Raw genomic sequence first — 57,671 nt, 5'->3', positions numbered from 1 at the left:
CCAGCCGTACCGACTGGAACGAGCTGATGATGGCGGCCTGGCCTGTCGGCATTCCCCAGCGATTGCCCATCGACGCCCTGTACTACCTTGGCGACAGCACTGGCTTACCCCAGGCACAGTTCATCCAGCGAGACTTCTACAACCAGACCCAAAGGTTCCTGCCCGTGGTGCGCATGGCCCTTGGGGCCGGCGACACCTTCTCCTACCGCCCCGCCGACCAGCTCGCAGCGGGCGCTCCCGCTACCACGACGCACTGCTCGCCGCCTCGCGCGAGCGTGCCTACTTCCAGCCACGAGGAGCCTTGCCCATGAGCCAACCTCCCCTGAGCCACTTACCGCCACAGGGCTCCGACAACCTGCCCCTGGCGCTTCGCCCGTTGTTGATCGTCGGCATGCCATCCCCTGTGCACGACGCCGATGGCGGGATCAATCTGCAGATGGCCACGCAGTTCCTCCAAGGGCTGCTGGTGTTCATCGACCCTTACCTGCGCATGCAGGCTGGCGACAGGCTGGAGGTCGTATGGGATGGGCAGGTGCTGGCCAGCCACACGGTGGCGGCGGGCGAGGAAAACACGCGAATCATGCTGTACCTGCCACTGCCCGATGCCTGGACGGCCCAGATGCTGCGCAGGCTGGTCCGCGCTCGGGCAAGCCATCTCGGGCAACTGCTGCGGCTTGTTTGTCGCCTCCTCGACGGACAAACCGATCGGGTCGGGCAAGTACTCGAACAACTGACTACAGGCGAACAACCGCAGGACAGCTGGGCCGAGCAGGTGCTGTACCGCCTCACCCGCAACGGCACCGCCACGCCCGAGGACTCGATCGCCCTGCGCCTGCGCATCAAGCTGGACCTGCCGGGCGACTATGACCGTGACCCGCATCTGCCAGGGCACTCGCAATTGCCCGCGCCCAAGTTGCCGCAGGACGTGGTCGACAATGGCGTGGATGCCGCCTGGGCGGCGCGCGGGGTGCCCGTGGAGGTGGGCTGGTACGACAACCGCGCGGCGTGGGATGTGATCGAGTTGCACTGGGGCAATGTGCCGTTGCTGCATACGGTAAGCGAAGCAGAAGCTGGCGGACGTGACCCGGTCACGTTGAACGTCGACCAGGCGACGATCCTGGCCGCAGGCGACAGCCCCAGCCTGCGGGTGCACTACCAGGTGCACGACGAGGTGCGCAATTTCTCCGAAGACTGGTCGCTGCGCACGGTGATCGGCGTGGAAGCCGGCGCCTGGAAACTCGATGCGCCCTTCGTCAAAGAGGCCCCCAACGATATCCTCGACCTGAGCGTGCTGGGCGATGCCGACGCCACGGTGCAATTGGTGGCCCGCGCACCTACCTTCGCCTACGGCGATACAGTGACGGTGACCTGGGTAACCCTGCACAACGACCAGGAAATCGCCAAGGATACCGTTGCGCAAACAGTCGTGAAATTGCCGGACGTGGTCGAGGTGCCAATCCCCAATCAGGTGGTCCGCCAGGGCGCCAAAGGGCGTATCGTCGCCTCCTATGTGCTCACACCGGTCAATGGCGACCCGCAGCTGTCCTCCAAGCGTGCCAACATCAGCATCGTCGGTGATGCGCCACTGCCCGCGCCGTCGATCTTCGAACTGATCGGCGACCGTCTGGATGCCACACTCGAGCGTGCCCACGCGGTGATCCCGGCCTACGAGGGCATGGAAGTCGGTGACGCGATCAACATCATCTGGCTCGGCTCCCGCGCCGACGGCACCCCGCACCTGCACGAAGTCGTCCACATCGTGTCGAACAACGAAAAGGGCAAACCGATCTACCAGGGTGTGACCGCCGAGCACATCGGCCTGCTGGCCGGTGGCAGTCTGGACCTGAGCTACCAGGTGATGAACGATGCGACGGCCCTGCAGGCGATCCGCCAGTCCTCGCACCTGAAGGTGGTGATCGCGCCGTTGCCCGCCCAACTGCCGGCGCCTACGCTGGATGAAGCCGCTGACGGTGTGCTCGACCCCGAACTGCACCCCGGCGACGTGACCTTGCGCGTCAGCTACTCCGGCACGCTCAAGGGCGACATCCTCACCTGGTACTGGCTGGGCGACGATGCCGACGAGGGTAGCGCCAACGACTGGATCCCCATCACCACCTCGAACGCGGGCAAGCCGGTCATCTTCCCCATCGTCCGTCAATTGATCGAGGCCAACCTCAACAGCACCGTGCGGGTGCTGTACACCCTCAAACGGGCCAGCACCGGGCAGTTCGAGTATTCAGCCGTGCTGAACCTGGTGATTGGTCGACTGATCGGCGACCTGCCCCCCCCAGTGGTGGATGAGGCGAGCAACAACCAGCTCGACCCCATGCAGGCCAGCACGGGCGTGACGGTCACCGTCAGGTATCCGAGCATGGAGCTCGGCGATCTGATCACCCTGAGATGGCTGGGCACGCCGGGAAGCGGCACGCCGCCGGAGCAGCAACAGCCCGCCAGCGCCTCGGGCCAGGTGCAGTTCAAGGTACCGGCCAGGGTGATCGGCGCCAATATCGGCCAGCAGGTGACGGTGGCGTATGTCGTCAAGCGCTACAGCCGCGAGAAGCTGTCGGCCCCAACCCTGCTGACCATCATCCCCATCGCCGATCAGCACCTGCCCACCCCGGCAATCCCCCAGGCCCAGGCGAACGTGCTCAACCTGGCCACCTTTGCCGGGGATGCGCGCTGCACGGTCGCACCTCCCTGGCCCTTCATCATCGAGGGGCAGCGGGTTTGGCTGTTCCTGGAGGGCGCGAACGCAAACGGCGGCCCACAGCGCATCGACCTGCTCGATGGGGCGCCATTGAGCGCCACGCAAGTGCGTGACGGCCTTGACCAGCCGGTGCCGCGCGCCAGCCTCGCCCTGCTCGGCCAGGACACGCCCCTCGTCGCACGCTGCAAGGTAGGCTTCGCCGACAATGCCGTCGAAACGAGCGCGCTGCCCTTGCCGCCACGGCCCTATACCTTCAAGGCCCACCATGACTGGGTGATACCGGTGATTACCCAGGTGGAGGATGCCGACGGTGCAATCGTCGATGGCGGCAGTACCTTCCAGAGCCGGGTCACCCTCACCGGCACCGCGACCCTGGAATCGCAGGTCGAGCTGTTCGACGGCAATCAGTCCAAGGGGCCCGCCCAGGCCGCTGCCGACGGCCGCTGGAGCCTGGTGCTTTCAGGCCTGGCGCCCAAGGCCTACGTGCTGACCGCCCATGCCCTGGACGGCAGCGGGCACATCTCGCAACCGCGGCGCTTCGAGGTACTGGAGAACCTGACCCCGAGCATCATTGCCGTGCGCGACAGCAGGGGCAACGTGGCCAACGGCGGCACTACCATCGACACCGCCCTCACCCTCGACGGGCTTGCCAGCCCCGGGCGCCAGGTCGAAGTGTTCGATGGCACGGTGTCCAAAGGGCGGGCCAGTACCGACCCCATTGGGGCCTGGACGCTGACGGTGTCTGGCCTTGCGGTGGCTACGCATGCCTTCAAGGCCAAGGCATTGTATGGCACGGGCAACGAGTCCAGCCTTTGGCAGGTCATCGTCGCGGCCACCGTCACCCCGACCATTGCCAGTGTGCGCGACTCGCGTCGCGAGGTACCGGCCAATGGCTATACCGTCGAGCAGAGCGTTAGCGTGACGGGCACGGGAACCGCCAATCTCGAGGTCGAACTGTTCGATAACAACCAGTCCCGAGGCACGCTGACGGTGGGTAGCAACGGGCAATGGAGCACTGCCCTGCAGAACCTGGCCCAGGGAGCCCACCCACTCAAGGTACGGGCCCGTTATGGCAGTCAGCCCGAGTCCGGCTTGCGGCAATTCAACGTCACGGCCGACGTGGCGCCGAACATCACACGTGTGGTCGACCCTCAAGGCGCCAGCGTGGGCAACCTGGGCAGCACCTATGCCACCACGGTGACGGCGTCGGGCACCGCAGCCCCCGGGCAGGAAATCACCCTGTTCGACGGTGCGGCCAGCAAGGGCAGCGCCGCTGTCGATGGCAACGGTATCTGGAGCCGACAGGTGACTGGGCTCTCTATTGGCAGCCACGCGCTCAAGGCACAGGCTTTGTATGGCAACGGCAAAGAGTCCGGGCTGTGGTCGTTTACCGTGAAGGCGGCAGTGACGCCGACCCTGACCAGCGTGCGCGACTCGCGAGGGGAAGTGACCAACGGCGGCTCGACCACCGATACCAGTGTGACGGCCTCCGGCAGCGCGGCAGCCAATGAACAGGTGGAAGTGTTCGATGGCAATACCAGCAAGGGGGTGGCGGCGGTGAACGGCGCCGGCAACTGGAGCCGGGCCGTGACCGGCCTGGCACTGGGGGGGCATTCCCTCAAGGCTATGGCGATGTATGCAGGCAAGCCGACTTCGAATACTCGCAGTTTCACCGTGCTGTCTCCGATCCCGGACTTCGTGCTGAACTCGTCCCAAGTGACATTGAGCGGCAAGCTATACGTGCCCAGTGGCGCCCCGCAGACCGATCCAATTGCCTGGCCCAGCGGAACCACCGCCACCAGGACCCCCTCCAGCGGAGTACCGCCTTATACGTACAGCTCCAGCAATGCCAACATAGCCCAGGTCAACAGCAATGGTGTTGTCTACGCCCGTACTAATGGTGCAGCCACTATCACCGTGCGGGATAGTGCGGGCCGCTCCGGTAGCTACCCGGTAACCGTGAGCGGGATCCGGCTGGTCCGCCATTTCGGCAACGCAATCTACCGCAACGCCCAATCCGCCGTTGCCGCGGCGGGCATGAGACTTCCCTCCCAAGCCGAAATCTACGAGATTCACGAGCAGTACAAGAGCAACTGGCCTTGGGGGCACCATAACTGGACGACCACATCGTCGGGGTTCAACAGAAACTGGTGCATCATCGTCTGGAACCTGGGCGGATACGGGCTTTCCATAAAAGGCGACTATTCGAACGTGATGGGGCTTTAGTGCAGAGCAGCGCCTGATATCCGTGCTGGGCGAGGCCGCACTCTCTACCAGCTATACCGCAGCCCCACATTCACCCCATACGGCTGCTCGATATGTTCACCCTTGGCGTAGTCCAGGTCGGCGTGCACCGAGAACCGCTCGGTGAACGCCACCGCCACGCCGGCGCCGAGCTCGGCACGCGAGCCGGACAGGTCGTTGTTGAACGGGTTGTCGTTGACTTCTACCCGATTGGCCTTGGCGAACTCATGGGCCAGCGCCGCCTTCACGTAGGGCTGAACCACCGCGCCGCCTTCCAGGCGCAGGTTGCGCCCGACCACGCTACCGACCTTGCCCAGTACCGAGCGGGTCTGTTCGCCTTCGGCCTGCATGCCGTTGTCCAGCCCATAGTCCTTGCCCTGGATCACCACCGTCGACAACTGACCGAATGGCTCGACGAACCAGCCATCGGCCAGGACGATGTGCCGGCCGAACTCCACCGAACCACCCAGGCCGACGTTGTCGTAATCACCCTTGGCGCGGGTATCGTCGCTCATGCTGACCTTGGCCTTGTTGTGGAAGCGGTTGGCCTTGAGCACGGCGTCGAAGTAGTAGCCACTGGCCGAGTCGAGCCAGGTGGTGTAGAGGCCTGCGTAGTAGCTGTCGACGCTGCCCGAAGTGCCGCGCGACACATCCAGGTCGGAGCGGCTGTGGCCGGCCAGCACGCCCACCAGCCATTGGCCGTCGCCCCAGGGCAGCGGCGCGTCGGCGCCCAGGGAGAAGCCACTCTGCACCTGGTTGTAACCCACGCCCGACAGGGGCGAGACGTCGTACTTGTTGCTGTACGAACGAGCCCAAGCGCCAGCCTTGCCACCGTTGAAGCGCAACTCGCCCATGCGGCTGCGCAGCGAGGTCAGCTCGCCGTACCAGACGGTGGGCGCGGTGTTGAACAGGGCCAGTACCGAGCGGGTACTGGGGCTGAGGCTTTTGGTGTTCGGATCGAGGAACCAGTCGCTGCCGCCAGCGCCATTGGCCTGGGATTGCAGCTGATAGGAATAGGTGCCCACGTCCACGGGCCGGTTGCCGCTCAAGGCGAAGGTGGCATCGCCGGCAGCGGTGCGCACCAGGGTCAGGGCCTGGGGGTTGGCAGGGTCGACGCCGGAGCCGGCCACCTGCAGGGTGTGGCTGCCGGTGGCGGTACCGGTGACATTGAGCACATCGTGCTGGTTGCTGGCCCAGTCCACGTCCATCACGAAGGTGCCGTTGCCCGACAGATTGGCCACATCGAGCTGGTAGAACTGGCTGGCCGAACCAAACTTCACGATGCCGCCATCGAGCGCCAGGTCTTCCACCTGCTGGCTGTCTATCAACGTCCAGTTGGCGCCACTGGCGATGGCGACCTTGTTTACATTCTGCAGGCGGCCGGTCAGGACCGCGCCGCTGCTCAACGCCACAGTGGCAGTGCTGCCCTGCTCGACCAGTACGTCGCCTGTCAGGCTGCCGCCGGAAAACGCCAGGGTGGCGTCGCTGCCCTCACGGACCTGGAAATCGCCAGTGAGATCGCTGTCGCGCACCGACATGTCCACTCCCGAGGCCTGCGAGACATCCAGCAGCAGGTCGTTGGCGCCCGACAGCGAGCTACCATTGGCCAGCGTGACCTTGGCCTGGACACCGCCCACCACGGCGATTGCCGCACCGTTCTGCCCCACCACCGAGGCGCCGTCGAGCGCCAGGCTGAAATCACCGACGTTGTTGCTGTCGCGCGAGATGCTGACCCCGTTCTTGCCGCCGGTAATCACCGTTCCGGCCATGGCCATGACGCTACCGCCGCGCAGGTCGATACCGTTGGCCGTGGTATCGCTGCCGGTCACCTGCGTGTTGGCGAGGATCAGGGTGCTCAGGCCCGTCACCTCGGCGCCCCCCTCGGCCCCGATGATCGTGCTGTTGCTTACCGACACCTGCGAGCCGGTCGTGCCCGCGGGCGTGCGGCTGGCATTCAGGCCGATGAAGTCGCTGGAAATGCTGCTTGCGTCGATGGTCGCGGAGCTTTCGCTGACCATCACGCCATAGTCCGTGCCACCGTTCACGGTACTACCGCGCATGTCGAGCGAGGAACCTTCGGTGATGGCGATCGACTCGGTCACCGCGCCCGGCTGGCTGTTGAGGGTCGACTGCCCGCGGACCAGATAGAACGTCGGTGCGGTGGTCGAATCGATGGTCAAGGTGTCGCCATTCTCCACGATGGCGGCGATGGCAGTGGTGGGTAGCAGCAACCAACAGGCCGTGATACCTGCCTTGACCCGCTTCGCGTACCGTTCATTGCTCATCTTGCCCTCCTCAGGATGTGTACTCATGGCAGGTGGTTGCCTAGTAAGGAAAAGCGCTGAACTCTACGCAGAAGCGAGTTGGCACAATGTAGGAATTCCCCCTTCTTGCAGTAGGAATTTTCACCGGTCTCGTGAGCACTCCATTCATCATCCCCCTTGCTGTGCATGACCGAGGCAAGCGCTTGCCGGCCTCGGTCATCCGCTTCCTGCGGGCTGCCTATCTACCTTTGGCAGCCAATCTACGTTTAGCCGCCACGCCGAAACTCAAAGGGCAAGTTCCTCCACCGGGCACCGCCATGTATACCCGCAGCAAATCACGGGTCGCAGTGATGGGGAATCCGTCGATCACCGCCTCGTAGGTCACACTGCCCCAACGATCGAGCGTTTTCAGCACGGCCGGGGTGTAAGGCACCAGCACGGTGAATCCGTTGGCCGCCTCATCGGCAGTGGGAATCTTGGTGACGGTCTTGTCTTCGGTATCAGGTTTGAGTATGGAACCCGCGTCATCCTCCCAACCCTGATAGGTGAAGGCCAACGTCTGGCCTTCCAGCTTCGGCTCCCCGCCCTGCACACGCACCTCCAGCCCCCAGACGCCTCCGACCTGGCGCAGAGAACTGCAGTTGAGCACTTTGGGCTCCAAGGGATCTGAAGGGTCCTCGGAGTACCAGTGAAGGAAGCTCACTGCCGGCAAGGTGGCAGTGAGCACATTGACCGAAACCTCCGTGATCGGTGAGCGGTTGCGGTTGCCGTTGCCGGAGTTGCTGATTTCATAGCGCACCGGCAAGGCTGCGCTGTTGCCCTCGGCTTCGATGTCGGCCCAGGAGATGGTGAAGGTAACGTCATCGCCTGGAGTTTCGTTGCCAGTGACCTCATACGTGGCGACTTCCACGCCAGCCCACAGCAGGTGCATGATCTCGCCCGCTGCCGCGCCAACGTAGAGTGGCACCGTGGCCGTCGCATCCTCACCGTTGTCGCCGGGCTCGAGCTTGTTCGGGTCGGCGGTATTTTTAGCTTGCACAGTCACCAGATCCAGATCCGGGTTACCCAGCCCTGGATCCGGGTCTGTACCTGGGTCAGGGGGCCCTGCCACGGTCAGGTCGACGTCCACGTCCAGGCCGACAGCCTCCGGAAACACCCTTTCATCCCGAATCACCTCATACGTCACTTTTGACGTCTTCGGCCCTGGGTTGGGAGGCGTGTCGCGCACCATGCTGTATGGCACGGTGGCGAACAAGGGGAAACTCCCTGGGATAACGGGTAGCCGTCCAGAAACCGCCTTGCCATCCCAATAGACCTGGATCAAGTCCTTGCTCAAGGCATTGTCATAGGCCTCGATCTCTACCCCGACGCCCGCGATGGCATCGTCCAGATCGATGCCTTCGGCATCATCCGCTTGCGGGACCAACGGCGGTTGCAAGTTGTCGGGCGACAACGTCAGAAACACATTGACGACCTTGAAATGTGAGTCCGGACCGGTGTTACCCGTGCGATCGCTCAGGTTGTAATAAATCAGGTACTGGCCCTCCTCCCCGTTGAAATTCGCCTCGGGGAGAGTTGCCACGATCGGGTCGGTAACGTCACTGATTGTCAGCGTGTCGATGAGCGCACCCGGAAATTTCCTGCCAACGAAGACTTCGACCTTGTCCTCGAGCTTGATTTCCTGGTAGGTGGGAATGGTGATCTCCACTTCATTGCTGTTGGCGTCCAGATACTCTCGGGTAATGCCGTCCGCCACCTCGGGCGGCAAGGTAGCTTCCGCCCCTTTGACGCCCAGGTTCGGCGCCTGGTTGTCGACGAAAACGGACAAAGGATCCGAGTTGTTGCCATTGCCGAAGATTGTCGCGCGGTAGCCCAGCTCATGCCTGCCATGGCTGGTGGTACTGGTCGCCGCTAGCGTCAAGGTGAGGGGAAAATCAGCCGCATTTAGCGGAAAGGTGCGGCTCACGGCGGTCCCCACGTTCTGTCCATTCCAGCGCAATCGGATACTCACGATGTCGCCCGGAGTGCCCGTGATGTCGAAGAGCGGGACCTGCACATCGAGCGGCACACCATGCGGGCGCGGCAGCATGTTGGGTTCATCGCCAGGGATGTCCGGCAGCAGGGGGGTACTGAACGAAGGGACCGGCATTGCCCGCGTTACGCGCATGTAGCGCTTGTTCTCGTACGCCGTCCTGGCTTGCGCTGGGGTCGGGGAAGCAGGGGGTGGAATTTTGGTCATGGTTGTCTCCTGTCAAGGACGATGACCCTGACTGGCACTTGGAAAAAGTGCCGACCACACAGGTGATTGCTATCGATGGTTGCTATCGCGTATGGGCTGGTTTGCGTTTTGCTACCCTCCTTCTCCCTGTGTCTGGGTACCCGCCTCCAGGCAAAGGTCCAGGTCGGGCGAGCAGACCTCTCCGCTGGGCATCTTGCGCATGATCTTGACGACGTCGATGTCAGAGACGCCGACACTGCCGTCGGTTTTCAACAAGCGGTACTGGGCGGTGGCAGACGCGTTATCGATCATCGGCGCGATCAAGTTGTCATAGGGCTGGATGAGAAAATCGACGGCCCCCCCGGCAGTGCCAACGGGCTCGCTGAACGTGGCCGTGACGCCAGGGATGGGCGATGAGCCGTTCAGGTTGTCATGGCCCTGCCACACCAGTTCGATGGTATCGCCGACACTGAAGCGCGGATCGCCCTTCACCCGCACGTTCACGCCCTCCCACAACCGCGGCCTGCTGCAGCAGTTGAGGTAGCCGTAAAGCGTCGCATCGGGAAACACCGGCGCCTGGAGCCCCTGGATCACCTCGACCGCCACATCCACCAGGGTGGCCCGCGACAGTTGCTGGTTGACGCCATTGTCGGTCTCGTACCAGACCGGCAGGGCGCGGTCGTTGGGCTGTTGCTCAATCACTGCCCACGGGACCTTCAGGGCCACGGGCTGGCCGGCCACATCGCCTGGCTGAACACTGTAGCGGTCGACCGGCGCAAGCTGTTGGCCCCAGTACAGGCTCAGCGAATCACCGGGCTGCGGATCGTTGAACAGCGCCAGCTTGACGATGGCGTCGTATCCATGGTCGACCGGCTTGAGCACGTTGGGTTGATCGGAGACCGCGCCACGGATCTCCACCTTGTCGAGCAGGGTATTGAGCAACGCCGGTGCATTGGGGTGGTCCTGCCCCGCCACGGTCAGGTCGAAGGGCACGGAAATCGACGGTGACGGCAACAGACGGGTGCCATGACGTACCTGATAACTGACCACGGCATCGCCAGGGCCCAGGCCAACGGCGGTCAGCGCCGGCCACGGCACGAACGCACGCAATGGAAAGGCAGCCGGATCGACCGCCAGCGCCTGCAAGGGCGTACCGTGCCAGTCGATGATCACCCACTGCTGGGCATCGGCATTGTCATAGGCGTCGACCTCGACGGTCACCCCGCCCTCGCCCGAGGCGCCTTCGCGGGCATGTTCACGGTCGATCAGGCCCCGGGCGCTGAGCGGTACCCGAGGTGGCTCGAGGTTCGCCGGAGGGGGGCGCAGGTTCACCTCCAGCGCTGTCACGAGGGACGCATCGCCCTCGTTGCCCACCAGGTCGCGCAGGCGATACCAGAGGAAGCGCTGCCCGCTGCCGGACGCTCGGATGGCCGCTGCGTCGTAGTCCACGAACAGCTCGCCGCGGTCGATGTCCTCTTGGCTGAACTCGCGCTCGTCGATGGCCGGCTCGTTGCCTGGCGGTGGGTTCACGGCGGACCAGAAGAAGACCGCTCGGTCGCGAGCTTTCAGGCCCACGTACGTGGGTACCTCGCAACGCAGCCGGCCATTGCGCGCCAGGTAGTCCTCGGTCAGTTCGCCCACCAGGTCGGCAGGCAGTACCAGGGGATCGGGCGACTGACCGTCGTTGGGTGGCACCCTGTCCACCGTGATGGTGCGCTTGAGTGATTCGGTGCGATTGCCCAGGCGGCTGACGGTGTAGGAGAGGTCATGGACCCCGTGATCCAGGTAGCGACGCGGTACATGAACCGTTCTCTGGGCCGAGGGAGGGGCGAAGGTATATTCACTGACCGCGACGAAAGGCGCGCCTGAGAGCCGCCAACCGACCTGCACCTTGTCCGAGAACTGCGGGTCCATGTCCCATGGCGCAATGATCACTTCGAGGTCATTGCTCAGCGCCGTGCGTGGCAACAACCCATCAGCGTAGGGGTCACCGTTCTCGTCACGGATGATGACGGGAACATCCGGTGCCGCCAGGTCCGCTTGTAGCCACTGCACTTCGCGTGTGTCGCGCATGTCCGCTCCCATTCACCAGGTACGATGCCCACTGGGCCTCCAGAAACCTGCTTGCTGCGAGCGATTCAAACGCTTAACCAGGCATTTGCCTACTGACAAAAATGCTAGGTGGAGACTTCGACGTCACCGGGCAGGGCTGATGGCCAACCCCGCCGGCATGGGTTCAGGCCAGCGCCGGATCGATCACCAGCACCAGCTTTCCGGACACCTGGTTGCTGGCCAACTCCGCAAAGGCGGCCTCGGCAAAGGCCACCGGATAGGTGTCCACCAGTTGAGGCTTGAGCCGGCCTTCGCTGAACAACGGCCATACCTGCCGGCCCAGTTCACGCAACAGCTCGGCCTTGAACCCATCATCGCGGTTGCGCAGGGTAGAGCCGGTAATCTCAAGGCGCTTGCCCAGCACCAACGCCAGGTCCAGCTCGACCTTGCGCCCGCCCATCAGGCCGATGATCACCCAGCGCCCGTCGCGGGCCAGCAGCTTGAGGTTGAGCGGGCCATAGCCGGCGCCGACCGGGTCGAGGATCACGTCGAACGGGCCAAGCTGTTCAAGCGCGTCGAGGTTGGCATTGCGCACCACGCCACCGGCGGCGCCCAGCCCCTGGCAGTAGGCCAGACGCTCCGGTGAGCCGACGCTGACCCACACCGGATTGCCGAAGGCCTTGCACAGCTGGATCGCCGCCGAGCCCACGCCGCTGGCGCCGGCATGCACCAAGACCTTCTCGCCAGCCTTGAGGCCACCAAGCTGAAAGATATTCAGCCAGGCCGTGGCGTACACCTCGGGGATCGCCGCCGCTTCGTGCAGGCTCAGGCCTTCGGGCACGGGCAACACGTGGCGGGCATCGACCACCACCTCCTCGGCCATGCCGCCGCCAGCCAACAAGGCGCAGACCCGATCACCCACGCGCCAGTCGGCACCGGCGCCCACTTCTTCGACGATGCCGGCGCACTCCAGGCCCAAGTACGGGCTGGCACCCGGCGGCGGTGGATAAAGGCCGGCCTTTTGCAGCAGGTCGGCGCGGTTCAGCCCCGCAGCGGCCACTCGAATGCGCACCTGCCCTGCGTCACAGGCCGGGCGTTCGGCCTCGACCCAGGCCACATGTCCGTCAACGCCTTGCAATGCCTTCACAGTGCCTCCATAGTTGAATCATATGACTGAGCCTGGGATCACCGTCCCAGGCTTTTTGCAGTATTTTCCCGGTTTCATGGAACCGGCGAACGGAAAAGACGGCCTACTATGCGTGATCAATTGCCTACACGTCGAATCAGCATGAAGCATTTCCTCCCCAGCACCGCCCTCGCCCTTGTCATCGGGCTTGGCAGCCTTACGCTCGGTGGCAATGCGGCCGCCGCCAACAAGTGGGACAGCCTGCAGCCGGACCGTGACGAAATCGTCGCCAGCCTCAACGTGGTCGAGCTGCTCAAGCGCCACCACTACAGCAAGCCGCCGCTGGACGACGCCCGTTCGGTCATCATCTATGACAGCTACATCAAGCTGCTGGACCCTGCGCGCAGCTATTTCACCGCGGCCGACATCGCCGAGTTCGACAAGTGGAAGACGCAGTTCGACGATTTTCTGAAAAGCGGCAATCTCGACCCCGGTTTCACCATCTACAAGCGCTACCTGGACCGTGTGAAACAGCGCCTGGACTTCGCCCTGGCCGAGCTGAACAAGGGCGTCGACAAGATCGACTTCACCGTCAAGGAAGACCTGCTGGTCGACCGCAAGGACGCCCCGTGGATGAAGAACTCGGCCGAGCTCGACGACCTGTGGCGCAAACGCGTGAAGGATGAAGTGCTGCGCCAGAAGATCGCCGGCAAGGACTTCAAGCAGATCCAGGAAACCCTGACCAAGCGCTACAAGAACCAGCTGGCGCGCCTGGACCAGACCCGGGCCGAAGACATCTTCCAGGCCTACATCAACACCTTCGCCCAGTCGTACGACCCGCACACCAACTACCTGTCGCCGGACAACGCCGAGAACTTCGACATCAACATGAGCCTGTCGCTCGAAGGTATCGGCGCGGTGCTGCAGAGCGACAACGACCAGGTCAAGATCGTGCGCCTGGTGCCGGCAGGCCCTGCGGCGAAAACCAAACAGGTGGCCCCGGCCGACAAGATCATCGGCGTGGCGCAAGGCAACAAGGAAATGGTCGACGTGGTCGGCTGGCGCCTGGACGAAGTGGTCAAGCTGATCCGTGGCCCGAAAGGCTCGGTGGTACGCCTGGAAGTCATCCCGGCGAGCAATGCGCCGAACGATCAGACCAGCAAGATCGTCTCGATCACCCGCGAAGCGGTCAAGCTCGAAGAGCAGGCAGCGAAGAAGTCGGTGCTCAAGCTCAAGCAGGACGGCCGCGACTACAAGCTGGGGATCATCGAGATCCCGGCCTTCTACCTGGACTTCAAAGCCTATCGCGCCGGGGACCCGGACTACAAGAGCACCACCCGCGACGTCAAGAAGCTGCTCACCGAGCTGCAGAAAGAGAAAGTCGACGGTGTGGTCATCGACCTGCGCAACAACGGCGGTGGCTCGCTGCAGGAAGCGACCGAGCTGACCAGCCTGTTCATCGAAAAAGGCCCGACCGTGCTGGTGCGCAACAGCGACGGCCGCGTGGATGTGCTCGAAGACGAAAACCCTGGCGCCTTCTACAAAGGCCCGCTGGCGCTGCTGGTCAACCGCCTCTCGGCCTCGGCCTCGGAGATCTTCGCCGGCGCCATGCAGGACTATCACCGCGCGCTGATCATCGGTGGCCAGACCTTCGGCAAAGGCACCGTGCAGACCATCCAGCCGCTCAACCATGGCGAACTCAAGCTGACGCTGGCCAAGTTCTACCGGGTTTCCGGGCAGAGCACCCAGCACCAGGGCGTGCTGCCGGACATCGCCTACCCGTCAATCATCGACACCAAGGAAATCGGCGAGAGCGCCCTGCCCGAAGCCATGCCGTGGGACACCATCCGCCCGGTGATCAAGCCGGTGGCCGACCCGTTCAAGCCGTACCTGGCCCAGCTCAAGGCACAGCATGAAGCGCGCAGCGTCAAGGATGCCGAGTTTGCCTACATCCGTGACCGCCTGGCCCTGACCCAGAAGCTGATGGACGAGAAGACCGTCAGCCTCAACGAGCAGGACCGCCGCGCGCGCCACGACCAGATCGAAGCCAAGCAGCTGGCGCTGGAAAACATCCGCCGCAAGGCCAAGGGCGAAGAGCCGCTCAAGGAGCTGAAAAAAGAAGACGAGGACGCGCTGCCGGCCGAGCCGGACGACACCAAGCCGGAAGACGACGCCTACCTGTCGGAAACCGGGCGCATCCTGCTCGACTACCTGAGCTTGAGCACTTCGGTGGCCAAGCACTGAGGTGATGGCAATATAATGTGAGCCGTCATCAAACAGTCATCTGGCTGTCGTGAAATAGAAGGGCCGAGCGTGAAAACGCCCGGCCTTTTTCTATTCAGGAAGCAGTCCATGACCGTCACCGAACAGCTCAGCGCACTGAGCGCCATCCTGGCTCAACGTAGCGTGCACAGCCTGTTCCAGCCCATCGTCTGTCTTTCTGAACGGCGCATTCTCGGCTATGAAGCCTTGAGCCGCGGCCCCTCCAACAGCCCGCTGCATTCGCCACTGAACCTGTTCGCCATCGCCCGCCAGGCCGGGCGCCTCAGCGAGCTGGAAGTGCTGTGCCGCGAAACCGCCTGCCGGCGTTTTGCCGAGCAGAGCCTTGAGGGCAAGCTGTTCCTCAACGTATCCCCCGAGTCCTTGCTTGAACCGCACTACCCTTCCGGGCGCACCCTGAAGATGCTCGAACAGGTCGGCCTGTCGCCCAGCCGAGTGGTCATCGAACTCACCGAGCAGACGCCCACCGAAGACTTCCAGCTGCTGTTCAACGCCCTGCACCATTACCGCGACATGGGCTTCTCGATTGCCCTGGATGACTTGGGCGCCGGCTATTCAAGCCTGCGCCTGTGGTCGGAGCTGCGCCCGGATTACGTGAAGATCGACCGCCATTTCATCGATGGCATCCACCAGGACCCGCTCAAGCGCGAGTTCGTCGGTTCGATCCTGCAAATCGCTCGCGCCTCACGCGCCCAGGTGATCGCCGAAGGCATCGAACTGGCAGAAGAGCTGACCGTATTGGCTGAAATGGGCGTCGAGCTGCTGCAGGGCTATCTGCTTGGCCGCCCTCAGGAGACCGCTGCGCGTGAATGCTCGCTCCTGCCGACCCTGGCGCCGGGCAGCCCTGGGGCGCTGAATGAAGACAGCGCCGACCTTGGCGCCCTGCTCCTCCAGCAGCCAGCGGTGCCCCTGGAATGCCCCATCCAGCACGTATTGGAGGCCTTCCGCGGCCAAGCCCACCTCAACTCCCTCGCCGTGCTGGACCGACAGGGCAAGCCCTGTGGCATCGTCCACCGCCATACGTTGCACGAAGCCCTGCTCGAGCCTTCGAGCTGCAACCTGTTGCCAGCCATGCCCGTCAGCCAACTGATGAGCAAGGACTTTGTGGTGGTCGAGCGTGGACAATCGCTGCAGCAGGTCAGCCGCCTGCTTACCAGTCGGGCGCAACAGCGCATCGAGGAAGCGTTCATCATTACCCAGGGCGGCCGTTACCTGGGGCTGGGGCGGGTGATCGACGTGCTCAAGCTGATCACCGAACAACAGAGCGAGCGGGGCCGCGATCAAAGCGCCTGTTGCTAGATGGGCAAGCGTGGAAGCAACTGCTTTGTTGTAGGAGCGGCCTTGGGTCGCGAAAGGGCAGCGCAGCAGCCCCTGCAGTTTATGTGGTTCCGCAAAGAAGCTGGGGCCGCTTTGCGGCCCTATCGCGACTCAAGGCCGCTCCTACAGAAGTTACGCAGCCCTTGTGGGAGCTGGCTTGCCGGCGATGGGGCCGGCACTGCCGACCCGATTCACGCCTCTTCCGGATACCGATACTCGAACACCCGCACCACTTCCGAGGCATGCCACGACGCCGCCTCCATGCCATCCACCGGCCCGTTGAACCTGCCCAGCCGCTCTACACATTCGAAAAAGCCGGTACGCGGCAGGCGGCTGGCGCCCTGGCTGATCACCAGCGAGCTGCGCAACGGCTGCTCGGCACGGGCATCGAGCAGCGCCAGGTACTCCAGCGCGGCGGTCAGAGTCTGCATGGCAGGGCTGGGGAGCTGGAGGCGTTCGAGCAATGCACGGTAAGTGAGCAGGTGGCGTTGTCGGCGGGCCAGGTCGAGCTCGGTCAGCAGGCTCTCCCAGTGCTGACGGCTGATCCTGACCTGGCTCATGATGGCTCGCTCCAGCCACCAATGCCCAGGTGCCAGGCCAGGCTGCGCAGTATCGCTGCGTCAGGGCGGCGCTCGCCGGCCTCGATCATCGCCAGGTAAGCCGGGCTGATGCCCACCGTGCGCGCCAGTTGCTCGGGAGCCAGGCCCTTGGCCTGACGCAACGACGCCAGTTCGTCCAAAGAACGCAGGCTCGCGCTCTGGGTTGTGCCTTCGACAGTGTCGCTGTTGCCAGGCACCGTGGCAGGTGCCTGGCCCGCGGAGACCAGCAGCGCCTGATACTGCTCCCAGGGAACCACTGCGTACTCGGGCTGACCGTCCCGGCTGATGACCTGAATACCCATACAACCCCCTTGACGTTGGATCACGGCATGTAATCCCTAGGCATAACGCTTATGCCAATTATATTACCAACCTCGGGGGTCTGTGCGCTCGCTGCTTGTTCAGCGGTTGGGACGCTCCAGGCGCAGCGCCTCGGGCGTGTCCGGCAAGCGCTCGACCACCCGCAGTTTCTCCGGCGCCTGGCTGTCGCGCCAGGCCCTGAAGCGGCTCAGCTCATCGGCCACGGTCTTGAGCACCCAGCCGAGCACGGCAATATCGTCAAGCAGGCCCACACCCAGCAACCAGTCGGGGATCGCATCCAGGGGGCTGACGAAATACAGCAGCCCGGCGACGATGGTCACCAGCGCCTTGGGGCTCACGGCACGGTACTCGCCGCGCCACCAGGCCAGGCACAGGGCCTGCATCAGCCGCACATCCTCGCGCAACTGGCCAAGTTTGGGCCCCTTGCGCGCGACCGCGAACAACAGTGCCGGCAAACGGCCACGGCTGAGCAGGCGCTCGGCAAGCGGCAGAAAACGGGCGAAATTCCAGGGAGCGCTCATGCAACCTCCAGAGCAACGGACAGTTATCCACATTTATTGTGGATAACCTTGTGAACAGGACCGCCTTTGCACCGCTCGGTGCCCGCCGGACAAGGGCCGGGCACGGATCGGGCGTTTTTTACACAGCCGTTTCAATCGCGCAAACGTTTTGCGACAACCCGCCGCAGGATCACCCACGGCATTGCTTGCGACAGTGAAGGACGCCAGCGGTTCGCGTCAACCACCGGCAAAAACGACGACGCCCCGTCGAAACGGGGCGTCGTGGTACAGCAAAGGTTGCGCTTACTCAGCCTGGGCTGGTTCGGCGTCCTGCTTGCTCGGGTCTTTGATGCCCAGCAGTTCCAGGTCGAAGACCAGGACCGAGTTGGCCGGGATCAGAGGGCTCGGGCTCTGGGCGCCGTAGGCCAGCTCAGCCGGGATGTACAGCTTGTACTTCTCGCCGACATGCATCAGTTGCAGGCCTTCGACCCAACCCGGGATCACGCCGCTGACCGGCAGGTCGATGGGGGCGCCGCGCTCGACGGAGCTATCGAACACCTTGCCGTCGATCAGCTTGCCTTCGTAGTGAACGGTCACGACATCAGTCGGTTTTGGCTGCGGGCCATCGGCCTTCTTCACCACTTCGTACTGCAGGCCCGAAGCCGTGGTGACCACGCCGGCCTTCTTGGCGTTTTCTTCCAGGAACTTCTTGCCGTTGGCGGCAGCTTCTTCGCTGGCCTTGGCCAGGCGTTCTTCGGCGCGCTTCTGCAGGGCGGAGAAGGCCTCGACCAGCTCTTCGTCCTTCAGGCGCTGTTCTTTCTTGCCAACCGCGTCCTCGATACCTTGGGCGACAGCTTTCGAATCCAGGTCGTCCATGCCTTCCTGAGCCAGGCTCTTGCCCATGTTCAGGCCGATACCGTAGGAAGCTTTCTGTGCCGGAGTCTTCAGTTCGACGCTGCTGGTCTGGGCGTCGCAGCCCGCCAGCACCAGACCTACCAGGGCAACCGCAGCCGCCAGACGAGTTTGTTTCATGCTGATTCCTTGTTCATGCGCCAAAGGGGCAAATCAGGGTAAAGCCGCGAGCTTATCAGGCGGCCACGACCAATGGCTACCGGCATAGGAGCCGGGAAAGCCCGATAAGTTCCGGTATTGAAACTGCTGATGTCACGGCACCAGGTCGTGCAGTGCGAATTGCGTCGACGGAGAAGTACCAGATCGCCATCACACCCCTCGATCCAGTGCCTGATAAAGGGCCCCGAGGCCACGCGCAATGGCCCGTTCAGGGGTACAGGCCGTCCCGGTACTGCCCGGCTACCTCGCGCAGCACTTCACACACCCACTGCGCGGGCAGGCTCGCCGGCAAGGCGGCGTTGCGGCAGATGCCCACCGAGCCGCCTGGCTCGCGTACGCCCAGGTCCAGCTCGGCCAGTTCGTTACGGCGCAGGTCGAGCAGCACCGCGTCGCGCGGCGCCACCCACAGCGCATCGCTGCCCAGCAGGTAACGGCGGCTCAAGGCCAGCGACAAGGTTTCCAGGCGTTGGGCCGGCAGCGGGATACCGCACTGCACGAACAGGCTGTCGGCGTGCTGGCGAATGGTGGTGCCCTGGGGCGGCAGCACCAGCGCGTAAGCCCCCACCTGCGCCCGCTCCACCGGTGTGCTGGCCAGCAGCGGGTGGCCCGGGCGCACCACCAGGGCCATCGATTCGCTGTACAGGTGCTCGAACGACAGGCCCTGGATCTGCGGGCTGTCGGTCATGCGCCCGACCACCAGTTCCAACTCGCCAAGGCGCAGTTGCCCGAGCAATTGCGCGCTGACCCCGGTGACCACGCTGATCACCAGTGCTTCATGGCGCTGGTGCAGGCGGCACAGCACTTCGGGCATCAGCAGGCCCTCGACCGTCGACAGCACGCCGATACGCACCTGCGAGGGCGTCCTGGCATCGCCGCGCACACTGCCCACGCCATCGCGCAGGGCCTGCACGCTGGGCCCGGCGTAACGCATGAAACGGGTGCCGGCGGGGGTCAGGGTGACGCCCAGGTGGGTGCGCTCGAACAGCCGCGCTTCGAGCAGGTCTTCCAGTTCCTTGAGGGTCTTGGAAATGGCCGGCTGGCTGATGGCAAGCACATCGGCGGCACGGGCCAGGCTGCCCTGCCGGGCAATCTCCAGGAAGCACAGCAGGTGGCGGAACTTGATGCGGGTGTCGAGGTTCATGCGAGGCAGTGTATCTGCGCGGGGATGCTCTGTAATCCGATCCATCGCACATGCCTTGGGGTTGCCGGGGGCGCTGCGCAGCCCCAAGCAATATCAAACCGTCAGCCCAAGCCAATCTCCACCTGCCCCGCCGCCACCCGCACCGGCCACACCCGCAGCCGCTGCGCCGGATCCTCCAGGCAACGCCCGTCCATCAAGCTGAAATGCTGCTTGTACAACGGCGCCGCCACCACCAGCTCGCCCTGCAGGCTGCCCACCAGCCCGCGGCCGATGATATTGGCCCCCGAGCGCGGGTCGCGGTTGCCGATGGCGTACAGCGCCTGCGCGTGCCCGGGCAGGTAGAACAGCGCCACCTGCTCGCCCTCATGCCAGACCACCACGCCGGAATCGGCGACCAGATCGGCGGCCTGGCACACGGCCTGCCAGCTTGATGGGTTTACCACAGCAGCATTGGACAGGTTCATCAGACAGCCTCCTCATGGGTCGGGATCAGGTGCAACGCTGCAGCAGGCCGGCGCTGGCCGCGCTCGCGGACGAAGTGCACATCGGGGTCGGCGCGCCGGTCGTTGACGAAGGTGCGAAAGCGCTTGAGTTTTTCCGGGTCGTTCAGGGCGTTGGCCCACTCGCATTCATACTGTTCGACCACATGCTGCATCTGCGCTTCCAGCTCGGCGGCCAGGCCCAGGCTGTCGTCGAGGATCACCTGCTTGAGGTAGTCCAGCCCGCCGTCCAGCCCTTCGCGCCAGACCGAGGTGCGCTGCAGCTTGTCGGCGGTGCGGATGTAGAACATCAGCACCCGGTCGATCAGCCGCACCAGGGTTTCATCGTCCAGGTCGGTGGCGAACAGCTCGGCGTGGCGCGGGCGCATGCCGCCGTTGCCGCACACGTACAGGTTCCAGCCCTTGTCGGTGGCGATCACGCCGATGTCCTTGCTCTGCGCCTCGGCGCACTCGCGGGTGCAGCCAGACACCGCGAACTTGAGCTTGTGCGGCGAGCGCAGGCCCTTGTAGCGGTCCTCCAGGCGCAACGCCATGGCCACGCTGTCCTGCACGCCGTAGCGGCACCAGGTGCTGCCCACGCACGACTTCACCGTACGGGTCGACTTGCCGTAGGCGTGGCCGGTCTCGAACCCGGCCTCGATCAGTTCGCCCCAGATCAGCGGCAGTTCGTGCAGCTGGGCGCCGAACAGGTCGATGCGCTGGCCGCCGGTGATCTTGGTGTAGAGGTCGTATTTCTTGGCCACCTGGCCGATCACGATGAGCTTTTCCGGGGTGATCTCGCCACCGGGGATGCGCGGCACCACCGAATAGGTACCGTTTTTCTGCATGTTGGCCATGAAGGTGTCGTTGGTGTCCTGCAGCGGCACCAGCGCCGGGTCCATGATCGGCTGGTTCCAGCACGAGGCGAGGATGTTGCCCACCGCCGGCTTGCAGATGTCACAGCCGACATGGCCCTTGCCGTGGCGTTCGAGCAGCTCGTGGAAGCTGCGGATGCCCTCGACCCGCACCAGCCCGTAAAGCTCCTGGCGGGTATAGGCAAAGTGCTCGCACAGGCTCTTGTCGACGGCCACGCCGCGGGCGCTCAGCTCGTGTTCGAAGACCTGCTTGAGCAACGCCGCGCAGCCGCCGCAACCGCTGGCGGCCTTGGTGCAGGCCTTGACCGAGGCCAGATCGCCACAGCCGCTGTCGATGGCCGCGCACACCGCGCCCTTGCTGACGTTGTGGCACGAGCAGATGGTCGCGCTGTCGGGCAGTGCATCGGCGCCCAGCGCCGGCGCGCCTGCACTTTGGGGCAGGATCAGCGCGGCCGGGTCGGCCGGCAGCCTGATGCCGTTCTGGGCGTATTGCAGCAGGGTGTCGTAATAGCTGTTGTCGCCCACCAGCACCGCGCCGATCACCTGCTTGCCGCTGGCGTCCACCACCAGCCGGCGGTAGCTGGCGTTGGCCTCGTCGATGAAGCGGTAGCTGCGCGCGCCCGGCGTGGCGCCGTGGGCATCGCCGATGGAGCCGACATCCACCCCCAGCAGCTTGAGCTTGGTCGACATGTCGGCGCCGGTGAATTCGCTGGCCGCCGCCCCCATCAGCAGCGCCGCCAGGTTGCGCGCCATGGCGTAGCCCGGGGCGACCAGGCCGAACACGCTGCCATTCCACGAGGCGCACTCGCCGATGGCGAAAATCCGTGGATCGCTGGTGCGGCAGTGATTGTCGATCACCACGCCCCCCCGGGCGGCGATCGCAAGGCCACTGGCCCGGCCCAGGGCATCCTGGGGGCGGATACCGGCAGAGAAGACGATCAGGTCGGTTTCAAGGTGTTCGCCGCCGTCGAAGTTCATGCGGTAGCGGTAGCCTTCGCCGGCACTCACCGACTGGGTGGCGCGGGACAGGTGCACGCCCACGCCCAGCGCTTCGATCTGCGCCTTGAGTGCCGCGCCACCGTCGCTGTCCAGTTGCACCGGCATCAGCCGGGGCGCGAACTCCACCACATGGGCCTCCAGCCCCAGCGACTTGAGTGCGTTGGCCGCTTCCAGCCCCAGCAGGCCACCACCGACCACCACGCCACGGCGGGCGTCGCTGGCGGCGGCGCGGATCGCGTCGAGGTCATCGAGGCTGCGGTAGACCAGGCGGGCGTTGCCGCTACAGCCTTCGACCGGCGGCACGAACGGGTAGGAACCGGTGGCCAGCACCAGCTGGTCGTAGCCGTAACGGCCCTCGGCAGTGACCACCTCGCAGCACTCACGGTCGATCTGCAGCACCGCCTCGCCCAGGTGCAGGTGCACGCCGTGGTCGCCGTAATAGCCCTGCTCGCACAGCGCAAGGGTCTCTGCACAACTGCCGGCGAAGTACTCCGACAGGTGCACCCGGTCGTAGGCACGCTGGCGCTCTTCACCGAATACATGCAGCTCGAAGCGCTCGAGTGCGCCCTGCCCGATCAGTTGTTCGACACAGTGGTGGCCGACCATGCCGTTGCCGACGATGACCAGTCGTGCCCGTTGTGCGCCGTTCGCTGTTGCCTTCATAGCCGTTCCTCGATCACGGAAAACAAAAAGGCGCCTGGAGCGTAAGCTCCAGGCGCCTTTGCCTGTACTCATCGATGTGAGGCCCCTGGGTTGATCGCCGTTGATCAGTGGGGCTGTTGTGAATCTGTCAAAGCAGAGACTGTGCCAAGACCATCATGTCGCGTTGCTTCGCCGGCCTCTTCGCGGGTAAACCCGCTCCCACAGGGCCTGCACTGCTCCTGTGGGAGCGGGTTTACCCGCGAAGAGGCCGGCGCAGGCACCCATGAATGCACAGCCAAGGTGCACCGTTCCCCAACGCGGTGCACTCAGTACACATCCCGCCGATAACGCTTGTCGCGCCCCAAGGCCTCGACATAGGCATCCGCCGCCGCCGCATCCATGCCGCCGTGTTCGGCCACCAATTGGCGCAGCGCCGCATCCACATCCCTGGCCATGCGCTGGGCATCGCCGCAGATGTACACATACGCCCCCGCCTGCAACCACTGCCACAGCTCGGCGCCGTGTTCCAGCAGGCGCTGCTGCACATAGATCTTCTCGGCCTGATCGCGGGAAAACGCCGTGCTCAGGCGCAGGTGCCCACTGACCTGCCAGGCCTCCAGTTGCTCGCGGTAATAGAAATCGCAGGCCGCCTGCTGCTCGCCGAAGAACAGCCAGTTGCCGCCGCTGGCCGCGCGCACCTCACGCTCCTGGAGGAACGCGCGAAACGGCGCCACACCGGTACCGGGCCCGATCATGATGATCGGCAGGCTATCGTCCTCGGGCAGGCGGAAGTGCCTGGACGGCTGCGGGAAGATCGCCACTTCCAGTGCCTGAGCCCGGTCGGCGAGGAACGCCGAGCACACCCCTTTGCGCTCGCCGTAGCGCACCGTGGCCATCGTCAGGTGCACCTGCCCAGGGTGCGCGGCGGGGCTGGAACTGATCGAATACAGGCGTGGCTGCAGCGGTTTGAGCAGCGCCAGCCAGGCATCCAACGCCAACTGCTGGGGGTATTCGCGCAGCACGTCGGCCAACTGACGGCCCCACAGCCAGTCTCTCAATGCAGTTTTGTCCTGCAGCAATTCGCGCAACGCCTCGGCCGACCGGCTGAACACGTCAAGCTGCTGCGGGGTAACCCGGGCGATTTCCAGGTGCCGCTCCAGGGCCACGGCCAGGGGCATCGGTGCGTGCCCCTTGAGCTCGACCTGAGCCTGGCCATCGAGCTGCATCAGCGCCAGCAGTTCGCTGACCAGCGCCGGGCAGTTGCGCGGCCACACGCCCAAGGCATCGCCGGGCTGATAGGTGAAACCGCTGCCGCTCAGGTCGAACACCAGCTGGCGGGTTTCCTTGGTCGAGCCTGGGCCGTTGAGCAAGCGGTTTTCCAACAGCGGCGCCAGCCAAGGCTGCTGCTTGCTGTAGTTTTCTGCCGGCTCGGGCGCAATGCAGACTGGCACGACGCTGCCCAACTCAGGCAGCAGCGCCGCCAGCCAGGCAGCAAAGGCCTCATCATGCTCCGGCTCGCAATCGACCCGCGCCAGCAGGCGCCGCCCGCCCAACTCGGCAAGGCGTTGGTCGAGCCTGCGACCGAACCCGCAGAACTGGTCGTAACTCGAATCGCCCAGCGCCAGCACCGCAAAAGGCAGTGCCGCGCAATGCGCGCCCGCCTCGCCCTGCAGCGCCTGCCAGAACGCCGCGCCGCTGTCCGGAGCCTCGCCATCGCCGAAGGTGCTGGCGATCAGCACCACGCTGGCGGCGCCCTGCAACTGCGCAGGCGTCATCGCCTCCATGCAGCTCAGTTGCACCGCCAGCCCGGCCTCGCGCAGGTGCTGGGCGCAGCGCTCGGCCAGGGCCTCGCCCGTGCCGGTCTGCGAGGCCCAGAGCACGTGGTGGCATGGCGCTGCATCGTTCACCACGGGTGCTGGCGCAGGCTGGGCGAAAAGCCCGGCCAACAGGCCATCGACGAACAACCGCCGGGCCGGCGCCAGTGGTGCGCTGGCCGGTAGGCTCGGCACGCCTTCGCTACGGGCCTGGCCCAGGCCCAGCAAAAAGCCCTGCAGGTAGTGGCGTTCGTCTTCGGCCAGCACCGGGGCCGGCAGTGCGTCCAGGCCCAGCAGGCGGGACAGGATGGTGGTCGGCATGGCGGCAGGCTCCGAAGGCGTGGCGGTGGTCAGGTCGAGGGCCTCGATACGTTCGCCGGCAACCCGCTCCAGGGCCACGGCGCAATGCTTGAAGGCCGGTTGCAGCGAGGTGGGGTCGACCGCATCGCAGGTCACCGCGTTGATCGCCAGTTGCTCGCCGTAAAGGTCGTTCCAGTGGAACGGCGCAAAGCAGCCGCCGGGCAACACCCGGTCACTGAGCCGCGCCGGCAACAGCGCCTGGCCACGGCGCGAGCGGATCGCCACCTGGTCCTGGTCGGCGATACCCAGGCGCCGGGCGTCGTCGGGGTGGATCTCGACGAAGGGGCCGGGCTCCAGCTTGTTCAGGCTCGGCACCTTGCCGGTCTTGGTCAGGGTGTGCCATTGGTGCTGCACACGGCCGGTGTTGAGCACGAAGGGATAGCCGTCGTCCGGCAGCTCGGCCGGCGGCAGCCAGGGCCGGGCGAAAAATCGCGCCTTGCCGCTGGGCGTGGGGAAAGCCAGCGCCGGCCGCTCGCCTTGCGCGTCACGCAACAGGTGCTGGCTGAGGCCGTCGTTGCAGTAACGCAGTGGGCTGCGATCGCCACTTTGCCCTGGGGCGCAGGGCCACTGGCGTGGGCCTTGGCGTAACTCGGCGTAGCCGATGCCGCGCAGGTCGTAGCCGGTGGCAGGGTTCCAGAACCGGCGGATTTCCTCGTACACGGCCTCGGCATCGGGGTAGTCGAAGGCCTCGGCGTAACCCATGGCGCAGGCGATGCGGGCGATGATCCGCCAGTCCTCCAGGCTTTCGCCGGGCGCCGCGACGGCACGCGGCATCAGCGTCAGGTTGCGTTCGCTGTTGATCATCACCCCTTCACCTTCGGCCCACAGTGCGGCGGGCAGGAGGATGTCGGCATGGCGGTTGGTTTCGCTGTCGAGAAAGGCATCCTGGCTGATCACCAGCTCAGCCTGGCCCAGACCGTCGATCACCTGCTGGCGGTTGGCGACGCTGGCCACCGGGTTGCTGCAGATGATCCAGCAGGCCTTTACCTCGCCGGCCTTCATCTGCTCGAACAGTGCAACGGTGCCCTCGCCGCCTTCGCTGCGCAGATGGCCGGGCGGCAGTTGCCATTGCTGCTCGACGAAGGCGCGATCGGCCGCGACCTGGGCCGAGCGCTGGCCGGGCAGCCCCGGGCCCATGTAGCCCATCTCGCGCCCGCCCATGGCATTGGGCTGGCCGGTCAGCGAGAACGGCCCGCTGCCGGGGCGGCAGATGGCGCCGGTGGCCAGGTGCAGGTTGCACAGCGCGTTGCTGTGCCAGGTGCCGTGGATGCTCTGGTTCAGGCCCATGGTCCAGCAGCTCATCCACTCGCCGGCTTCGCCGATCAGGCGCGCGGCTGCATGGATGTCGGCTTCGCTCAAGCCAGTGATGGCGGCCACGCGCGCGGGGGTGTAGTCGGCCAGGAAGGCCGGCAACTCATCCCAGCCCTCGGTGTGCCGGGCGATGAAATCCGCGTCGGTGTGGCCGTTGACGTGCAGCAGGTGCAGCAGGCCGTTGAGCAGCGCCAGGTCGCTGCCCGGGCGCAGTTGCAGGAACAGGTCGGCCTTGTCGGCGGTGGCGCTGCGCCGGGGGTCGACGACGATCAGCCTGGCCCCGGCCTTGACCCGGTCGAGCAAGCGCAGGAACAGGATCGGGTGGCAGTCGGCCATGTTCGCGCCGATCACCAGGAACACCTCGGCGCGCTCGAAATCCTGGTAGCTGCCTGGCGGGCCGTCGGCACCCAGCGACTGCTTGTAGCCACTGCCGGCGCTGGCCATGCACAGGCGCGAGTTGGACTCGATATGGCGGGTGCGGATAAAGCCCTTGGCCAGTTTGTTGGCCAGGTACTGGGCCTCCAGCGACATCTGCCCGGACACATACAGGGCCACCGCGTCCGGCCCGTGCGCGTCGATGATCGCGCGCAGCCGCGCGGCGGCCTCGGCGATGGCCTGGTCCATGCCACTGCGTACCGGTTGCTGGCTGCGCTGGCGGCGGACGAAGGCATGGGCCATGCGCCCGGCGCTCAGCGGCACGTGGGCGGTCAGGCCCTTGGTGCACAGGCGGCCGAAATTGCTCGGGTGCTGCTTGTCGCCGCTGACCTTGACCACCTGGCCGTCGCTCACGCTCATGACGATGCCGCACCCTACCCCGCAATACGGGCAAACGCTGCGCACCTGGCTGCTGCTCATCGGCGATCTCCTGCTGATGAAACGACAAAGGCGCCGGCTGCCCCGCCTGCACTGGGCAAGCGGGGCAACACGGCGCCTTCGTCGTGATGAAAAGCGGCCATCGGCGTTGATGGCCTTGATAGTGTGTGCTCAGCAATTCTCAGGCCAGCGCTGGGCCAATCGCTGGCAAGCCAGCTCCCACAGGGTTAAAGCGTGGGAGCGGGCTTGCCCCGCGATTGGCTCATGCACCGAGAGAGGGACCGACGCACCAACGGGTGGCACGCCTTGGCTGTTTCGACATATGATTCGTATACGTTTCATATATACGGATGACTTAGCCATGGGCATCGTCAAGATCAACGACGAACTCCACGAAGACCTGCGCATCGCCAGCGCCGCCCTGTCGCGCTCGATCAACGCCCAGGCCGAACACTGGATCCGCCTCGGCATGCTCGCCGAGCTGCACCCCCAGGCCACTTACCAGGAACTGCTGCGCCAGCTGCTGCGCCAGGAACAAGCCAACCTCAAGGAACTGCTGCAATGAGCAAGGTGCTACTCAAGGACGCCGCCCAGCTGGCACTGATGCGCCGCGCCGGGCAATTGCTGGCCCAGGTGTTCGCCGACCTCGACGGCTTCATCCGCCCTGGCGTGACCACGATGCAGATCAACGACCGCGCCGAAGCCTTCATCGTCGAAACCCTCAAGGCGCGCCCGGCGAGCAAGGGCCAGTACGGATTTCCCTTTGCGCTGAACACCTCGGTGGACCATGTGGTGTGCCACGGCATGCCCAAGGTCGACGAGGTGCTCAAGGAAGGCTCTATCGTCAACGTCGACATCACCCTGGAACAGGGCGGCTATATCGCCGACTCGTCGAAAATGTATTGCCTGGGGCAGATCAGCGCAGATGCCCGGCGGCTGGTCGACACCACCTACGCCGCGCTCTGGAAGGGCATCGAACAGGTCCGCCCGGGCGCAACCCTGGGCGATATCGGCCACGCCATCCAGGCCCATGCCGAGGCCGCCGGCTACAGCGTGGTGCGTGAATACTGCGGGCATGGCATCGGCCAGCAGATGCACGAAGCGCCCGAGGTGCTGCACTTCGGCCAGCCCGGTTTTGGCCTGAAGCTGCAACCCGGGATGGTGTTCACCATCGAGCCGATGATCAACCAGGGCGGGCGCGGCACCCGCAGCCTGCGCGATGGCTGGACGGTGATCACCCGCGACCGCAGCTTGTCGGCGCAGTGGGAACATACCGTGGCGGTGACCGAGAGTGGCTATGAAGTCTTGACCCTGCGCGCGGAAGAACAGCGCCACTGAGCCCTCAAGTCAACGCTCCTACAGGGGACTGCACAGGCCTGAAAGCGCAACCCCACGCCGCCAACCATTGCATTACAATCCGCGCCAGTTTCCCCGAGCCTCAGGACCGACTTTCATGGAAGAATCCGCACAGCGCTGGCTGTTTGCCCTCTCCGCGCCAATGGCTGCGCTCAACGGCGCCAGCTACACCGCCGCCGAATACTACGAAGGCGAGGACCAGTCCGACCTGAAGCGCTGGTGGGGCATCAGCAACCGCGCGCAACTGCTGGACATGCTCGGCATGGCCGACACCGGCCACGCCACCGAGGTGAGCGAGGCCTATTGGCAATACCAGCGCTGCCTGCCCAGCCAGTGGCAAGCGCTGCTCGACGGGCTCAGCCCACGTGAGCGCATCCGCCACGAATTCGCCGCACGCACCTTCCCCGACTGCGGCCCCGGCGGCACCCGTGCCTGGGACCTGGGGCGCATGAGCTTTTTGCTGCGTGCCGGGGTCAAGAACGACCTGGTCAGCCGCGACGAAAGCCTCTACCTGCACTACCGCCTGGCCCTGCGCGCCCGCCATTACTACAACCGCTGGGACACCTACCTGGCCGGCTACCTGTTCGGCAAGGCGCTGTGGAACGTCAGCGACAGCAGCGACGAGACCTTCGCCGCCAACCTCGAACGCCAGGGCAGCGAGCACTGGAATCGCTGCATTCTGCTCAACCTGCGCCACGGCGCCCATGAACTGCTCGCCGGCCTGCCCTGGGACCTGCAACTGCCCGAACCGGAACGCCCCATCACGCTGGAAGAGGATTGCTGGTCATGAGCTGCTGGATTCGTCTGGGAATCGACCCCACCAACGACCTCGACGCCATCCGCCTGGCCTACCGTGGGCGGCTGCCAGCCCACCACCCCGAAACCGACCCGGAAGGTTTCAAGGCCCTGCGTGCGGCCTATGACGAAGCCTTGCGCCTGGCCCGCGAGCAAGAGGCCACGGCAGCTGACGACAGCGAGCAGCCGGCCGAGGAAGCCGCCGCGCACCCGGCACTGATCAGTTTCCATACCCTGCTCGAGGAGCCGGCCTTGCGCTTCGACCCGCAGGCCTGGCAGCGCTACATCGCCGAGCTGGACGAGCTGCCGCTGGACGAGCTGGACGAGCTGAGCTGGCAATTGCTGCGTGCCCTGTACGATTGCGGCCCGCTGTCGCACCAGTGCGCGGGCATGCTGGCCCGTCGCCTGGCCTGGGACCAACAGCTGCTGCGCCTGGAAGACCCGCAACCGGTGGAAGCCTTCCTGCGCCGGCTGGATGAACCGGACCCGTTCGACACCGGGCTGATGCGTGACTGGCCACCGACCGCGCAAATGGAAACCCTGTGGTACCTGCGCAGCCTGGAGCACTGCTTCACCCAGCGCCCGCTGTTCGAATACGAGCAGTTCGCCAGTGTGCATACCTGCCTGGCGATGCCCAATGACCAAGCCCTGGTAGAACGCCTGACGGTGCAGTTCAGCCAGGCCGGCATCGCCAGCAGCACCTTCCATGGCCTGCTGCAGGAGCGCTTGCAGCAAGCGCCCGACGACGCCGACCTGCTCTACCTGCTGGCCCGCCAGGCCGATGCCCTGGGCGCCGAACAACAGGCCCTGGACTGCTGGCTGCGGCTGCACCGTGAGCATCGGCATCCACAGGCCGAACGCTGGTTGCTCGACCTGTGCGCGCGTCATCAACCCCAACGCCTGCCGCTGCTGATCCAGGCCTTCGACCTGCAACACACGCCTGCCGCCTGGCCCGCCAAACTGGCCGACCCGGCTCAGGCCTGGGGAAGCCCGGGGCAAGCGCCGCAGACGTTGGCGCGCTGGGCCGAAGCGGCGCGCCTTGAGCTGGGCGGCATCGCCGCCACCTTCATCGACTGGCGCCTGGACGGCGACGACGAGCTGCCATTGCTGGCCTGGCTGCTGCAAGAGCAGCCCGAACGCGAACTGCATCGCCTGTACTGGCAGGCTTGGGCCCTGCAACGCGGTGAAGCCGAATTGCTGGGCCAGATCCTCGCCCAACACCCGAGTGAAGACCCGCTCGACGCTCTGATTCTCGAAGGTTTCCAGCGCCAGGCCGCGCAGCAACAGCACTGGCTGTCACACGCCCCGGTGTGCCAGGCGCTGGCGCTGTATTGTGCCGACACCCTGCCAGGCGCCGAACTGCCCGCAGCCCTGACCGAAGACGCGATTCACCCGGTTTGCCGCGAGTGGCTGCGGCGCCTGCGCTGCTACTCGGCCCAGGCGGTGTACGAACTCAACAATCACTTCAACATGCCACGCATGTTCACCGTGCCGTTCGCCCTGCAACTGCAGGGCCGCCTGGCCGAGGACGGCGTGGTGTTGCCGGCGATGCCCGAGGGCGAAGCGCTATGGCAATGGCACCGCCAGCAGTTGTTCATGCTGGCCATGATCGACCAGCCGACCCGCTGGCTGGCGTTGATCGACCCGGCCTTGCCCGGCCAGTTGCAGTACCCGCAGGAGCATCCGTTCGCCGCTACCCATGCCTTGCTGTTGCGCCACCCAAGCGGCGGCCTGCTCGGCAGCCTGGACACCAGCGACCCGCTGCAGGCTCAGGTCGCAGCGCGCATGGCGAACCTGCAGCAGGCGCTGGACAGCGACCGCCTGCCGAGCGCCGCGCAACTGGCGGAATGCCTGGGCCACGATGACGGCTCTGTGCTCGCGAAGAACCCGCTGAGCTACCTGCTGTTTTGCGCAGTGCTGTACCACGACCGCTCGCTTGACGAGGCGCTGCGTAGCCAACTGCGCGAGCGGCTTGAGGCGATACAGGTAACGGGCGACTGGTTCGCGCCCTGGCGCGCTGACCTGCTCAAGGGCAAGACTCGCACGGTACCAAACTGGGTGCTGCGCGAGCATGGCATCGACAGGCGCCTGATGAGCGACCTGCTGGAGGCCCTGGACGCTCTGCTGGAGCGCTGCACACGCCCCACAACCCGTGTACTGCGCGCCCTGCAAAAGCACAAGGACAACCCGCGTGAGCACCTGGGCCTGCGCTGCGCAATCATGGCCCTGCTGGGCTGGTCCGAGCGCATGCTGCTCAAAGACCTGCAGTACAAACCTGTGCCGTTCTGGGCCGTGTGGAAGCTCAACAGCCGCCTGGACCGCACAGGCTTCGGCCTGCACCTGGCGGCCATCGCCCTGTGCTACAGCCTCATGCTGACGGTGCCAGCGCTGATGGTGGTGGTCATCGGGTTGTTGATCAGTGCCTTGCTCAGGCGCCTGCGCGATCTGGGTAGGGGCATCCCCTCGCTGGTCCTGCTGGTGCTGCTCAGCCGCCTGCTGCCGGTAGTGCCACTGTTGTTGCTGGGCCTGCCCGGCGACCGGCTGCCGAACCGCTACGGCTCGGCGCCGGGGCTGCTGGGGGACAGCCTGCAGGCCACCCTGCGGCGCCTCAACGGTCAGTAGCGCAGTTCGTCGAGCGCCTGGCTCAAGGCCTGGCGCTCGCGGTTGATCTCGCTGGCCTGCTGGCGGGCCAGCACGTTGTTGAAGGCATCCATCCAGCCACCGATCAGCTCGCGTTCATCGCCCAGGCTCTGCATCCAGGCGCGTTCGAGGCGAGCCAGCAGGGTTCGGTTGGGCAGGGTGTCGCGCGGGTGGATCTTCAGCTTGGCCAGGCGCTCCTGGCTGGCCTGGCGCGCGTCGGCATCCAGCCCGGTGGGGCTGCGGTCGATGCTGTGGCTGTGCTTCTGGCCGCTTTCGAGGAAGGTCACGTCCACTTCCAGCAGGCCATTGATGTCGTAGCTGAAACGCACGTCCAGCGACTGGATCTGGCCGGTCTGTTGCAGCGGAATCTCGAAACTGTCGACCAGGATGTTGTCGCGCACCCACGGCCGCTCGCCCTGGTACACGGCAATACGCACGAACTTCTGCTCGGCATGGCTACTGTAGAAGCGCTGCACCTTGGAGGTGGGGATCACCGTGTTGCGCTCGATGATCGGCGAGAACGCACCGGTGACGTCTTCGCCCCGTGAAGCAGCAATACCCAGGGTGTAGGGGCAGACATCGGTCAGGATCAGTTCGTCGATGGCCGCGTCACGGGCCTTGCAGGCGGCCTGGCTGGCGGCGCCGAGGGCGACGATGGTGTCCGGGTCCAGGTGCCGGTACGGCAAGCGGCCGAACAGCTTGGCCACCAGTTGCTGCACCTGCGGCATGCGCGTGGCGCCGCCGACCAGCACCAGGCTGTCCAGCTCGCGCGGGCTCAGCCGGGCATCGCGCAGAGCCTGCTCGATCGGGGTGCGCACCCGCGCCAGCAACGGTGCCCAGATGGCTTGCAGCTTGAGTTCGTCGAGCACCCATTCGCGGGCCTGGCCGTCACCATTCCAGTTCAGTGTGCAACTGCCCTCGCCCGCTTCGCGTTTGAGCTGTTCGATGGCGTCGCGCAGGCTGGCCAGGGCCTGGCCTTCGAGGCCCTCGAGGGCCAGGTTCCAGTCGCGCAGGCAGGCCAGCAGCAAGGCCTCGGTGAAGTCCTCACCGCCCAGGTAGTTGTCGCCGGTGGACGCATGCACCTCGATCAGCGGCAGCGCGTACTCCAGCACCGTGACGTCGAAGGTGCCGCCGCCCAGGTCGAACACCAGGGTGCGCTCGAACTTCTGCTCGTGCAGGCCGTAGGCCATGGCGGCGGCAGTCGGCTCGTTGATCAGGCGCTGCACGGTCAAACCGGCCAGCTCGGCGGCGAACAGCGTGCGCTTGCGTTGCTCGTCGCTGAAATAAGCCGGCACCGAAATCACCGCCTCGCTCACCGGGCAGCCCAGGTAGGCTTCGGCATCCTGCTTCAGTGCGCCCAGTACCAGGGCCGACAACTCTTCCGGGGTGAAGCGGTGCTCGCCCAGCGCATAGCGCTTGTCACTGCCCATGAAGCGCTTGAACGCTGCGGCGGTCAGCTGTGGGTGGGTGGTCAGGCGCGCCCGCGCGGCCTGCCCGACCAGGATGCTGCCGTCGTCATCGATGCTGACCACCGAGGGGGTCAGCACTTCGCCAAGGGCGTTGGGGATCAGTTGTGCGGCGCCATCGCGCCAGACGGCAATCAGGCTGTTGGTGGTGCCAAGGTCGATACCGACCAGGGGCGCGGGCTGGGTCGCGGAGGGAGAGAGGCTGGCATCCTGCATGGTCGGTCTCGTGCTGGCGATTAGAACCGGCGCACGGCCTGCTGGCCACTTGCGGCGGACAGGGGATTCTGACCGGCCCGGCGCACCGGCGATGTCAGAAACAAAAAAAGCGACCCTAAGGTCGCTTTCTCTGTTGCTTCAGGGTGTTCAGTGGGCCCTGAAGCTTAATATGGCGCGGCGGACGGGACTCGAACCCGCGACCCCCGGCGTGACAGGCCGGTATTCTAACCGACTGAACTACCGCCGCGCTATACATCGAGTGGTGGGTGATGACGGGATCGAACCGCCGACCCTCTGCTTGTAAGGCAGATGCTCTCCCGGCTGAGCTAATCACCCTTCGTCTCGGTGTGGTGCGCATTCTACGGAGGAGCCTGTACCCTGGCAAGCACTTTTTTAAATTTTTTTGAATAATTTTCAAGGACCTAGCGCAGCCGCTGTTTTCTTCCTTTATAGGGTGGTGCTGGCCCTCTGACAGGGTTGGCCTGAACCCACCGCTCGGAGAATAATGCCCGCCTTATGTATTAAGGAGAGATTGCCCCTCATGTGGTTCAAGAACCTGCTGACCTACCGCCTGACCCAGGATGTCCCGTTCGAGCCTGAAGCACTGGAAGCTGCCCTGGCCAGCAAGCCGGCCCGCCCCTGCGCCAGCCAGGAACTGACCACTTATGGTTTCGTCGCCCCGTTCGGCAAGGGCGAGGACGCGCCACTGGTGCACGTCAGCGGTGAATTCATGCTGATCGCCGCGCGTAAAGAAGAACGCATCCTGCCCAGCAGCGTGGTCAACGATGCGGTGAAAGAGAAAGTCGAAGAGATCGAGACCGAGCAGATGCGCAAGGTCTACAAGAAGGAACGCGACCAGATCAAGGACGAGATCATCCAGGCCTTCCTGCCGCGCGCCTTCATCCGCCGCTCGATGATCTTCGCCGCCATCGCCCCGCGCCAGGGCCTGATCCTGGTCAACTCGGCCAGCGCCAAGCGTGCCGAAGACCTGCTGTCGACCCTGCGTGAAGTGATGGGCTCGCTGCCGGTGCGCCCGGTGAGCGTCAAGATCGCTCCGGTCGCGACCATGACCGACTGGGTCAAGGCCCAGGCGCCGGCTGCGGACTTCTATGTGCTCGACGAATGCGAGCTGCGCGACCAGGCCGAAGACGGTGGCATCGTGCGTTGCAAACGCCAGGACTTGACCGGCGAGGAAATCCAGCTGCACCTGAGCACCGGCAAGGTGGTCACGCAACTGGCCCTGGCCTGGCAGGACAAGCTGTCGTTCGTGCTCGACGACAAGACCGTGATCAAGCGCCTGAAGTTCGAGGAGCTGCTGCAGGAGCAGGCCGAGCAGGACGGTGGTGACGAGGCCCAGCAACAGTTCGATGCCAGCTTCCTGCTGATGATGATGACCTTCAACGAGTTCCTGCCGGCGCTGTTCGAGGCGCTGGGTGGCGAGGAGATTCCGCAGGGGGTCTGAGTTGCCTGAACTGCCGGTGCCAGCCTCACAATTGAGGCTGTCGGCGCCGGCCTATTCGCGGGTGAACCCGCTCCCACAGGTTCTGTAAATAACCTGTGGGAGCGGGTTCACCCGCGAATAGGCCTCTAAAAAATACAATGACAACACGACAGACAGAAGGACCTGCCCCCCATGCGCGCCCTCGCCGCCCTCAGCCGCTTCGTCGGCAACACCTTCGCCCTGTGGGTACTGGTGTTCGCCTGCCTGGCCTTCCTCATGCCGCAATGGTTCATCGCCCTCAAGGTGGCCATCGTGCCGCTGCTGGGCCTGGTGATGTTCGGCATGGGCCTGACCCTCAAGCTCGACGACTTCGCCGCCCTCGCCCGCCAGCCCTGGCGGGTAGCGCTGGGGGTGGTGGCGCATTTCGTGATCATGCCCGGCGTGGCCTGGCTGCTGTGCCAGCTGTTTCACCTGCCGCCGGAGATCGCCGTGGGCGTTATCCTGGTCGGCTGCTGCCCGAGCGGCACGGCGTCCAATGTGATGGTATGGCTGTCGAAGGGCGACCTGGCACTGGCGGTGGCGATCGCGGCGGTGACCACCCTGCTCGCACCGCTGCTCACCCCGGCCTTGATCTGGTTCCTGGCTTCGGCCTGGCTGCCGGTTTCGTTCATGGACATGTTCTGGTCGATCCTGCAGCTGGTCATGCTGCCGATCGTGCTCGGCGTGCTGGCCCAGCGCCTGCTCGGCGCGCGGGTGCACGCGGCGGTGCAAGTGCTGCCGCTGGTGTCGGTGGTGAGCATCGTGATGATCGTCTGCGCGGTGGTGGCGGCCAGCCAGGCGAAGATTGCCGAATCGGGCCTGCTGATCATGGCGGTGGTGATCCTGCACAACAGCTTCGGTTTTTTGCTCGGTTACCTCACCGGCAAGCTGTGCAAGCTGCCGCTGGCCCAGCGCAAGTCGCTGGCGCTGGAGGTGGGCATGCAGAACTCGGGGCTGGGCGCGGCGCTGGCGGCGGCGCATTTTTCGCCGCTGGCGGCGGTGCCGAGTGCGCTGTTCAGCGTGTGGCACAACATCTCCGGGGCGTTGCTGTCGACCTGGTTCAGGCGGATGGAGGAGCCTACGCCTGGGGTTGAGAACACCGCATCTGCCAGCAATTGATGTTGCCTGCTCCGGCCTCATCGCCGGCAAGCCGGCTCCCACAGTGTCAGCGCATGGCTTCGCTTCATGCGTTCGATGTGGGAGCCGGCTTGCCGGCGATGGGGCAACCACCGATCCCAGAGGCTTGCCCCGGCCCCGGTAAATGGGCAATATAGTGCGCACTGTGAGGACGACCTCACGACGCTGCGCGTGATCGTATCGGGGACGGCCCCATCATTAATAGATGGAGACACACCATGTCCTGGATCATCCTGTTCTTCGCCGGCCTGTTCGAAGTTGGCTGGGCTGTCGGCCTCAAGTACACCGACGGCTTTACCCGCCCCCTGCCCACCGTGCTGACCGTCGGCGCCATGGTCATCAGCCTTGGCTTGCTGGGCCTGGCCATGAAAGAGCTGCCGCTGGGTACCGCCTACGCCATCTGGACCGGCGTTGGCGCCGTGGGCACCGTCATTGCCGGGATCATCCTGTTCGGTGAATCCATGGCGCTGATCCGCCTGGCCAGTGTCGCCCTGATCATCACCGGCCTGGTCGGCCTGAAGGTCAGCGCCAGCTGACCTCGCGCCTTATCCCTTCTTAACGCACATCGCCGCGCAGCAGGCTCACCTGCTCGCGCAGCGCTTCGGGCTGCGCCGCTTCCACCGGGATGGCGGCGCCAGCCACGAGGGTCACGCGCGACCATAGGCGCTTGAAAAAGCCCTTGTTCGGATCGCGGCTGAAGAAGCTGCCCCACAGCCCCTGCAATGCCAGCGGTATCACCGGCACTGGCGATTCCGAGAGGATCCGGCTGACCCCACCCTTGAACACATCGATCTCGCCGTCGGCACTGAGCTTGCCCTCGGGGAAGATGCACACCAGTTCGCCCTCGGCCAGGTACTGCTTGATGCGGGCGAAGGCGCGTTCATAGATCGCCTCGTCCTCGCCACGCCCGGCGATGGGGATGGTGCCGGCGGTGCGGAAGATGAAGTTGAGTACCGGCAGGTTGTAGATCTTGTAGTACATGACGAAGCGGATCGGCCGGCGAATGGCGCCGCCGATCAGCAGCGCATCGACGAACGACACGTGGTTGCACACCAGCAATGCCGCACCTTCATCGGGAATACGCTCAAGCTCGCGGTGCTGCACCCGGTACATCGAGTGGCTGAGCAGCCAGATCAGGAAGCGCATGGTGAATTCCGGCACGATGCGGAAGATGTAGGCGTTGACTGCGATGTTGAGCAGCGACACCACCAGGAACAGCTGCGGGATGCTCAGCTTGGCCAGGCTCAACAGGACGATGGTGACGATCGCCGACACCACCATGAACAGCGCATTGAGGATGTTGTTGGCGGCGATCACCCGGGCCCGCTCGCCTTCGGCGGTACGCGCCTGGATCAAGGCGTACAGCGGCACGATATAGAAGCCGCCGAAGATGCCCAGGCCGACGATCGAGGCCATGATCCACCAGGCCTGGCTCATGCCCAGCAGGTCCAGCCAACTGTGCGGTGCCGTGCCTGCCGGCACATCGCCCGAATGCCACCACCAGAGCAGGCCGAACAAGGTCAGGCCGAACGAGCCGAACGGCACCAGGCCGATCTCCACCTTGCGCCCGCTCAGGCGTTCGCACAGCAGCGAGCCCACCGCGATGCCCACCGAGAACAGGGTCAGCACCAGGGTCACCACGGTCTCGTCGCCGTGCAGCCAGTCCTTGGCGTAGGCCGGGATCTGCGTGAGGTAGATGGCGCCGACGAACCAGAACCACGAATTGCCGACGATCGAGCGCGACACCGCCGGGGTCTGCCCCAGGCCCAGGCGCAGGGTGGCCCAGGACTGCTTGAAGATGTTCCAGTCGAGCTTCATTTCCGGTGCCGCCGCCGCCGCCCGCGGGATCCAGCGGCTGGCCAGGTAGCCAAGCACGGCAGTGCCGACCACCCCGCCGGCCACCACCGTGGCGTAGCTGGAAGACGACATCATCACCCCGGCGCCGATGGTGCCGGCGAGGATCGCCAGGAAGGTGCCCATCTCCACCAGGCCGTTGCCGCCCACCAGTTCTTCTTCACGCAGGGCCTGGGGCAGGATCGAGTACTTCACCGGGCCGAACAGCGCCGAGTGGGTGCCCATGGCGAACAGCGTCAGCAGCATGAGCTCCAGGTGGCTGGTGATGAAACCGATGGCACCGACAGCCATGATCACGATCTCGGCCAGCTTGATCGCGCGGATCAGCCGGTCCTTGGCGAACTTCTCGCCGAACTGCCCGGCCAGCGCCGAGAACAGGAAGAACGGCAAGATGAACAGCAAGGCGCAGAGGTTGACCCAGATCGAGCGGTCGCCTTCCAGGCTCAGCTTGTAGAGGATCGCCAGGATCAACGACTGCTTGAACAGGTTGTCGTTGAACGCGCCCAGCGACTGGGTAATGAAGAACGGCAAAAAGCGCCGCTTGCCGAGCAGGGTGAATTGCGAGGGGTGACTCATCGTCCTTGGGTCCTGAGTTGGGCCGCGAGTGGCCTTTGCCTGATTAGAATGCACCAAACGGGCCCAGAGCCACATCCCTGTCAACTGACAGTTCTGCCAGTAGCCCGTGGCTGCCAGCAGAGGCAGGCTTGACGCAAGACCCTGACACGGATGCTGGACGATGGGAATGATTCGCCGTCATCCCTTGCGTTTCGCAGTGTTTCTGGCCTCGCTGCTAGGCACACTGCTGGTTGCAGGGGCGGCACATTACTCAGGCACCTTGCTGGGCAGTGAGAAAGAGCGCTTCGTGAATTCACTGCTGGGCCAGATGCAACTGAGCGAAAAGATCGGCCAGTTGCGCATGCTGGATGCCCGCGGCGCTCTGGCATCGCAACCAATTAAGGACCTGCTGGATGCCGTGCGTAAAGGCAATGTCGGATCGATCCTTCCCGCCCCCGAGGTCAATCGCGCAACCTTGCGAGCCCTGCAGAACGAGGCGCAGAACAGTCGCCTGCGGATTCCTTTGTTCTTTGCCGGCGATGTGATCCACGGCCATCGCACCCTGTTCCCCATCGGCCTCGGCCTGGCGTCGAGCTGGGACATGCAGGCCATCGCCACCAGCGCGCGCATAGCGGCCATGGAAGCCAGTGCCGACGGCCTGGACATGACCTTCGCGCCCATGGTCGACATCAGCCGGGATCCACGCTGGGGCCGCATCGCCGAAGGATTCGGCGAAGACCCCTACCTCGCAGCTCAGGCCGGCGCGGCCGCTACCCGGGCCTTCCAAGGGCCGGTGCTGGGAGCGCCCGACAGCCTGATGGCCTGCGTCAAGCACTTCGCCGCCTACGGCGCCGTCGAAGGTGGGCGCGACTACAACAGCACAGACATGAGCCCGCACAAGCTACTGCAGTACTACCTGCCCCCTTACCGTGCCGCGCTCGATGCAGGCGCCGGTGCCGTGATGACCGCCTATACCACGCTCAACGGCGTGCCCGCCACAGCCAATCACTGGCTGCTGCATGACGTGCTGCGTGGCCAGTGGCACTATCGCGGGCTGGTCATCAGTGACTACCAGGCCGTGCAGGACCTGATCACCCATGGCTATTCGGCGGGCCCGGCCCAGGCAACCAGGGCCGCTTTGCAAGCAGGTACCCAGGTCAGCATGAATGACCGTTTTTTCGGTGAGCAGTTGGCCACGCTCGTGGAACAGGGCGCTATCCCGATGCAGGTGCTGGACGATGCCGTGCGCCAGGTGCTCGCCACGAAATATGACCTGGGCCTGTTCAAGGATCCTTACCGCAGGTTGGGCGAGGCCAGGCATGACCCTGTCGACCCGAATGCCGAACAACGCCTGCACCGCGACGAAGCCAGGGATGTCGCCCGGCGCTCGCTGGTATTGCTGAAGAACCACGATCAGCGCCTGCCCTTGGCCAAGGCCGGCACCTATGCCGTCATCGGTCCGCTGGCTGACAACCGGGTCGACATCCTTGGCAGTTGGCCCGGCAGCGGCCGGGCCAGTCAGGCAGTCAGCCTGTACCAGGGCCTGAAGAACGCGGTGGGCGACAAGGCCAGGGTGTCGTACGCCCTGGGTGCCAACATCAGCGACGATCGCCAGGTGTTCAATCTGCTGGCGGACAACAAGGTCGACTTCGATCCGCGCCCGCCGGCCACGCTACTGGCCGAAGCATTGGCCATCGCCCGGCAGGCCGATGTGATCATCGTGGCTCTGGGTGAAGCACGTGGGATGACCCTTGAAGGCGCCAGCAAGACCGACCTGCACCTGCCACTCCAGCAGCGAGCATTGTTCAGGGCCTTGAAAGACACCGGCAAACCCCTGGTACTGGTGCTCATGAACGGCCGCCCGCTGATTATCGAAGAACAAAGCCGGCAGGCCGATGCCGTGCTGGAAACCTGGTTCAGCGGTACCGAAGGAGGAAATGCCATTGCCGACGTGCTGTTCGGTGACTACAACCCTTCAGGCAAGCTGCCGGTCACTTTCCCGCGCAGCGTGGGGCAGATACCGCTCTACTACAGTCGCCTGAATACAAACCGCCCGTACGAGCCCGGACGTAGCGAACCCTACCGCTCGCGCTATTTCGATATCGATGACACCCCGCTCTACCCGTTCGGCTTCGGCCTGAGCTACACGCAGTTCAGCCTCTCGCCGCCGCACCTTTCTACCCAGCGCCTGAAGCGCGGACACACCCTGCAAGTGCAGGTGGAGATCCGCAACGACGGAGTCCGCAGCGGCGAGACGGTTGTGCAACTGTACATACGCGACATCAGTGCTTCGGTGAGCCGGCCACTCAAAGAGCTCAAGGGTTTGCGCAAAATCCTGCTCGCGCCTGGTGAAAAGCGCTCGATCGCCTTCGCCATAGACGAGTCCATGCTCGCGTTCTACAACCAGGATCTGCGCTGGGGCGCCGAGCCCGGCATGTTCGATGTGATGATCGGGCTGGACAGCACACAGGTCGACACTGCCCGATTCGAGCTCATGCCCTGATTGTCGACTTAGGATTCTGCGGGCAAGCCGGCGAATGATCAGCGCTGGGCAATGCACGGCGACACGAACAGCTCGCCACGCCATGCCCCGCGCAAGGTGCGGCTGGCCACCAGGGCCCAGAGCATGGCCAGTGCCACCACCAGCACCTGACCGAACACGCTGAAGAAGCCGAGCTGCAACCAGGCCGCCAATTTCAGAGTGGCCAGGCAGTACACCCCCAGCGGGAAGGTGAAGCCCCACCAGCCCAGGTTGAACGGCATGCCCTGGCGCATGTAGCGCAGGGTGATCAGCACCGCCGTCAGCAACCACCACAACCCCGCGCCCCACAGCACGATGCCGGCCACCAGGCCCAGGCCACGGGCCACCTCACCCAGGCTGCCCAGGCCATTGGCGGCGAACACCGCCGGCGCGTCGCCACCGAGCACCAGCATGCCCAGCGCACCGGTGCCGATCGGGCCCAGGGCCAGCCAGCTGGAAGCCGCCATGTTGGCCGGCGGCAGTTTGTGCAAGGCCATGCGCAGCATGAGGATGGTGAGGATGCTGAACGCCACCGGCAGCGACACCGCCCACATCACATAGCTGGTGATGACCACCAGGAACTGTGCGTGAGCGTCCGCCAGGTGCGGCGCCAGCAGCCCGCCGCTGGCGGCGGCGACTTCGGCAGCCACCACCGGCAGCAGCCACACCGCGGTCATCTGGTCGATGCTGTGCTCCTGGCGGGTGAACATCAGGTAGGGGATGGCCACCCCGCACAGCAGCGCCAGGCCCACATCCAACCACCACAGGCTCTCGACCCAGGGCACCACCGCCTCGCCCCAGCGCGCCAGGCCGAACACCAGCGCGCCATTGAGGATGGTGGCCAGCCCCATGGGGATGGTGCCGAAGAACATCGACACGGTGGAGTGGGCGAAAATCCGCCGGGCCTCGTCGAAGAACAGCACCCAGCGGGCGCCATACAAGACACAGAACAGGACGAACAGGCCGATGGTCAGCCACCACAACCCTTCGGCCAGGCTGTCCAGCAGCGGGATGTGCAGCTGGTGAAAGGCCAGTGCCAGCACGCCGGTACCCATGGTCGCGGCGAACCAGTTGGGGGTGAACTGGCGGATCACCTCGCGGGGATGGGCCAATTGGCTGAACGGGCGCCATGAAGGCGCTCGGGTCTGGGTGCATGGCATGGGCTGTCTCCTGGCCTTGTGTAAGGTGGATTTATCTTATGCCTTTGAAGAATATCTATATAACGGGTAATTTCTCTATCTGTTATCGATTTTAAAGATATAGCCCATTGCATGCCGGCTGGCATATGCTTGGCCGCTGACAAAGACAAGGATCCGTCGATGCTGCGCGCCCTTAAAAGCTACCCTGCCGCCGTCCGCCTGCTGCTGCTCACCACCTTCACCCTGACCACGGCCCGGGCGATCACCCTGCCCTACCTGGTGGTTTACCTGTCTGCGCACATGGCCCTGTCGATTGGCCAGACGGGGCTGCTGGTCGGTGGCGCGATGTTCCTGGCATCGTTGCTGAGCCTCTATGGCGGGCACCTGGTCGACACCCTGCGCAGCCACACGCTGATCGTGGCGAGCGCGCTGGTGTTCGCCCTGGCCATCGCGGGGATGGTGGCCAGTACCTCGGCAGTGCTGTTCTTCTGTTTCCTGGTGGTGGCCAACCTGGCCCAGACCGTGGTCGACATTGCCGCCAAGGCGGGGTTCTGCGCCTTGCTGCCCGAAGACCAGCGCGGCGAGGTGTTCGCCATCAAATACACCTTCAACAACGTCGCCTGGGCCGCCGGGCCGATGCTCGGGGTGCTGTTGATCGAAGCCGACGACCACCTGCCGTTCCTGGTGTCGGCACTGATTGGCCTGGGCCTGAGCCTGGTTTATCACCGCCTGGGCGAACGCGGCCTGTCGAGCCAGAGTGAGGACGCACCGGCGACAGGCTTCATCCAGGTCGCCCTGGGCATGCTGCGCGACCGGCGCTTGGTGTGCTTCACCCTGGGCGGCGTGCTCAGTGCCGTGGTGTTCGGGCAGTTCACCGCCTACCTGTCGCAGTACCTGGTGGTGAGCATCCACGACCCCGCCGAAGTGGCGCGACTGGTGGGCTACCTGGTGACCACCAACGCCCTCACGGTGATCGCCCTGCAGTACCTGATCGGCCGGCGCATAGCCCGCCAGCACCTGATGCCCTGGCTGATGGCCGGCATGGCCATGTTCGTCGCTGGGCTGCTGGGGTTTTCCCTGGCCGGCTCGGCACTGGCCTGGTGCCTGGCCATGTTGGTGTTCACCTTGGGCGAAATCATCGTCATTCCCGCCGAATTCATGTTCATCGACCTGATCGCGCCGGAACATCTGCGTGGGATCTATTACGGCGCGCAGAACCTCTCCAACCTGGGCGCGGGGCTGGGGCCGATGCTGGTGGGCCTGGCCCTGGGGTACATGGCGCCAGCGGCGGTGTTCTATCTGTTGATCGGGTCGGTGCTGCTGGCGGCGGTGTTCTACTGGTTGGGCACGCGTGGGGCCCAACATACTTAGCTGGCAGTACCGGCCCATCGCGGGGCAAGCCCGCTCCCACGTAGTGAATCCAGTATTGGCATGTAGCCTGTGGGAGCGGGCTTGCCCCGCGATGGGACCTGCGACGTCCTGCCACTGCGACCAACGTCGGCGCTGACGAACCCGCCCCTGCGTGCCAGACTGATTGATCGTGACCGCGTTTCATTTTTTGCTCCGGAGTTTGCATGTCGTTGTCCAGCGGGCTGATCGCCGTGGTCGCCCTGGCCTATATGGCCATCATGTTCGCCATCGCCTTCTACGGCGACCGCCGCAGCACCCCGTTGCCGCCGAAGCTGCGTGCCTGGGTGTACAGCCTGTCGCTGGCGGTGTACTGCACCAGCTGGACCTTCTTCGGCGCGGTCGGCCAGGCCGCCGAGCAATTGTGGGCGTTCCTGCCGATCTACCTGGGCCCGGTGCTGCTGCTGATCTTCGCGCCCTGGGTGCTGCAGAAGATGGTGCTGATCAGCAAGCAGCAGAACATCACCTCGATCGCCGACTTCATTGCCGCCCGCTACGGCAAGTCGCAAACCCTCGCCGTGGTGGTGGCGCTGATCTGCCTGGTCGGGGTGCTGCCCTACATCGCCCTGCAGCTCAAGGGCATCGTGCTGGGGGTGAACCTGCTGATCGGCGCCAACGCCGACGCCACCGGCAGCCGGGTGCAGGACACCGCGCTGGTGGTGTCGCTGGTGCTGGCGCTGTTCGCCATCGTGTTCGGCACGCGCAGCCTGGACGTCACCGAGCACCACCGTGGCATGGTCCTGGCGATCGCCTTCGAGTCGCTGGTCAAGCTCCTGGCGTTCCTCGCCGTGGGCGCCTTCGTGGTGTTCAACCTGTACGACGGTTTCGACGACCTGTTCACCCAGGCGCGCCAGTCGGTGCACCTGGAAAGCTACTGGCAGGAGACCATCAACTGGCCGTCGATGGTGGTGCAGACCGCCGTGGCGATGATGGCGATCATCTGCCTGCCTCGGCAGTTCCACGTCACCGTGGTGGAGAACATCGAGCCCCAGGACATGCGCCTGGCACGCTGGGTGTTCCCGCTGTACCTGGCCCTGGCCGCGCTGTTCGTCGTGCCCATCGCCCTGGCCGGGCAGATGCTGCTGCCGGGCACGGTGATCTCCGACTCGTTCGTGATCAGCCTGCCGTTGGCCGAAGCCCACCCGAGCCTGGCGCTGCTGGCCTTCATCGGTGGCGCCTCGGCGGCCACCGGCATGGTCATCGTCGAGGCCGTGGCGCTGTCGACCATGGTCTCCAACGACATGCTGCTGCCCTGGCTGCTGCGCCGCAACAACGCCGAGCGGCCGTTCGAAGCGTTCCGCCACTGGATGCTCTCGGTGCGCCGGGTGACCATCGTGGTGATCCTGCTACTGGCCTATGTGAGCTACCGCCTGCTCGGTTCCACCGCCAGCCTGGCGACCATCGGCCAGATCGCCTTCGCCGCCGTGACCCAGCTCACCCCGGCCATGCTCGGCGCGCTGTACTGGAAACAGGCCAACCGCCGCGGCGTGTTCGCAGGCCTGGCCGCCGGCATCTTCCTGTGGTTCTACACCCTGGTACTGCCGATCGCCGCCCACAGCCTGGGCTGGTCGCTGTCGCTGTTCCCGGGGCTGGCCTGGCTGCACGGCAACCCGCTGGACCTGCCGATCACCCCGCTCACCCAAGGAGTGGTGCTGTCGCTGGCGGGCAACTTCACCCTGTTTGCCTGGGTCTCGATCCTGTCGCGCACGCGGGTCTCGGAGCACTGGCAGGCCGGGCGCTTCATCGGCCAGCAGACCAGCGCCCGCCCCAGCAGCAAACCGTTGCTGGCCGTACAGATCGACGACCTGCTCAACCTGGCCGCGCGCTTCGTGGGCGAAGAGCGTGCCCGGCAGAGCTTCATCCGCTTCGCTTACCGCCAGGGCAAGGGCTTCAACCCCAACCAGAACGCCGACGGTGACTGGATAGAACACACCGAGCGCCTGCTCGCCGGGGTACTCGGCAGCTCGTCGACCCGCGCAGTGGTCAAGGCGGCCATCGAAGGCCGCGAGATGCAGCTCGAGGATGTGGTGCGCATCGCCGACGAGGCCAGCGAGGTGCTGCAGTTCAACCGTGCGCTGCTGCAGGGCGCCATCGAGAACATCAACCAGGGCATCAGCGTGGTCGACCAGAACCTGCACCTGGTGGCCTGGAACCGGCGCTACCTGGAGCTGTTCAACTACCCTGACGGGCTGATCAGCGTCGGCCGGCCGATCGCCGACATCATCCGCTACAACGCCGAGCGTGGCCTGTGCGGCCCGGGCGAGGCGCAGGTCCATGTGGCTCGGCGCCTGCACTGGATGCGCCAAGGCCGTGCGCACTCCTCCGAGCGGCTGTTCCCCAATGGCCGGGTGATCGAGCTGATCGGCAACCCGATGCCCGGCGGCGGTTTCGTCATGAGCTTCACCGACATCACCCCGTTCCGCGAAGCCGAGCAGGCCCTGCGTGACGCCAACGAAGGCCTGGAGCAGCGGGTGGCCGAGCGTACCCACGAGCTGTCGCAGCTCAACCAGGCGCTCACCGAGGCCAAGAGCCGCGCCGAGGCCGTCAGCCAGTCCAAGACCCGTTTCCTCGCTGCCGTCAGCCACGACCTGATGCAGCCGCTGAATGCCGCGCGGCTGTTCTCCGCCGCGCTGTCGCAGCAGGCCGAGGGCATGAACGACGAAGCCCGGCAACTGGTGCAGCACATGGACAGCTCGCTGCGCTCGGCCGAAGAGCTGATCAGCGACCTGCTGGACATCTCGCGCCTGGAAAACGGCAAGGTCACCCCCGACGTCAAAGCCTTTGCCCTCAACGAGCTGTTCGACACCCTCGGTGCCGAGTTCAAGCTGCTGGCCGCCGAAAAAGGCCTGGCGTTCCGCCTGCGCGGCAGCCGCCTGCGGGTGGACAGCGACATGAAGCTGCTGCGCCGGGTACTGCAAAACTTCCTCACCAACGCCCTGCGCTATGGCAAGGGCCCGATCCTGCTGGGCGTGCGGCGCCAGGGCGAGCGGCTGTGGCTGGAGGTGTGGGACCGTGGCCCGGGCATCGCCGACGACAAGCTGGCGGTGATCTTCCAGGAATTCAAACGCCTGGACAGTCACCAGACCCGCGCCGAAAAAGGCCTGGGCCTGGGCCTGGCGATTGCCGACGGTTTGTGCCGGGTGCTTGGCCATCAGTTGGAAGTCCGCTCCTGGCCGGGCAAGGGCAGCGTGTTCCGTGTCTGCGTGCCGATTGCCCGCAGCGCCGCACCGGCGGCGCCGGCACCGATGGAGCAGCCAGGCCAGCCGCTGGCCGGGCTGCAGGTGCTGTGCGTGGACAACGAAGACAGCATCCTGATCGGCATGAACAGCTTGCTCAGCCGCTGGGGCTGCCAGGTGTGGACCGCCCGCAACCAGGCCGAATGCGAGGCGCTGCTGACCAAGGGGCTGCGCCCGCACCTGGCGCTGGTGGACTACCACCTGGACGATGGCGAGACCGGCACCGGGCTGATGGGCTGGCTACGGGCGCGCCTGGGCGAGCCGGTACCGGGTGTGGTGATCAGTGCCGACGGGCGCAACGAGACCATCGCCATGGTCCATGCCGCCGGCCTGGACTACCTGGCAAAACCGGTCAAGCCCGCAGCGCTGCGCGCCCTGCTCAATCGGCATCTGAGCCTGGTTCAGTAACGGCTTCGTCGCTCAGGGCGCGCTCGATCAATTCGGCCGGCAGGCTCTTGCTGGCCCGGGCGCCGAGCAGCTTGAGCTGCTCGCTGCGGCTGACCAGGTTGCCGCGCCCTTCGCAGAGTTTGTTGCGCGCTGCGGCGTAGGCCTTGTCGACCTGTTGCAGGCGGGTGCCGAGCTCGTCCAGGTCCTGGATGAACAGCACGAACTTGTCGTACAGCCAGCCGGCGCGCTCGGCGATCTCGCGGGCGTTCTGGGTTTGCCGCTCCTGTTTCCACAGGCTGTCGATCACCCGCAGGGTGGCCAGCAGAGTGGTCGGGCTGACGATCACGATCTGCCGGTCGAAAGCCTCCTGGAACAGGTTCGGCTCGGCCTGCAGCGCCGCCGAGAACGCCGCCTCGATCGGCACGAACAGCAGCACGAAATCGAGGCTGTGCAGGCCATCGAGGCGGTTGTAATCCTTGCTCGACAGGCCTTTGACGTGGTTGCGCAGCGACAGCACATGCTGCTTGAGCGCGGCTTCGTCGTTGTTGCTGACGAACTGCTGGTAGGCGGTCAGGCTGACCTTGGCATCGACCACCACCTGCTTGTCGCCCGGCAGCATGATCAGCACGTCGGGCTGGAAACGCTCGCCATCGGCGCTCTTGAGGCTGACCTGGGTCTGGTATTCGCGGCCCTTTTCCAGGCCCGCGTGCTCCAGTACCCGCTCGAGGATCAGCTCGCCCCAGTTGCCCTGGGTTTTCTGGCCCTTGAGCGCCTGGGTGAGGTTGGTGGCTTCGTCGGACAGGCGCAGATTGAGCTGCTGCAGGCGCTCGAGCTCCTTGCCCAGCGAGAAGCGCTCGCGCGCCTCCTGCTGGTAACTTTCCTCGACGCGTTTTTCGAACGCCTGGATGCGTTCCTTGAGCGGGTCGAGCAACTGGCCCATTTGCTGCTGGCTGGTCTGGGCGAAGCGCTGCTCGCGCTCGTCGAAGATCTTCGTGGCCATTTCGGCGAACTGGGCGCGCAGGGTGTCACGCGCTTGCTGCAGGTCTTCCAGGCGCTGCTGGTGGCTTTCCTGCTGCTCGCGCAGCTCGGCCTCCAGGCGAGCCGCCTGCGCTTCGAAGCGGCGCAGCTCGGCTTCACGGTTGGCACGTTCCAGGCTCCAGGCGTGGGCGGCGTCGCGGGCGTTGTCGCGGTCGATCTGCAACAGCTCCAGCTCACGCCCCTGGGCGGCCAACTGGGCCTGCTTGACGGTGTTGGCTTCGCTCAGGTCGCTGATCTCGTCACGGCCGGCGTCGAGCTGGGCCTGCAGGCCTTCCTGGGCCATCTGGGCACTGCTCAGGCGCTCTTCGAGCAAGGCCCGCTCAGCGTCCCGGGCACCCTGGCGGCGCTGAACCTGCATGACCCATCCCAGGCAGGGCAAGGCACCCGCCACCAACCCCAGCAGAATGCTGGTCAGATCCACTGCCATGGTCACCCCGAACGATCTTTTGCGAATGCTGCGCAGCTTATCAGCAGCTTGGTCAGGTTGCCTGCGAGGCCTCATCGCGGGGCAAGCCCGCTCCCACGGTGCGCAGCGCGATCAGCTGTCGCCCCACTGGCGCAACAACCGCCGCGCCTCCTGTGAGCCCTGCCCCGCCGCCAGCTCCAGCCAGTAACGTGCCTGCTCGGGCTCCTGGGCCTGGCATGCACGCCCGTACTCCAGCTGTGCGCGGCGATCACCGGCACGTGCAGCCTGGCGCAGCAGCTCGTGGCCGATGCGCCGGTCGCGGGCGTTGCCGCAATCGCGGCACAGCATCTGCCCCAGGCGGCTCTGGGCCACCACCACGCCCTGGCGGGCCGGCTGTTTGAGCATACGCCCGGCCAGGTGCTTGACGCTGGGCTTGTCGCCCAGGCGCGGGCTGTCGAGCAGCCACAAGGCAACTTTCAGGGAAAAGTGTTTTTTGGGGGGCAACGATGCATCCGAACTGGCGAGGTGTTTACCGCGAAACTTCATGACCGACAGCGTAGGTGACTCAAGAGGCGCGCCACTCTACTCTTTTTTTTTCGCCACGGCCCGGCAGACTTTTGGCCAAGATCGATTTTTTTTCATGTTTTTTTCTTGACGTTTTTGCGAGGCGTATCTCCACCCCCGCAGCACCACCCCGATTGTCGGACACTTGATGAAACTGCTGGCACGCCCGTGCTAGAGCAAGTGCTCGGGACAATCCACAGAAGCTGTGGATAACTCGGTGGACAACCCCCTCGAGAAGCCCGCAAACCCCTATGAACCGGGGCTTACAGTCAAACTGTCGATTTTTTCACCAGTAAAAATTAGTGTTTTTTTTCATTGACTTAAGCTCGCAGTCAAGTCATTGGCGAAGCGTTTGCAGCCTGTTGCACGTGGCTAACAGGCACTGTCTCAAATGTGTACAAGTGCACCATCAAACGGCATGGGCGTGCTCGAAAACAGGCCATCCAGGCATTCGACGGGGCAGTTCCCCTCTTCACAGCACCGACAAGAATCGACATAATGGCCGGCTTCGCTGAAAACAACTGAATACTTGCAAACCCTCAACCATTCGTGTAGGGTGCGCCCTGTTAGTACCCAGCTGAAAGTCAATTCCGGCCACACAGTCCTCGCATGCGCCCTCGACCACGAGCAGGCAATGCCCCATCAGGACCGGCCCATTCGATGATCCACTTGGCAGCCAACGCTGCTCAAGCACGAATCACGTCTCAGATTGATCAGGATCTTCCCCGGTGCCTCGAACCCTGGCCCCGGTGTGCTGCCTGCCTTTTGTCGTACCTACCAGTCAGCCCAGCGCCCACCTTTGCTTGCGCCACTCTGGCTGCCCTGTTCCAGTCAGGTTCTGCGTCTCCTTAATAAAGACGTCACTGGAACGTTTCTATTGTGCACGGATCAAACCCCGTGTCTTACGCAGGAACATCCAACAATATGAGTAACCATCATCAAATTCAGGTTGCCGCTGGCACCCTCTCCAAAGCCTTCGCTCCACTGAAGTGCCTGATCGTCGCGCCCCGCAAGGGTAGCTTCAGCTTTACCCTGGTCGACGAATATGGCGTCGCTTGCCACTCCGAGCGCCTGTACCCGGAACAGTACACCCGTGCCGAGCCCTTGCAGGCAGTGATCGAGCGCACCCGCCAGTCGCTGGTTGCATGAATGAATGGCGCGCGATTCATGCCATGAATCCATGCCCATGCAAGCTGCCTGAAGGTTCTTGGCTTAATTGCCAGCGGGCATATGCCCCGCGACCTCAGGCAGCAATCGATTTAAAAACAGCCCTTTACACCATGCTTATCACACTACACTTCAACTCGAGCGGCCGTGGTCGCTTCCGACGGGCCTGACCACTCACCAGCTGCCAAGCTCCAGCGCCCGTCGGTCCTGATCTGTTCGAGGGCACCATGGGCATCGCTGCGAACGAGTTGAGTCGATACGTGATCCGGCCAACGCTGATCTACCTGAATCGCCACTGCGAAAGCGCCGAAGCATTGTTACTGGGCGTTGCCGCCAGCCAGTCGGCACTGGGCTCCGCCTTGCACGACAGGCGCGGCCACGGCCTGTACCGCATTGCCGAGCACCGCCACCGCTGCCTGTGGGACCAGTTCCTCGCCCGCGACCCGGAACTGGCCAGCCTGGTCCGTGGCCTGGCCAGCCAGCATGCCTTCCTCGGCGGGCCGCACCTGGAACTCACGGTCAACCTGCGTTACGCCACCGCCATTGCCTGGATGCTCATCGAGGAGCAAGCCACCCCGCTACCCGCCGCCGACGACCTGCTGGGGCTGGCGCGTATCTGGCGCCAGACCTTCAACCCCCAGGGCCGCTTGCGTGACTTCACCAGGGCCTGGCAGCACTGCATCGAACCCGTTGCGACAGAGGCGCTCTGAGAATCGTTCTCGTATAAACCCCGGAAAAAAGGAATTTTGGTCGGATTGTCCTACAAAACCGCTCTATCTCCTGCGTTACAGCCTATAGCGTGGAGCGAGATTTGTTGGTAGCTTTCCGCCCCGGAGATCCCAAGGAGTTTCTAATAATGAAAAAAGCAATGCTCAAAACCTCCCTCGGTATTGCCGTTGCCCTCGCTTCCAGCCACTTGCTCGCCAGCGGTTTCGCGCTGAACGAACAAAGTGTCAGCGGCATGGGGACAGGTTTCGCGGGTCGTTCTTCTTCTGCCGAAGATGCCAGCACCGTGTACGGCAACCCGGCGGGCATGGCGCGCCTCAAGCGCGAACAAATTACCGTGGGTGGCGCAGCCATCTTTGCAAAATCCGACATTTCCGGCCGTGGCAGCAACTTCGGGGGGGAAACCGATGGTGACATGGTCCCGGTCGTCGGCGTGCCGATGGGTTACTACGTCAAGCCGATCGACGATCACTGGAGCGTCGGTTTCGGTGTGTACGTACCGTTCGGCCTGGTTACCGACTACGGCAGCGGCGACGCCGCACGCTACTGGGGCAAGAAGAGCCACGTCGAAGTGGTGACCTTCCAGCCCACCGTCAGCTACGCCTTCAACGACAAGGTGTCGATCGGCTTCGGTCCGACCATCAACCGCATCAAGGGCGAACTGGGCTCGAACACCGTCAACCCACTCACCCCTGGCCGCAACGACGGCGAAGTGAAGATCAAGGGTGACGACACCGCCGTCGGCTACAACATCGGCATCATGATCCAGGCCACCGACCGTACCCGCATCGGCCTGACCTACCACTCGATGGTCGACTACAAGCTCGAAGGCGACACCAAGGTCAACAACGCGTTCCTCGGCCCGTTCAGTGGCAGCAAGTTCGACGCCGAACTGAAGATCAAGACGCCGGAGTCGGCCGACTTCTCGATCACTCACGAGCTGGATGACCAGTGGACCCTGTACGCAGGCACCACCTTCACCCGCTGGAGCCGCCTGAAAGACATCACCGTCACCAACGAGTTGCCGGCACAGGTTGCCGCCAACCCGATCGGGCGCGGGCTGGGCACCATCACCGAGGAGCAGAACTGGCATGACACCTGGGCTGGTGCCGTCGGTGCGGCCTACAAGGTGAACAAGGAGTGGACCCTGCGCACTGGCTTCTCCATGGACCAGTCGCCGACCAACAACCACGACCGCTCGCCGCGCATCCCCACTGGCGATCGCAAGATCTTCAGCCTGGGCGCCGGCTACAGCCCGACCGACGACATGACCATCGACGTGGCTTACTCCTACCTGTGGGAGGAAGACACCAAGGTCAACCTGGCGAGCCAGACCAAGGGCAGCTACCAGGCCAAGTACGAAAACAGTGCTCACGGTGTCGGTGCATCCCTCACCTACCGCTTCTGAGTCACTGCCGCAGCATGAAAAAACCGCCCACGTGGCGGTTTTTTCATGCCTGGACGGGCCAGCTGTCGCCCAGACAGTCCTGCAGATACGCCGTGAAGGCACGTACCTTGGTGGTCATGGCATGGCGGTCCGCCAGGCACAGGTAGACATCCATCGGCTCGGTCTGGGCATAGGCCTGGGCGTTGTCGCTGAACTCGAACAATGGCACCAGCCGCCCGGCCTCCAGGTGCGGTCGCGTGATGAACTCGGCCAGGCGGGTGATGCCACCATCGTTCAGTGCCATCTGGGTCAGGGCATCGATGTCGTCGCTGATAAGCACCGAGCCGAACTGCGCTTCGAAACGCAGCCCATCGCGCATGAACCCCCAGGGCAGGAAGCGCCCGTCCACCGGATAGCGGAACACCAGGCAGCGATGCTCGCGCAACGCCTCGGGCGTAGCCGGCCAGCCGTGGGCGGCCAGGTAACCGGGCGAGGCACAGCAGATGAAGGGGATGCGCGCGATATGCCGGGCCAGCAGGTTGTCTTCCAGCTGCGGGGTGATGCGCAAGCTGACGTCGACGTCCTCGCGGGCATGATTGACCTTGCGGTCAGTCATCACCAACTCTATCGAAAGCTGCGGATAGCGCGCGGCGAACGCCGGGATCAGCGGCGCCAGCACATGCCGACCAAAGGCCGAACTCGAGGCAATGCACAACCTGCCCTGCGGTTCGCTGTCGGGCGTGGTCACGGCTTGTTCGGCCAGGGCCAGATCACGCTCGATATGGCTCACCCGCGCGTAGTACAGGCTGCCTGCCGGTGTAAGCGCCATACTGCGGGTGGTACGCGACAGCAGGCGGACCTGCAGGTGAGCCTCCAGGCGCGCCAGGTTCTGGCTGACTGCTGCTGGGCTAAGCCCCAGCACGCGGGCACCCCCGGCAATGCTGCCGGCCTCGACCACCTTGATGAAACTGCGGATGGCGTTGAGCAGGTCCATGTCGTGCCCTTCGGATTCGTAAGAATCTCTTTATAAAGAACACACTGAGCAAGGTCTACAGGCGCCTGGGCAGTCATTGCTAACCTGCGCCCTCACCTTTCGCACAGGAATAGCCATGAACGAGCCCCTTGCACTGCGCAACCGACGCAAGCTGCACCCAGCTGCGACACCCTATGTCTTTGCCTTTTTCATGTCGGGGATCATGGCCATGCTGATGTGCTTCGTGATCACCGCAGCCACCGCCGGGGTGGATGACGAGTACCTGAGCAAGGTGCTCAAGGCCTACCAGCTGGCGATGCCGGTGGCCTTTGTTTGTGTGCTGATGGTAAGGCCACTGGTCGTGCGCCTGGTGGCGCTGACGGTGCACTCTCGTTGAGGGTAGGTAGGGCCTCAGGTGCAGGTCGGGGTGTTGGGTGAAGGCCACCAAGTGCCTGGCGCTGTAAACCTGTCGTCCTGCACCTGGCGGCCTACATGCAATCCCAAGGCAGCCACCTCACGGCTGCGACGCAATCGCCTTCTCGATCGCCGCCGTAAACGCCGGGTCATCCGGCTTGGTCAGGCTGGAGAAATTACCGATGACCTTGCCCTTGCGGTCCACCACGTACTTGTAGAAGTTCCACTTCGGTGCGCTGCTCTGGCGCGCCAGTTCGACGAACAGCGGGATCGCATCCTTGCCCCGTACCGGCTGGGTCTTGGTCATGGTGAAGGTCACGCCGTAGTTGGCGTAGCAGACCTTGGCGGTCTTCTCGCTATCGGCGTCTTCCTGTTTGAAGTCGTTGGACGGCACGCCGAGCATCTCGAGCCCTTGGCCGTGGTACGCCTTGTAGGTCGTCTCCAGCCCTTCGAACTGCGGGGCGAAGCCGCAATAGCTGGCGGTATTGATCACCACCAGCGGCTTGCCGGCAAAGCGCTGGCACAGGTCGATCTGCTCCTTGCCACGCAGTTCGGGCAGGCTGCCCTGCAGCAGTGCCGGGCAATCAGCGGCCCAACTTGAAGTGACTGCGGCCAGGGCCAGCAGGGGTAAGGTCAGCCAGCGTGCATGCATCAAGGGGTGCTCCTGCAGGTAAATGCTCCTTGCAGGGTAGCGCCTAACACAGGCTCATGCCCAGCTGCAGCAACGCCAGCCCGCCCTGGTGCCAGCCCCACCAGGCCAGCGCCAGCAGCAACACCGCAGCAAGCGCCAGCAGGCCGCGCCCCAGCAGGCGGTTCATGCCGCCTGCGCCTGCAACCGGGCGACCGGGCGCTCGCGCACCGGCCAGTTAAGTGCGGCGGCCAGCAGGCTGAGCAGGATAGAGATCTGCCAGACCAGGTCGTAGCTGCCGGTCTGGTCATACACCACACCGCCCAGCCAGCCCCCCAGGAACGCCCCCAGCTGATGGAACAGGAACACGATGCCCCCGAGCATGGACAGGTTGCGCACACCGAACAGCGTAGCCACGGTGCCATTGGTCAACGGTACCGTCGATAGCCACAGCAGGCCCATGGCGATGCCGAACAGGTAGGCGCTGACCTGGGTCACCGGCGCCCACAGGAACAGCACGATCACCACTGCCCGCAGCAAGTACAGCGCGGTCAGCAGGCGCGGCTTGGACATGCGCCCGCCCAGCCAGCCGGCGGTGTAGGTACCGACGATGTTGAACAGCCCGACCAGCGCCAGCACCGTGGTACCGGTAATGGCCGGCAGGTGCTGGTCGACCAGGTAGGCCGGCAGGTGCACGCCGATGAACACCACCTGGAAGCCACAGACGAAGAAGCCCAGGGCGAGCAACCAGAAGCCCGAATGCGAGCAGGCCTCGCGCAACGCCTGGCCAAGGCTCTGATCGGCGCCATGGGCAGGCATCGGGTTGTCGCGCAACAGGCCCACCAGCGGCACGATCAGCGCCACCATCAGGCCCAGCACCAGCAGCGCCGCCGACCAGCCCAGCCACTGGATCAGGCCGAGGGTGCCGGGCAGCATGGCGAACTGCCCGAACGAACCCGCCGCGCTGGCGATGCCCATGGCCATGCTGCGTTTTTCCGGCGGCACGGCACGGCCGACCACGCCGAGAATCACCGAGAACGACGTGCCTGAGAGCCCAATGCCGATCAACAGGCCGGCACTGAGCGACAGCGACCAGATCGAGTCGGCCATGCCCATCAGCACCAGCCCCGTGGCGTACAGGATGCCGCCGATGATCACCACCTTCGCCGCGCCCAGCCGGTCGGCCAGCGCGCCGGAGAACGGCTGGGCCAGGCCCCAGATGAGGTTCTGCAGGGCGATGGCGAAGGCGAACACCTCGCGGCCCCAGCCAAAATCGGCGCTCATCGGCGCCAGGAACAGGCCGAAGCCATGCCGCACACCCAATGACAGCGCAAGGATCAGCGCCGCCCCCAGAAGTACCCAACCGCTGGTCCGCCATACGGAAGTCATTGTCGTTGTCTCCAGCACATCGCAAGGTTTATGCGGGTATATACCCGCTTCTGATCGTAATGGATCAAGCCAGCCGTTCCAGCAGGCGCACCAGTTCGTCGCGCTGACCTTCGCCCAGTTGTTCCACCAGTTGCTGCTGGGCCTGCTGCCAGGCCGGGTGCGCCGCTTCAAGCCGCGCCCTGCCCGCCTCGCTCAACAGCACCAGCCGGTTGCGTTGGTCGTCGCCGTCGGCCAGTTGTACCAGCCCGTCGGCCTCCAGCACCCGCAGGTTGCGGCCCAGGGTGCTGCGTTCAAGGCCCATGGCCTCGGCCAGGCTGGTGATGCTCGGACGGTCGAGCCGCTGCACATGGCGCAGCAGGGAAAACTGGGCGACATTGATGCCGAAGCCGGCAAGGGCTTCGTCGTAATGTCGGCTCACCCCACGGGCAGCGCGACGCAGATGGGTACAGATGCATTCACTGGTCAACATGGATACGTGTATATACCCGCAATATGGATGTTGCAAGAAGTTTCATAATTCATGGCGTCATGGCCTCATCGCGGGGCAAGCCCGCTCCCACAGGTACGATGCTTGCCTGGAGATTAGCGCGATCCATGTGGGAGCGGGCTTGCCCCGCGATGAGGCCAGCGCTGGCAATCGAACAATCAGCCGGCCATTACCGCCAGCCCAACCACCACCGTCAACTCCAGCAGTTCCAGCACCGCTCCCGCGGTGTCTCCGGTGGTACCGCCCAGCCGCTTGCACATCAACCGGCGCAGCCCGCCAAACACCAACAGCACCAGCCCGAGCAGCCAGAACACCGACCAGCCCCCGAGCACCACGCTTGCCAGCGCACACCCCAGTAGCACCCATCCTGCGGCCTGGCGCGGCAAGTGTTCGGCCAGCGCCGCCCCCAGCCCGCCGGCCCGCACATAAGGCGTGGTCAGGAACAACCCGAGCATGGCCGCCCGCCCAACCACCGGCGCCAACACCAGCACGCCGCCCGCCCCGTGCTCGACCAGCACCCACAGCGCGCAGAACTTCAGCAGCAGCACCAGCACCAGGGTCACCACAGCAATCGGCCCGCTACGCGGGTCCTTCATGATCTGCAGGGTGCGCTCGCGATCGCCGAAGCCGCCCAGCCAGGCATCGGCGCTGTCGGCCAGGCCGTCGAGGTGCAGGGCGCCGCTGAGCAGCACCCACAAGGCCAGCAACAGCGCCGCCTGCAAGGGCGCCGCCACCCCCTGCAACAGCTGGCCGGCCAGCCACAGCAGCAGGCCGAACAGCAGCCCGACCGCAGGATAGAACAGCACCGAGCGCCCCATCTGCGCAGGCGTCGGCATACCTGGCAGGCTCACCGGCAGGCTGCTGAGAAACTGCAGGGCAATCCAGAACGGCAGCATCTCAGCCGACCTCGCGTAACTGGCCATCAAGGCCGGCCTCAAGGCGCATCAACGCCCCATGGCCGACCTCGACTTGCAGCAGCTGCTCACGGGGCAAACCACGCGCCCTTGCCAGCAACAGGCGCATCACCCCACCGTGGGTGACCAGCAGCACGCGCTTGCCGGCATGCTCGCGGGCCAGGCGTTCGACCGTCGCCACAACCCGCCCGGCAAACGCCAGCACCGGCTCACCGGCCGGCGGCGTGAAGGCGTAGGGATCATTCCAGAACAGGCC

At 64.9% G+C, this 57,671-nt stretch carries 41 protein-coding genes, 2 tRNA genes and 1 pseudogene (2 of these 44 running past the window's edge); 18 read left to right on the top strand and 26 right to left on the bottom strand.

Features of this window, described 5'->3' with window-relative positions; translation table 11 throughout:
• Positions 1–311 carry the end of a hypothetical protein gene (locus DM373_RS08295; RefSeq protein WP_157966821.1) on the top strand. It extends 1,378 nt beyond the left edge of the window, so the window shows 311 of its 1,689 coding nt (coding positions 1,379–1,689); the start codon falls outside the window, past its left edge; it ends in the stop codon at positions 309–311.
• Complete coding sequence (locus DM373_RS08290) at positions 308–4,933, top strand: Ig-like domain-containing protein (RefSeq protein WP_110993085.1); 4,626 nt, start codon at positions 308–310, stop codon at positions 4,931–4,933. The genes DM373_RS08295 and DM373_RS08290 overlap by 4 nt, the downstream gene beginning before the upstream one ends.
• Positions 4,934–4,977: 44 nt before the next feature.
• Here the strand turns inward: DM373_RS08290 and DM373_RS08285 are convergent, their stop codons facing one another.
• The 4 genes from DM373_RS08285 to DM373_RS08270 all read right to left on the bottom strand — a co-directional run bounded on the left by DM373_RS08285 (position 4,978) and on the right by DM373_RS08270 (position 12,632).
• Positions 4,978–7,236: an autotransporter outer membrane beta-barrel domain-containing protein gene (locus DM373_RS08285; protein WP_157966820.1), complete on the bottom strand. Its 2,259-nt coding sequence runs from the start codon at positions 7,234–7,236 to the stop codon at positions 4,978–4,980.
• Positions 7,237–7,453: 217 nt separating this feature from the next.
• The gene (locus tag DM373_RS08280) at positions 7,454–9,454 is read right to left on the bottom strand and encodes a hypothetical protein (protein WP_110993083.1); all 2,001 of its coding nucleotides are present in this window, start codon (positions 9,452–9,454) and stop codon (positions 7,454–7,456) included.
• A gap of 111 nt (positions 9,455–9,565) precedes the next feature.
• A complete protein-coding gene (locus tag DM373_RS08275; protein WP_110993082.1) occupies positions 9,566–11,506 on the bottom strand; it encodes a hypothetical protein in 1,941 nt (646 codons plus the stop codon).
• A gap of 163 nt (positions 11,507–11,669) precedes the next feature.
• The gene (locus tag DM373_RS08270; RefSeq protein ID WP_110993081.1) at positions 11,670–12,632 is read right to left on the bottom strand and encodes an NAD(P)H-quinone oxidoreductase; all 963 of its coding nucleotides are present in this window, start codon (positions 12,630–12,632) and stop codon (positions 11,670–11,672) included.
• Between the two features lie 141 nt (positions 12,633–12,773).
• Here DM373_RS08270 and DM373_RS08265 point away from each other — a divergent pair, with 141 nt between their 5' ends.
• Together DM373_RS08265 and DM373_RS08260 are read left to right on the top strand one after the other, a co-directional pair.
• A complete protein-coding gene (locus tag DM373_RS08265; RefSeq protein ID WP_167409811.1) occupies positions 12,774–14,855 on the top strand; it encodes a carboxy terminal-processing peptidase in 2,082 nt (693 codons plus the stop codon).
• Between the two features lie 108 nt (positions 14,856–14,963).
• Positions 14,964–16,169, top strand: a pseudogene (locus tag DM373_RS08260) (EAL domain-containing protein); the annotation flags it as partial.
• Positions 16,170–16,399: 230 nt separating this feature from the next.
• On the opposite strand, the gene DM373_RS08255 reads toward DM373_RS08260, so the two are convergent.
• The 8 genes from DM373_RS08255 to DM373_RS08215 form a co-directional block, all read right to left on the bottom strand.
• Complete coding sequence (locus tag DM373_RS08255; protein WP_110993079.1) at positions 16,400–16,768, bottom strand: hypothetical protein; 369 nt, start codon at positions 16,766–16,768, stop codon at positions 16,400–16,402.
• On the bottom strand, positions 16,765–17,109 hold the full coding sequence (locus DM373_RS08250) for a helix-turn-helix domain-containing protein (protein ID WP_110993078.1): 345 nt from the start codon (positions 17,107–17,109) through the stop codon (positions 16,765–16,767). The genes DM373_RS08255 and DM373_RS08250 overlap by 4 nt, the downstream gene beginning before the upstream one ends.
• Before the next feature lie 99 nt (positions 17,110–17,208).
• Positions 17,209–17,649 carry a YkvA family protein gene (locus DM373_RS08245; RefSeq protein WP_110993077.1) on the bottom strand — a complete coding sequence of 147 codons (441 nt, stop codon included), beginning with the start codon at positions 17,647–17,649 and terminating at the stop codon, positions 17,209–17,211.
• 282 nt (positions 17,650–17,931) lie between these two features.
• Positions 17,932–18,660, bottom strand: a complete 729-nt coding sequence (bamJ, locus tag DM373_RS08240) for a BamJ family beta-barrel-assembly machinery protein (RefSeq protein WP_110993076.1) — start codon at positions 18,658–18,660, stop codon at positions 17,932–17,934.
• A gap of 247 nt (positions 18,661–18,907) precedes the next feature.
• Positions 18,908–19,840, bottom strand: coding sequence for a pca operon transcription factor PcaQ (gene pcaQ / locus DM373_RS08235; protein WP_110993075.1), 933 nt, complete (start codon positions 19,838–19,840; stop codon positions 18,908–18,910).
• 101 nt (positions 19,841–19,941) lie between these two features.
• Entirely contained in the window at positions 19,942–20,304 is a 363-nt protein-coding gene (gene nirD / locus DM373_RS08230) for a nitrite reductase small subunit NirD (RefSeq protein ID WP_110993074.1), read from the bottom strand.
• Positions 20,304–22,856 (bottom strand): nitrite reductase large subunit NirB, encoded by a 2,553-nt coding sequence (gene nirB, locus DM373_RS08225; protein WP_110993073.1) that lies wholly within the window; start codon positions 22,854–22,856, stop codon positions 20,304–20,306. Before nirB ends, nirD begins: the two co-directional genes overlap by 1 nt.
• Before the next feature lie 305 nt (positions 22,857–23,161).
• On the bottom strand, positions 23,162–27,175 hold the full coding sequence (locus DM373_RS08215) for a bifunctional nitrate reductase/sulfite reductase flavoprotein subunit alpha (protein WP_110993071.1): 4,014 nt from the start codon (positions 27,173–27,175) through the stop codon (positions 23,162–23,164).
• A gap of 319 nt (positions 27,176–27,494) precedes the next feature.
• Here DM373_RS08215 and DM373_RS08210 point away from each other — a divergent pair, with 319 nt between their 5' ends.
• The 4 genes from DM373_RS08210 to DM373_RS08195 all read left to right on the top strand — a co-directional run bounded on the left by DM373_RS08210 (position 27,495) and on the right by DM373_RS08195 (position 31,906).
• Entirely contained in the window at positions 27,495–27,698 is a 204-nt protein-coding gene (locus DM373_RS08210) for a ParD-like family protein (protein WP_110993070.1), read from the top strand.
• A complete protein-coding gene (gene map / locus DM373_RS08205; protein ID WP_110993069.1) occupies positions 27,695–28,471 on the top strand; it encodes a type I methionyl aminopeptidase in 777 nt (258 codons plus the stop codon). The genes DM373_RS08210 and map overlap by 4 nt, the downstream gene beginning before the upstream one ends.
• A gap of 115 nt (positions 28,472–28,586) precedes the next feature.
• Positions 28,587–29,279 carry a DUF1266 domain-containing protein gene (locus DM373_RS08200; protein WP_110993068.1) on the top strand — a complete coding sequence of 231 codons (693 nt, stop codon included), beginning with the start codon at positions 28,587–28,589 and terminating at the stop codon, positions 29,277–29,279.
• Positions 29,276–31,906, top strand: a complete 2,631-nt coding sequence (locus DM373_RS08195) for a J domain-containing protein (RefSeq protein WP_110993067.1) — start codon at positions 29,276–29,278, stop codon at positions 31,904–31,906. Before DM373_RS08200 ends, DM373_RS08195 begins: the two co-directional genes overlap by 4 nt.
• Here DM373_RS08195 and DM373_RS08190 read toward each other — a convergent pair.
• The 3 genes from DM373_RS08190 to DM373_RS08180 form a co-directional block, all read right to left on the bottom strand.
• Positions 31,900–33,606, bottom strand: a complete 1,707-nt coding sequence (locus tag DM373_RS08190; RefSeq protein WP_110993066.1) for a molecular chaperone HscC — start codon at positions 33,604–33,606, stop codon at positions 31,900–31,902. The two genes, DM373_RS08195 and DM373_RS08190, sit on opposite strands and share 7 nt — an antisense overlap.
• Positions 33,607–33,776: 170 nt before the next feature.
• Positions 33,777–33,853, bottom strand: a tRNA-Asp gene (locus DM373_RS08185).
• A gap of 13 nt (positions 33,854–33,866) precedes the next feature.
• Positions 33,867–33,942 (bottom strand) — tRNA-Val (locus tag DM373_RS08180).
• A 205-nt stretch (positions 33,943–34,147) separates the two neighbouring features.
• Between DM373_RS08180 and rdgC the strand changes: the two genes are divergently transcribed.
• The 3 genes from rdgC (at position 34,148) to sugE (ending at position 36,759) form a co-directional block, all read left to right on the top strand.
• Entirely contained in the window at positions 34,148–35,068 is a 921-nt protein-coding gene (gene rdgC / locus DM373_RS08175) for a recombination-associated protein RdgC (RefSeq protein ID WP_110993065.1), read from the top strand.
• Positions 35,069–35,239: 171 nt separating this feature from the next.
• A complete protein-coding gene (locus DM373_RS08170; protein ID WP_110993064.1) occupies positions 35,240–36,205 on the top strand; it encodes a bile acid:sodium symporter family protein in 966 nt (321 codons plus the stop codon).
• Positions 36,206–36,441: 236 nt separating this feature from the next.
• Positions 36,442–36,759 (top strand): quaternary ammonium compound efflux SMR transporter SugE, encoded by a 318-nt coding sequence (sugE, locus tag DM373_RS08165; protein WP_023631604.1) that lies wholly within the window; start codon positions 36,442–36,444, stop codon positions 36,757–36,759.
• Positions 36,760–36,778: 19 nt separating this feature from the next.
• Here the strand turns inward: sugE and DM373_RS08160 are convergent, their stop codons facing one another.
• Positions 36,779–38,653, bottom strand: coding sequence for an MFS transporter (locus DM373_RS08160; protein WP_110993063.1), 1,875 nt, complete (start codon positions 38,651–38,653; stop codon positions 36,779–36,781).
• A 160-nt stretch (positions 38,654–38,813) separates the two neighbouring features.
• Here DM373_RS08160 and bglX point away from each other — a divergent pair, with 160 nt between their 5' ends.
• The gene (gene bglX / locus DM373_RS08155) at positions 38,814–41,135 is read left to right on the top strand and encodes a beta-glucosidase BglX (protein WP_110993062.1); all 2,322 of its coding nucleotides are present in this window, start codon (positions 38,814–38,816) and stop codon (positions 41,133–41,135) included.
• A 38-nt stretch (positions 41,136–41,173) separates the two neighbouring features.
• Here the strand turns inward: bglX and DM373_RS08150 are convergent, their stop codons facing one another.
• Positions 41,174–42,313 carry a TDT family transporter gene (locus tag DM373_RS08150; protein WP_110993061.1) on the bottom strand — a complete coding sequence of 380 codons (1,140 nt, stop codon included), beginning with the start codon at positions 42,311–42,313 and terminating at the stop codon, positions 41,174–41,176.
• A 159-nt stretch (positions 42,314–42,472) separates the two neighbouring features.
• On the opposite strand from DM373_RS08150, the gene DM373_RS08145 reads away from it, so the two are divergent.
• A complete protein-coding gene (locus tag DM373_RS08145; protein ID WP_110993060.1) occupies positions 42,473–43,663 on the top strand; it encodes an MFS transporter in 1,191 nt (396 codons plus the stop codon).
• 203 nt (positions 43,664–43,866) lie between these two features.
• Positions 43,867–47,343 (top strand): hybrid sensor histidine kinase/response regulator, encoded by a 3,477-nt coding sequence (locus DM373_RS08140; protein WP_110993059.1) that lies wholly within the window; start codon positions 43,867–43,869, stop codon positions 47,341–47,343.
• On the opposite strand, the gene DM373_RS08135 is transcribed toward DM373_RS08140, so the two are convergent.
• Together DM373_RS08135 and DM373_RS08130 are read right to left on the bottom strand one after the other, a co-directional pair.
• Complete coding sequence (locus DM373_RS08135) at positions 47,315–48,673, bottom strand: DNA recombination protein RmuC (protein WP_167409812.1); 1,359 nt, start codon at positions 48,671–48,673, stop codon at positions 47,315–47,317. The two genes, DM373_RS08140 and DM373_RS08135, sit on opposite strands and share 29 nt — an antisense overlap.
• Positions 48,674–48,898: 225 nt before the next feature.
• Positions 48,899–49,312, bottom strand: coding sequence for a tetratricopeptide repeat protein (locus tag DM373_RS08130; RefSeq protein WP_110993058.1), 414 nt, complete (start codon positions 49,310–49,312; stop codon positions 48,899–48,901).
• Between the two features lie 942 nt (positions 49,313–50,254).
• Between DM373_RS08130 and DM373_RS08125 the strand changes: the two genes are divergently transcribed.
• The 3 genes from DM373_RS08125 to DM373_RS08115 all read left to right on the top strand — a co-directional run bounded on the left by DM373_RS08125 (position 50,255) and on the right by DM373_RS08115 (position 52,631).
• Positions 50,255–50,479, top strand: coding sequence for a hypothetical protein (locus DM373_RS08125; RefSeq protein ID WP_110993057.1), 225 nt, complete (start codon positions 50,255–50,257; stop codon positions 50,477–50,479).
• A gap of 245 nt (positions 50,480–50,724) precedes the next feature.
• Positions 50,725–51,207: a hypothetical protein gene (locus tag DM373_RS08120; RefSeq protein ID WP_110993056.1), complete on the top strand. Its 483-nt coding sequence runs from the start codon at positions 50,725–50,727 to the stop codon at positions 51,205–51,207.
• 146 nt (positions 51,208–51,353) lie between these two features.
• The gene (locus DM373_RS08115; RefSeq protein ID WP_110993055.1) at positions 51,354–52,631 is read left to right on the top strand and encodes an OmpP1/FadL family transporter; all 1,278 of its coding nucleotides are present in this window, start codon (positions 51,354–51,356) and stop codon (positions 52,629–52,631) included.
• Between the two features lie 43 nt (positions 52,632–52,674).
• On the opposite strand, the gene DM373_RS08110 is transcribed toward DM373_RS08115, so the two are convergent.
• Complete coding sequence (locus DM373_RS08110; RefSeq protein ID WP_110993054.1) at positions 52,675–53,604, bottom strand: LysR family transcriptional regulator; 930 nt, start codon at positions 53,602–53,604, stop codon at positions 52,675–52,677.
• Positions 53,605–53,719: 115 nt separating this feature from the next.
• Between DM373_RS08110 and DM373_RS08105 the strand changes: the two genes are divergently transcribed.
• A complete protein-coding gene (locus tag DM373_RS08105; protein ID WP_110993053.1) occupies positions 53,720–53,980 on the top strand; it encodes a DUF2798 domain-containing protein in 261 nt (86 codons plus the stop codon).
• Positions 53,981–54,097: 117 nt separating this feature from the next.
• Here the strand turns inward: DM373_RS08105 and DM373_RS08100 are convergent, their stop codons facing one another.
• The 6 genes from DM373_RS08100 to cobC all read right to left on the bottom strand — a co-directional run.
• Complete coding sequence (locus DM373_RS08100) at positions 54,098–54,649, bottom strand: glutathione peroxidase (protein WP_110993052.1); 552 nt, start codon at positions 54,647–54,649, stop codon at positions 54,098–54,100.
• 43 nt (positions 54,650–54,692) lie between these two features.
• Positions 54,693–54,815 carry a hypothetical protein gene (locus tag DM373_RS29425; RefSeq protein WP_279630459.1) on the bottom strand — a complete coding sequence of 41 codons (123 nt, stop codon included), beginning with the start codon at positions 54,813–54,815 and terminating at the stop codon, positions 54,693–54,695.
• Positions 54,812–56,014 (bottom strand): MFS transporter, encoded by a 1,203-nt coding sequence (locus DM373_RS08095; RefSeq protein WP_110993051.1) that lies wholly within the window; start codon positions 56,012–56,014, stop codon positions 54,812–54,814. Before DM373_RS08095 ends, DM373_RS29425 begins: the two co-directional genes overlap by 4 nt.
• Positions 56,015–56,078: 64 nt before the next feature.
• Positions 56,079–56,483: a MarR family winged helix-turn-helix transcriptional regulator gene (locus DM373_RS08090; RefSeq protein WP_110993050.1), complete on the bottom strand. Its 405-nt coding sequence runs from the start codon at positions 56,481–56,483 to the stop codon at positions 56,079–56,081.
• Positions 56,484–56,659: 176 nt separating this feature from the next.
• Positions 56,660–57,397, bottom strand: coding sequence for an adenosylcobinamide-GDP ribazoletransferase (locus DM373_RS08085; RefSeq protein ID WP_110993049.1), 738 nt, complete (start codon positions 57,395–57,397; stop codon positions 56,660–56,662).
• A 1-nt stretch (position 57,398) separates the two neighbouring features.
• Positions 57,399–57,671, bottom strand: partial view of an alpha-ribazole phosphatase family protein gene (cobC, locus tag DM373_RS08080; RefSeq protein ID WP_110993048.1) — the end only. The gene runs 297 nt beyond the window's last position; the window shows 273 of its 570 coding nt (coding positions 298–570); its start codon lies beyond the right edge, outside the window; its stop codon occupies positions 57,399–57,401.

The organism is Pseudomonas sichuanensis, from assembly GCF_003231305.1.
GTDB lineage: Bacteria > Pseudomonadota > Gammaproteobacteria > Pseudomonadales > Pseudomonadaceae > Aquipseudomonas > Aquipseudomonas sichuanensis.
The sequence above is the reverse complement of the archived record's forward strand: the minus strand, read 5'-3'. Positions and strand labels throughout refer to the sequence as shown.

What these genes read in the sequence shown, in the direction of transcription:
- DM373_RS08290 (WP_110993085.1), top strand. Translation starts at nt 308, where the DNA reads ATGAGCCAACCTCCCCTGAGCCACTTACCGCCACAGGGCTCCGACAAC.
- DM373_RS08285 (WP_157966820.1), bottom strand. Translation starts at nt 7,236, where the DNA reads ATGAGCAATGAACGGTACGCGAAGCGGGTCAAGGCAGGTATCACGGCC.
- DM373_RS08280 (WP_110993083.1), bottom strand. Translation starts at nt 9,454, where the DNA reads ATGACCAAAATTCCACCCCCTGCTTCCCCGACCCCAGCGCAAGCCAGG.
- DM373_RS08275 (WP_110993082.1), bottom strand. Translation starts at nt 11,506, where the DNA reads ATGCGCGACACACGCGAAGTGCAGTGGCTACAAGCGGACCTGGCGGCA.
- DM373_RS08265 (WP_167409811.1), top strand. Translation starts at nt 12,774, where the DNA reads ATGAAGCATTTCCTCCCCAGCACCGCCCTCGCCCTTGTCATCGGGCTT.
- DM373_RS08255 (WP_110993079.1), bottom strand. Translation starts at nt 16,768, where the DNA reads ATGAGCCAGGTCAGGATCAGCCGTCAGCACTGGGAGAGCCTGCTGACC.
- DM373_RS08250 (WP_110993078.1), bottom strand. Translation starts at nt 17,109, where the DNA reads ATGGGTATTCAGGTCATCAGCCGGGACGGTCAGCCCGAGTACGCAGTG.
- DM373_RS08245 (WP_110993077.1), bottom strand. Translation starts at nt 17,649, where the DNA reads ATGAGCGCTCCCTGGAATTTCGCCCGTTTTCTGCCGCTTGCCGAGCGC.
- bamJ (WP_110993076.1), bottom strand. Translation starts at nt 18,660, where the DNA reads ATGAAACAAACTCGTCTGGCGGCTGCGGTTGCCCTGGTAGGTCTGGTG.
- pcaQ (WP_110993075.1), bottom strand. Translation starts at nt 19,840, where the DNA reads ATGAACCTCGACACCCGCATCAAGTTCCGCCACCTGCTGTGCTTCCTG.
- nirD (WP_110993074.1), bottom strand. Translation starts at nt 20,304, where the DNA reads ATGAACCTGTCCAATGCTGCTGTGGTAAACCCATCAAGCTGGCAGGCC.
- nirB (WP_110993073.1), bottom strand. Translation starts at nt 22,856, where the DNA reads ATGAAGGCAACAGCGAACGGCGCACAACGGGCACGACTGGTCATCGTC.
- DM373_RS08215 (WP_110993071.1), bottom strand. Translation starts at nt 27,175, where the DNA reads ATGAGCAGCAGCCAGGTGCGCAGCGTTTGCCCGTATTGCGGGGTAGGG.
- DM373_RS08210 (WP_110993070.1), top strand. Translation starts at nt 27,495, where the DNA reads ATGGGCATCGTCAAGATCAACGACGAACTCCACGAAGACCTGCGCATC.
- map (WP_110993069.1), top strand. Translation starts at nt 27,695, where the DNA reads ATGAGCAAGGTGCTACTCAAGGACGCCGCCCAGCTGGCACTGATGCGC.
- DM373_RS08200 (WP_110993068.1), top strand. Translation starts at nt 28,587, where the DNA reads ATGGAAGAATCCGCACAGCGCTGGCTGTTTGCCCTCTCCGCGCCAATG.
- DM373_RS08195 (WP_110993067.1), top strand. Translation starts at nt 29,276, where the DNA reads ATGAGCTGCTGGATTCGTCTGGGAATCGACCCCACCAACGACCTCGAC.
- DM373_RS08190 (WP_110993066.1), bottom strand. Translation starts at nt 33,606, where the DNA reads ATGCAGGATGCCAGCCTCTCTCCCTCCGCGACCCAGCCCGCGCCCCTG.
- rdgC (WP_110993065.1), top strand. Translation starts at nt 34,148, where the DNA reads ATGTGGTTCAAGAACCTGCTGACCTACCGCCTGACCCAGGATGTCCCG.
- DM373_RS08170 (WP_110993064.1), top strand. Translation starts at nt 35,240, where the DNA reads ATGCGCGCCCTCGCCGCCCTCAGCCGCTTCGTCGGCAACACCTTCGCC.
- sugE (WP_023631604.1), top strand. Translation starts at nt 36,442, where the DNA reads ATGTCCTGGATCATCCTGTTCTTCGCCGGCCTGTTCGAAGTTGGCTGG.
- DM373_RS08160 (WP_110993063.1), bottom strand. Translation starts at nt 38,653, where the DNA reads ATGAGTCACCCCTCGCAATTCACCCTGCTCGGCAAGCGGCGCTTTTTG.
- bglX (WP_110993062.1), top strand. Translation starts at nt 38,814, where the DNA reads ATGGGAATGATTCGCCGTCATCCCTTGCGTTTCGCAGTGTTTCTGGCC.
- DM373_RS08150 (WP_110993061.1), bottom strand. Translation starts at nt 42,313, where the DNA reads ATGCCATGCACCCAGACCCGAGCGCCTTCATGGCGCCCGTTCAGCCAA.
- DM373_RS08145 (WP_110993060.1), top strand. Translation starts at nt 42,473, where the DNA reads ATGCTGCGCGCCCTTAAAAGCTACCCTGCCGCCGTCCGCCTGCTGCTG.
- DM373_RS08140 (WP_110993059.1), top strand. Translation starts at nt 43,867, where the DNA reads ATGTCGTTGTCCAGCGGGCTGATCGCCGTGGTCGCCCTGGCCTATATG.
- DM373_RS08130 (WP_110993058.1), bottom strand. Translation starts at nt 49,312, where the DNA reads ATGAAGTTTCGCGGTAAACACCTCGCCAGTTCGGATGCATCGTTGCCC.
- DM373_RS08125 (WP_110993057.1), top strand. Translation starts at nt 50,255, where the DNA reads ATGAGTAACCATCATCAAATTCAGGTTGCCGCTGGCACCCTCTCCAAA.
- DM373_RS08120 (WP_110993056.1), top strand. Translation starts at nt 50,725, where the DNA reads ATGGGCATCGCTGCGAACGAGTTGAGTCGATACGTGATCCGGCCAACG.
- DM373_RS08115 (WP_110993055.1), top strand. Translation starts at nt 51,354, where the DNA reads ATGAAAAAAGCAATGCTCAAAACCTCCCTCGGTATTGCCGTTGCCCTC.
- DM373_RS08110 (WP_110993054.1), bottom strand. Translation starts at nt 53,604, where the DNA reads ATGGACCTGCTCAACGCCATCCGCAGTTTCATCAAGGTGGTCGAGGCC.
- DM373_RS08105 (WP_110993053.1), top strand. Translation starts at nt 53,720, where the DNA reads ATGAACGAGCCCCTTGCACTGCGCAACCGACGCAAGCTGCACCCAGCT.
- DM373_RS08100 (WP_110993052.1), bottom strand. Translation starts at nt 54,649, where the DNA reads ATGCATGCACGCTGGCTGACCTTACCCCTGCTGGCCCTGGCCGCAGTC.
- DM373_RS29425 (WP_279630459.1), bottom strand. Translation starts at nt 54,815, where the DNA reads ATGAACCGCCTGCTGGGGCGCGGCCTGCTGGCGCTTGCTGCGGTGTTG.
- DM373_RS08095 (WP_110993051.1), bottom strand. Translation starts at nt 56,014, where the DNA reads ATGACTTCCGTATGGCGGACCAGCGGTTGGGTACTTCTGGGGGCGGCG.
- DM373_RS08090 (WP_110993050.1), bottom strand. Translation starts at nt 56,483, where the DNA reads ATGTTGACCAGTGAATGCATCTGTACCCATCTGCGTCGCGCTGCCCGT.
- DM373_RS08085 (WP_110993049.1), bottom strand. Translation starts at nt 57,397, where the DNA reads ATGCTGCCGTTCTGGATTGCCCTGCAGTTTCTCAGCAGCCTGCCGGTG.